This window comes from Streptomyces sp. NPDC033177, assembly GCF_055577715.1.
In genome coordinates, this window is the sequence record NZ_JBVIPS010000005.1 from 325996 (window position 1) to 383263 (window position 57268).

Below are 57268 nucleotides of genomic sequence, written 5' to 3' on the forward strand. Positions count from 1 at the left end.
CACCCCCCCCCCCCCCCCCCCCCCCCCCCCCCCCCCCCCCCCCCCCTCCCCCCCCCCACCCCCCCCCCCCCCCCCCCCCCCCCTCGCCCCCCCCCCCCCCCCCCCGCGCGCGTAGAGGGTCGGTCGGAACTGCGGGCTCAGGTCCACAGCACCGCGATGAAGATGTTTGCGACGGTCAGCAGGCCGACGGCGCCGAACATCCCCTTGTCCACCTTCTCGTCGTCCCGTTTCACGTAGACCAGCGCGAGGATCACGATCAGGACGGCCATCTTGATGCCGATCTTGACGTTGTTGACCGGGTTGTCGTCCGCCTGGTTGAGGCCCACCAGGATCACGCCCGTGACGAGCATCGTGAGCGCGCCGTGCAGCATCGCGGGGTTGAAGCGGGCCGTGCCCTGGCCCATCTGCTTCATCTGGGTGAGGAAGCCGCCCAGGAGGGAGGCGATGCCGATGATGTGCAGGCCGACGAAGATATGGGTGAGAACGTCCATGGTTCCGGAGCCTAGCCGGGGCCATAGCACCACTCCGTAGCCAGGTGGGCCCCGAGCGCAGCATCGGTCACGCGCGCCGCCGAAGGGTTCCGGTCGGGCGGATCGCGCAGTCACTTGAGGTCATCGAACGCCACACTTGCGCCAGTTGCGCACAATCCGTCACCGACCCGTGACGGTCAGGTTTAGCGTCCTTCGTCAGGTGACCGGCTCCCCACCGCCGCCCGGACCCGGGGCGGCAGTCGGCCACCACCGCCGAGAATCCGGCGGCGGTCCGCTCCCCCTGTGCGGGCCGTCGCCGGAACCTTAAGGAGCCCCCCTTCGTGGCAGCGCACCGCAAGCCGAAACAGCGCTCGCTCAGTGGCCATACGGCCCGTACCGCCGCCACCATCGCCCTCGCGGGAGCCGCCACGGCCACCGCCTTCGACGGCACGGGGCACGCGGATCCACGGCTCAGCCCGGCCGAGGTGAAGGCCAAGGTCGACGCGCTCTACCGCGAGGCCGAGATCGCCACCGAGAAGTACAACGGAGCCAAGGAGAAGGCCGAGCGCGCCGAGAAGTCCCTGGGCGAGCTGCGTGACGAGGCGGCCCGCAAGACGGAGAAGCTCAACTCGGCGCGCGAAGGGCTCGGTTCGATCGCCGCCGCGCAGTACCGCAGCGGAGGCATCGATCCCGCCGTCCAGCTCGCGCTCTCCTCCGACCCGGACCAGTACCTCGAGCGCGCCGCGATCGCCGACCGCGCGGACAGCCGCCAGGCGGCGGCCGTCACCGGCGTACAGAAGCAGCTCCGTGAGATCGATCAGCTGCGTACCGAGGCCGACGGCACCCTCGCACACCTCGAGTCCCGCCAGGCGGAGCTGAAGAAGCACAAGAAGACGGTCAACGGAAAGCTCGGCGCGGCCAAGCGGCTCCTGTCACAGCTCACCGGCGACCAGCGCGCGGAGGTCGCGGAGCTCGCGGGCGAGGACAGGGCATCCCGTGACACGGGCCGTGACGGCCTCCGGGGCGCCCCGGGCAAGGCACCCAACTCCCGTGCCTCGGCGGCCGTCTCGTACGCCTACAAGGCCCTCGGCAGCCCCTACGTGTGGGGGGCCACCGGACCCGACGCCTTCGACTGCTCGGGGCTCACGCAGGCCGCCTACCGGTCTGCAGGTGTCGCCCTGCCGCGCACGACGTACGCGCAGATCGCGGCGGGCGAGCGTGTCCCGCGCTCCCAACTCCAGCCGGGCGACCTGGTCTTCTTCTACCAGGGCATCAGCCATGTGGGCCTCTACGTGGGCAACGGCCAGATGATCCACGCCCCTAATCCGAGCGCGCCGGTCCGCCTCGCACCGATCAGCCAGATGCCGTTCGCGGGGGCGACGCGCGTGGCGTGAGGAAAGTGCGGGGCTCCAAGGGCGTGAGGGGCTTCAGTGCGTCCCGCGAGACCGTGCGGGCCCGCCGGTACCGTCAGGGCCATGACCCGCCGTACGTTGCCGCCCCCTCCGCCACCCGCCCATCTGCGCACCTGGCCGGACCGGAACGCGCTGCTGTACGACCGCGGCATGGCCCTGGAAGACCTGCGCCGCCGAAGCCTGAGCGTGCACCGCCTCCTGCTGCTCTGGCTGTTGGCACTCGGCTGCGTCATCGGCTGGGCGCTCCTTGCGGTGCCGCTCGAGATGATCGAGGACCACGATCCGATGGCCTTCGTGATGGGTCCTCTCTGCGCGGTCCTGGGCCTCGGGGCCATCGTCCCCTCGGTCGTGGGCGTCGTCATCGGCGTCCGCAAGGACCAAAAGCTCCGTGAACTCACCGACAGCTGGCTGGCGCTGGACAGCCACCCGGCGTCGGACTCCGCTCTGCGCTCCCCCGCCCTCAGCCTCTGCTGGCTCCTCTCGTCCCTCACGGTGTGCGCGCTCGGCCTGTGGGCGTCCTTCGCGGCCGCCGCCTACGCCGAGCCCGGCAGGGACTCGTACAGCGACGTCGTCCTCGGTATGGGAGCGGGCCTCATCATGTGGCTGACGGGCCTCATCGGCATCACCAAGGCGCTGGGCCACTACCGCTGGGCGATACGGCAGTTGGGCCCCGCCCCGGTGGCGAGCGGCACACGCCGCTGAGCCGGGGCCAGGCCGAAGACCGGGGCCGGGCCGTGGGTCAGACCAGCCGCCGCGCCGTCGCCCACCGCGTCAGCTCGTGACGGTTGGACAGCTGGAGCTTCCTCAGCACCGCCGACACATGAGACTCGACCGTCTTGACGGAGATGAACAGCTGCTTGGCGATCTCCTTGTACGCGTACCCCCGCGCGATGAGCCGCAGCACCTCCCGCTCGCGCTGCGTCAGACGGTCCAGGTCCTCGTCGACCGGGGGTGCGTCGGTCGACGCGAAGGCGTCGAGGACGAACCCGGCCAGGCGCGGCGAGAACACCGCGTCGCCGTCCTGCACCCGGAAGATGGAGTCCACCAGGTCGGTGCCGGTGATCGTCTTGGTGACATAGCCGCGGGCACCGCCGCGGATGACTCCGATGACGTCCTCAGCGGCGTCCGAGACGGAGAGCGCGAGGAACCGCACGGGACTCTCGGCGTCGGACATCAACGGCGCGCAGCGGCGCAGTACTTCGACGCCGCCGCCGCCCGGCAGGTGCACGTCCAGGAGCACGACCTCGGGCCGCGTCGTCGTGATCACCGTGACCGCCTGGTCGACGTCCGCGGCCTCTCCGACCACCTCGACCCCGGTGATCGCGGTCCTGCCGATCTCCGCCTGGACGCCCGTACGGAACATCCGGTGGTCGTCGACGAGGACGACGCGCGCCCGGCGGCCCTCCGGGGCACCGCCCGCGGCGGCGCCCGCCGCTTCGGCCGCGTCGGCCGTCGCCTCGGCGGGCTGTGCCGACTCGGCCGCACCCTCTGTTCCACCCCTGGGCTCCACGGGCTCGCTCGCGTCGCTCATGTCGTCGCCGTCCTCTCCATCTCCAGCTCGACTTCCGTGCCGCCCCCCGGCACCGCGCGCAGCCGCGCCGTGCCGCCGTTGCGCTGCATACGGCCGATGATCGATTCTCGTACGCCCATGCGGTCGTCCGGCACGGAATCCAGATCGAAGCCGGGGCCACGGTCCCGGACGGACACGAACACCGTCTCCCCCTCGACTTCGGCGAAGACCTGCACCGCACCGCCCTCGCCACCGTACTTGGCGGCGTTCACCATTGCTTCCCGCGCGGCCTGGGTCTGCGCCGTCAGGCGGTCGTCCAACGGGCAGTCGCCGACTATGACGACCTCGATGGGGACGCCGTGCTTGTCCTCCACCTCCGCGGCGTCGCGCCGGACCGCTTCGGCGAGGGTGTCGGGCTCGTCCGCCTCGTCCTTGCCCGTGCCCTCGGGTTTGTAGAGCCATTGACGCAGGTCGCGCTCCTGGGCGCGGGCCAGGCGGCGCACCTCCGAGGCGTTCTCGGCGTTGCGCTGGATCAGGGTCAGGGTGTGCAGGACCGAGTCGTGCACATGAGCGGCGACCTCCGCCCGCTCCTGGGCGCGGATACGCATCAGCCGCTCCTCGGAGAGGTCCTGCATCATGCGCACGAGATAGGGGCCGGCGAGCAACGCGACGCCGACCAGCACGGCGAGCGCCGCCTGCAGCACGGAGCTGAGGTGCGAGGTGGAACCCTGCAGCACGACGATGCCGGAGACACCGGCGCCGACCAGCAGCACTCCGGCCCCCGCGCGGGCGATGGTCAGGGTGCGCCTGCGGCGGCCGACGGCCATCCAGCGGGCCCGGCGGGCGTTGTCGGCCTGCCGCCAGACCAGGGCAACACCGGCGGCGACGAGCAGGGTCGGCCAGAGATAGGCCTTGGTCGAGTTGCCCAGGTCCACATTGCCGACGAAGACCATGGCGACGATGACCATCGCGAGCAGCGCGACGAGCTGGCCCTTGTCCGGCTTGCGGGCCACGAGTCTGCGGCGTCCGTCGGGCGACGTCTCGGCGGTGACGGCCGAGGGCGGGCGCATCGCGTCGACCCCGCCCACACCCAGCGGCACGAAGAACCAGAACGCCGCGTACAGCAGACCACCGAGCCCGTCCGCCGTGAACAGGCCGACGAAGATCAGCCGCACCCAGACGACGGGAAGACCGAGATGACCGGCGAGGCCGCGCGCGACACCGCCGAGCCAACGGCCGTCACCGCTGCGATAGAGCTTTCGCAGCGGCCGCTCGTCTTCGATGGATACTGCTGCGGCTTCCGGCATGTCTCCGATATTCACACGCGTACGCGGGCACGGGCATCAGGGTCGACCCCCGAGACGTCCCTGATCTCCGACCCGGAAGGCAGGGCGCGGAGGTCAGGGCAGGGCTGTGTCAGGGGTGATCTCAGGGTTCGGCCAGGGTTGTCCCGACTGCCGCGGCGGCCTCCGGCCCGTCACCATGGACACATGAAAGACGAGCAGCCCGCCGGGTCGGGCCCGCAGGCCGCACCGCACGATCCTCAGTTCGCCACGGCGCAGGAGCCGGGCGGGCCGATGGTCGTGATGGCCTTCCGCCGCGACCGTCGGCACAAAAGGCTGGGGGGCGTGTGCGCGGGGCTCGGTCAGCACTGCGACATGGATCCGGTGATCTTCCGGATCGGACTCGCGCTCCTCTCCCTCACCAGCGGGCTCGGCCTTGTCTTCTACGGCTTCGCGTGGCTGTTCGTCCCTTTCGCGGACGAGGAGGAGAACGAGGCGCGCAGGCTCCTTTCCGGCCGGGTGGACGGTCAGGCACTGACGGCCGTGCTCTTCGCGCTCGTCGGCTGCGGCGTCTTCCTCTCCCTGCTGAACAACGGCGGGGCGCTCACCTTCGCGGCCGTCCTCGCGCTGCTCCTCGCGGGCGCGGGGTACTGGTCGCAGCAGCGCGGCACGACCGATCCCGACCCGGTGGCGGCCCAGGCCGTGGCGGACGCGCCGCCCGAGGCGAAGGCGCCACCGGTGGCAGGAGCCCCCTCGTGGTGGCGGGACCCGATCATCAAGGACGGCACGCACGACGGGATCTCGGGCTATTTCTGGGGGCCCGAGGGGATGACCGTTCAGTACCAGCCCGACCCGCCGCACGGGCAGCCGCGGCCGCGCGCCCCCGAGGTTCCTCCCCGGCCCCCCAAGCCGCGAGGTCCACGCTGGATCGGCGGCCTCGTCTTCCTGGGCGCACTGCTGGCCGCAGGCCTCGGCACCGGCCTCACGTGGGAGGAGCAGTCGCTCGGCACCAGCCTGCAGACGGGCCTCGCCCTCGCACTCGGGGTGTTCGGCGTGGGCATCGCCCTCAGCGCCTTCCTCGGACGCACCGGCGTGGGCTCGATCATCCTCGCGTTGATCACGGCGGGACTGCTCGCCGGCTCGGCCGCACTGCCCAAGGACATCAGCACCACCTGGGCGGAGACCGAGTGGATACCGACCGCGGCCGGACAGGTCCAGCCGCAGTACGAGCTGGGGACGGGCGTCGGCACACTCGACATGACCCGGGCCGGTCCCGGCAAGGGACAGACCGTGAGCACCGGTGCCGAGGTGGGAGCGGGTCAGCTGAAGGTGATCGTGCCGAAGGACAGCACGGTGAAGCTGGACATCGAAGTGGGTGTCGGCGACATCCAGTTGCCGGACGACGGCAAGCAGGACGTGGACATCGCTCCGGGCAAGGAGAAGTCGGTGACGCTGGACCCGGTCGCGGGAAGCAAGGACGGCGGCACGCTCGAGCTGCACGTCGAAGTGGGCATCGGACAGGTGGAGGTGACCCGTGCTACGCCATGAGTTCCATCCCGGCAAGCTGGTCCTTGGCCTGTTCCTGCTGATAGCGGCCATCGCCTACGCGGGCGACGCGGGCGGCATATGGGACACGCCGTGGTTCCTGGCCTTCCCGCTCCTGCTGGCGGGTCTGCTCCTCGGAGGCGCGGCGGCAGCGGTGTCGTACGGCATACGCGGCCGGCCCACGGCCCGTACGGCGGACCGCCGGGCCGACGGCGCCTAGCCGTCCGGCGGGACACCTGGCCGTCCGGCGGCGGTCAGCCGAGTCCCGCGGCGTGCCTGCGCCGTTCCGCGATCATCGAGTCGACCGAGAAGACGGACGCCCCCGCGAGGATCAGCGGGAGCCAGGCCATCAGGTAGATCAGGTCGTTGCCGTAGTAGTAGGGCTCGGTGGACCAGCTCATGGTCAGCCAGAGGCTGAGCGAGATCAGCGCCCCGCCGAGCGCGGCGATCCGGGCGAACAGGCCGACGAGGGTGCCGATGCCGACGGCCAGTTCCCCGAGGGCGATGGCGTAGCCGAAGCCGACGGGGCTCTTGAGGGCGAGGTCGACGAGTTCGGGGATGGCGGAGATGTCACGGACGCTCTCCATCTGCTGGCCGATGGAGCCGTCACCGCCGGCCGACATGAAGACGCTGTCGGTGATCTTGTCCAGACCCGCGTAGATGAACGTGACGCCGAGGAAGATCCGGAGCGGCAACAGGGCGTATCGGGAGGCGCTCTCCCGCCAGCCGCTGCTTCTGACGTAGCTGGTGTGGCTGTCGGTGCGCATGCCGTGTGCCATCGCTCTCGCCGCCTCTCCCGTGACCCGCCTCGCCCATTGACCCGTCATCTGACGATACGTACGAAGAGGGGGCGCTGCTCAGTGGCTTGCACCGAATTCGCGACGCCCGGCCCGAAGCCGGGCGGTGGCGCTCAGTCCGTGACGTCGATCGTGCAGCGGTTCGTCTCCACACCCGCGGCCGTAATCACCTGGACGTCGACGCGCCCGGGCTCCACGTCGACCGGGACGGGGACGGTCAGGGAAGTGTCGGTCGGGTTGGTGAACCCGCCCGGCACGGGCACGAGCGGCACGTGGACGTGCACGGTCCCGATGCGAACGACCATCCGGGCGAGACGATCGGCGCTCTGCCCGCCCGGGGGCACGAAACCGGCGCCGCGGATCTCGATGTCGTCGCCCGTGCGGATCGGGGCGTCGAGATCACCCGCCTCCCGGGCGCGCACCACGGAGAGGATCACGGGCCGGCCGCCCTCGGCGTACTTGCCCGCGAGGTATGTCGCCGCCGACACCAGGACGAGGACCGCGAGACCCCACGGCAGATCAGGCAGCTGCTCGGGGCGGCGCGCGAGGCGTACGGCGGCGAAGATCATGGCGACGGCGCTGACCAGGACGTACTGCGCGTCGGCGAAGCTGCCGCGGCCCGCGTCGTCGGTGAGCAGGTCGGCGGCCCTAGGCCGGTCGGCGGGCACCTTCTGGAGCCGCTGGCCAAGGACGCGCAGACCGACCACGCGACGTACGAGCACGGCGACCCCGCAGACCACGGCGAGGACGGTCACGGCACCGGCGGCGCGGGCGAGGTCGAGCCCGGCGATCAGCTCGTCCCGCTCCCGGTGGCCCGACGCCCCGGCGAGTTCGCCGACGAGGACGAGCACGGCGAAGACGAGGAGGAGAAGCCAACAGGCGGCAACGGCACGGGAGGTGGAGAGGCGGTTGTCCTCACCGATCAGTGGGGCGAGGACGCCGCCGCGCGCTCGGTGCACATATCCGGCGGCGGTCAGCAGAGCGGCGACGACCGCGGCCGCGAGTACCCCGGCGGTCCGGGCCAGGGTCCACCCGGTGCCGATCGCGGTGAGCGCCTGGACCAGGAGCAGGACGCCCACGCCCACCCAGACCACGGCGGCCGTGCGGCGCCAGAGGTGGCCGAGCCAGGCCTGGCCCTCGGCCCTGCCGCGTTCGGCGACGGCGTGCGCGGACTGGGTCAGCTCGTCCGACACCCACTGCCGGGAAGCGCCCGCCGAGTGGGCGACCGCCGCGGGCAGCCCCTGTCCCGCCGCCAGTTCGTCGCGTTTGGCGAGGAACGCGGCCACGGCACGCCGATGCCCCTCACGCGAGCCGTGGGGGCAGTCGCCGCATGTGCAACCGCCCCCGTGTGCGCCGTCGCGCGCCTCCTGCACCGCCACCGCGTACGCCGCCTTCCCCACCCTGGTTCGAACACCGAAACGTGAACTTCCTTGCGATGAAAGGGGATTGTGCCGTACTAGGAGACGATCAGGTTCCTCGGGTCAGGTCAGCGAGGGTGATTCGGCCGTACGCGTGTTGACGCCGGGAGTTGTCGGCTCGGGAACAGGCTCAGGCCAGCAGATCCGGTTCGCTGCGGCTGATGTCCTGCCACAGCGACTGGTAGTTGATCCACGCCACGAGATCGCTGCCGAGCTGCTCGCGGGTCGCCACCGCCTGCTTGTGGCCGATCAGGATCGGGCGGCCCGCGGCCCGCGCGCTCAGCTGGACCTGGCAGGAGCGTTCCATCGTGAGGAACCACCAGGCGGCGGCGTCGACGGAGTCGCCGACGGTGAGCAGCCCGTGGTTGCGCAGGATGACGGCCTTGTGGCCGCCGAGCGCGGAGGCGATCCGCCGGCCCTCGTCCGAGTCCACGACGACGCCCGTGTAGCCGTCGTACAGCGCATGGCTCTCGTAGAAGGCGCAGGACTCCTGGGTGATCGGGTCGAGGAGTTCGCCGAGCGTGGACAGGGCCCGGCCGTGCAGCGAGTGGCAGTGCGCGACGGCGACGACGTCGGGCCGCGCCAGGTGCGCCTGCGCGTGCACGGTGAAGGCGGCCTGGTTGACGTGGTGGCGCCCCTCGACGACCTGCCCCTCCGCGTTGGCGAGGACCAGATCGCCCACGGTGATGTGCTTGAAGGGCATCCCGAAGGGGTTCACCCAGAAACAGTCCTCGTGCTCCGGATCCCGCGCCGTGATGTGCCCCGACACCCCGTCCTCGTATCCGAGCCGCCCGAAGATCCGCAGCGCTCCGGCGAGCCGTTCCTTGCGATGGCGCCGTTCGTCCGCCAACGAGTCGTGCACCGGCGGCATCGCGAACTGCAACCGCTCGACGGGTATCGGTGTGGGCGCCTGCATGTGTCCTCCATCCCTGGCTGTACGGAGCGGAAGTTACCGCCGGTCAGCGCAGGAAGACAGGGGTCCCCTGTGAAGAGAGTGCGCAACAGGAGCGCGAGGCCGGGCGGAAATCGGTGGGTCATGCCGGACAGAAGGTGTCGGGTATCGGCGGGACACTCGCCGTATGACGACGAACTGGGCAGCCTTCAGCGCAGCGGAACCCACCTTCGCGCGGACCGCCGAGGAGCGGTTCGGCCTGTTCACGCACCACGTACTCGCCACGCTCCGCAAGGACGGATCGCCGCGCACCACCGGGCTCGAAGTCCGATTCCTGCACGGCGAGTTGTGGCTCGGCATGATGCCGGACTCGATGAAAGCGCTCGACCTGCGCCGTGACCCGCGCTTCTCGGTCCAGGCGAACCCGGGACCGGGCACGGAGATGGCGGGCGGCGACATCCGGGTCTCCGGGCGGGCCGTCGAGGTGCGGGATCCCGAGGTCGTCGCGCGGTACGTGGGCGAGGTGGACCCGCCGGATCCGGCCGCGTTCCATCTCTTCCGTACGGAGCTCACGGAGGTGGTCCGGACGTACATCGAGGACGAGAAGTATCTGGCGGTGCAGCTGTGGAAGCCGGGCGGACCGGCGCGGACGACCAGGCGGACCTGACGTACGCGAACGGCGCCGCCCACCTCGGTGGACGGCGCCGTCTCAGCGCTGCGGGACGACTCCCGCGGGGAGGTCTACTCCCACTCGATGGTGCCCGGCGGCTTGCTCGTCACGTCGAGGACGACGCGGTTGACGTCGGCGACCTCGTTCGTGATGCGCGTCGAGATCTTCGCGAGGACGTCGTAGGGAAGACGCGACCAGTCGGCGGTCATGGCGTCCTCGGAGGAGACGGGCCGCAGCACGATCGGGTGGCCGTACGTCCGGCCGTCGCCCTGCACGCCCACGCTGCGCACGTCCGCGAGCAGCACCACGGGGCACTGCCAGATCTGCCGGTCGAGACCGGCCGCCGTCAGCTCCTCGCGGGCGATCGCGTCGGCCTCGCGGAGCAGGTCCAGGCGCTCCTTGGTGACGTCGCCGACGATGCGGATGCCGAGGCCGGGACCCGGGAAGGGCTGGCGCTGGACGATCTCGTCCGGCAGACCGAGCTCCTGCCCGACCATCCGCACCTCGTCCTTGAAGAGCTGGCGCAGCGGCTCGATCAGCTGGAACTCGAGGTCCTCGGGGAGGCCGCCCACGTTGTGGTGGGACTTGATGTTCGCGGTGCCGGTGCCGCCGCCGGACTCGACGACGTCGGGGTAGAGCGTGCCCTGGACCAGGAACTCGACGGGCTGGTCACCCGGCGCCTCGGCGACGATCTCCGCCTGGGCCTGCTCGAAGACGCGGATGAACTCGCGGCCGATGATCTTCCGCTTCTGCTCGGGGTCGGAGACCCCGGCCAGCGCGCTCAGGAAGCGCTCCTGCGCGTCGACGACCTTGAGCTGCACGCCCGTGGCCGCGACGAAGTCCTTCTCGACCTGCTCGGTCTCGCCCTTGCGCATCAGACCGTGGTCGACATACACGCAGGTCAGCTGCGAACCGATGGCCTTCTGTACGAGGGCGGCGGCCACGGCGGAGTCGACACCTCCGGAGAGGCCGCAGATCGCGCGCTTGTTGCCGACCTGCTCGCGGATCGCGGTGAGCTGCTCCTCGACGATGTTGCCGGTGGTCCAGTCGGGCTTCAGGCCCGCGCCCCGGTAGAGGAAGTGCTCCAGGACCTGCTGGCCGTGCGTGGAGTGCATCACCTCGGGGTGGTACTGCACGCCGTACAGCTTCTTCTCGTCGTTCTCGAAGGCCGCGACCGGCACGACGTCCGTGGACGCGGTGACGGTGAAGCCCTCGGGCGCCGCGCTGCACGCGTCGCCGTGCGACATCCACACGGGCTGCTCGGACGGGGTGCCCTCGAAGAGCGTCGAGCCCGGCTTGGAGACGGCCAGGGGCGTGCGGCCGTACTCCCGCGCGCCCGAGTTGTCGACGGTGCCGCCGAGGGTGATCGCCATCAGCTGGAAGCCGTAGCACATGCCGAAGACGGGGACTCCGGCCTCGAAGATCGCGCGGTCCAGGCGCGGCGCCTCGTCCGCGTACACCGACGAGGGACCGCCGGAGAGGATGATCCCGGCGGGGTTCTTGGCGAGCATCTCGGCGACCGGCATGGTGCTCGGCACGATCTCGCTGAACACCCGGGCCTCGCGGACGCGGCGGGCGATGAGCTGGGCGTACTGCGCGCCGAAGTCGACGACCAGAACGGTGTCGGGGGCGGCGGCAGCGGGGGACGCTGATGGCACGGCGGCGGCCTTCCGGCGTTGAGCGTGAGCTTGAGCGTGAGCTGGGGCTCGTGCGTGAGCAGGGGGTCTGTTTTGTCGATTCTACCGGGCTCGCGGACACCCCTTTCGTCGCATCCGACGGAGGCCGGTCCCCCACGCGAGGTGCCGGGCGAGGTTCCGGCCAGGGCGCCGGGGGTTCTGGGGAGGCGTCTCAGTATCCGAGCCGCGCCGGAGCCCGTGTTGACCGGGCACGCGCGCGTGGGGGCATACTGGGCCCGTGACCAAGCACCTCAGCTTCCTCTTTACCTATGGCAACCGGCCCGCCGGCTGCCATGGTCGAGCTGCTTGATCCACTGACAAGCGACTTCCCAGGCGCCCCGGGCCGACAAGGCCCGGGGCGTTCTGTCATTTCCGGACCTTGTCGCTCCGGGGCACTCCACCGAGATCCACATCCGATCAGGAGCCCCAGATGACCATCGCCACGACCGACAAGACCGGCGCCCGTACCCCCGAGGCCGCCGGCGTGATCGAGGGCGCACGCGACCGCATCGACGCACTCGACGACCGCATCATCGGTCTCGTACAGGAACGGATGGCCGTCTCGGCCGTCATCCAGGAGGCCCGGATCGGATCGGGTGGCCGTCGCGTGAACCTCTCGCGCGAGATGGAGGTGCTCGGCCACTACAGGGACGCGCTCGGCAAGCCCGGCACGTCGCTCGCGATGACGCTCCTCGAACTGTGCAGGGGCCGGGTCTGAGCGCCTCGCGACACAAGCCCGCGGCCCCCGGTGTCCCACCGGATCTGAGTTCGGGTCCGCTCTCACCCGTACGGCGCGTGACCAGGCCCGGAGGGATTTCGTTGGTCCCGATGTCCGTGCCAGCCAGGGGCGGGCACGGAAAAACCACGCGTGGCTCCGCTGGAGCGATGAGGCGCACACCTGGTGTGCGCCGTGGGACCTCGCTCCAGAGACGTGACCGGACGGCAGGGGACAGCAGCCCGGTCACCCAGGGAACGGTCGGCTTCGGGGACGCCCGAAGCCGACCGGCCTCCGTCCCGAAGTCCCCCCCGGCCGGGCGTCCCCACCGCCCCCCGGTCCCCAGGTCCCTCAGCTTTCAGGCTCCTACGTCCCCCGATGTAGACCAAGGTGTCCCTGTTCGTCCGGATCATGTCGAACCGGTTGCGCGCGTCACGGCGCATCCACCACGATGCGTAGCAAGATGGCCGCGCGCGCGGCACTGCACAATTTCATTGCCATTGGTCGAGACCACCTGTGCGCCCCCCGTGCGCCGGGCAGGCGCCGGGGTAGGCCACCGGCGCATCTCAGGCCCGCGGCGCACTCCCCCGGCGCCGCTCCGTGGCACCGACGCTGCCCTGACGTCGGTGCTGACGGCCAAGGGCCCCGCGGTTCCGTCCCGCGGGGCCCTTAGCTTTGCGGCCGCTCGACACGCTTCTGCCTCAGCTTCTGCCTCTACTTCTACTTCTACTTCTGCTTTGCCCCGGCCAGCTTCGTGAGCTGCGCCTCGACGATCGCGTCGTCCACCTTCGGGTCGCCCTCCTCCTCGGAACGGGCCGACCGCGGGTCGAAGATGTTCGAGGCGCGGAAGACGACCAGCGTCGAGCCGCTGCGTACGACCGAGACGCGATCCCTGTGCAGGAACTCACCGGTCCGGCTCGCGAGCTTGTACGAGACGGCCTCGTCGCCGTCGACCGGGCCGGGCTGCGGCCTGACACCGATGTACCGGCGGCCGCCGTCCCCGAACGTGGCGCACTTCTTCGCCTTCGTCGCCGCGCGCAGGGTGTCCATGGTCTTCTCGGCGTCGGCCTGGCCGTACGCGAGAAGCACGACCTCGGTCGTCGTGGTGTGCGCGACGTCGGTGCTGGTCAGCGTGCGGCTGACGTGCGCCTTCGACTTCGCCGCGGCGGCAGCCGTGGGCATCTCGGCGAGCGGGCGGCACTCGGCCGGGCTCACGCGTCCCGTCGACGGCCGAGCCTCGTCCCTGGCCTCTCCCGGACCGGGCTCGACCTTGTACTTCTTCACGTCACCCGAGGCCAGAGCCGCCTTCTCCAGCTGCACCGAGGCCGAGAGAGAGGGCGCGCCCTTGCGCCCGGACTTCCCGTCCTCGCCGACGCCGTCGCCATCGCCGCCACCACCGCCGCCGCTGCACGCCGCCGTCAGACCGAGCACCGCCACGGTCGAAACAGCCACCACGCCTCGCGACACAGCTGACTTCACGTTCCCGCTCCCCCACTCTCGTACGCACCGCGCGGAGTCACCCGCACCCCTCCTACGACGGAAGATCGTTACGAGCGGTTCCCCACCCCGGGTCCCCGGGCTACTGCCAGATCCAGAACCGGAACGGGCTCAGGAACACGATCGCCAGCGCCATGCAGCCCACCACGATCACCACGCTCCACACCCGGCGGCTGCGCTCCGAACGCCCGCCGCGCCGCGGCCCGGTCGGCGCGGCGCGCCACTCGTCCGGCCGCCACGCCCCGGCGGTGCCCTCCCCCCGCGCCGCCTTGCGCTTCCTGCGCCGGCGGCCGAGGGCACGGGATTCGGCCGCCTGTCGAAGCGCCGCCTCCTCGTCGAGGCGCCGCAGCCGTTCGGCCACCATGCGCGCCCGCGCGGACGGCTCCTTCGGCGCCGAGGTGCGGATGTCGCGCAGACTGTCGCGCTCGAACCGCTGCCACACGTCGTCCGGTATGTGGTCCGGTATTCGGTCCGGTCTCCCGTCCTGCTTCCCCACGCCGCCCCCTCCTGTTGCACCACCGTGGCTCACCGTCGAGCGGAGGAATGTCTACGGCACCCGGCAGTGGACGCACAAGCCATGTGATCCACGCCACATAAGAATTCTGTGAGTTCGAGGACAACCATTCACAGGCGACGCAGGTCATGCATGCGTAACAACGGCCACACCCGCGTCCCCACCGCGGAGGCCTCCACCTCCGTACCGCCCGCCCGGTGGTACGCCGGACTCACTGAGGTCTTCATGAAGCTTCGCCGTGTCATGGCCGCCGCGGCCGCGACCGCCGCAATAGCCCCGATCGCGCTGCTGTCGGCTCCCGCCGCCTTCGCGACCGAGGGCACCACCCCGGCCCCGAGCGCGACGGCCACCGAGTCGGCCACGCCTCCGGCCACGGGCACCCCGACGGAGCAGCCGTCCACGACGCCGCCGCCGAGCCCAACGACCACCGCGCCGACCACGCCGGCGCCGTCCGGGACTCCCACCGAGACGGGCAAGCCCTCGGAGACGGCCAAGCCGACCGGGAAGCCCACCGAGGAGCCGACCGAGGAGCCCACGGACTGCCCGGTCGACGAGGACGGCGAGGACGCCGACACGAAGCTGGAGATCGGGCTCTCGGGCCTGCCCGGCAAGATCGTCGCGGGCAGCGGCTGGCACCAGTTCAAGCTGACCGCCTCCAACCCGACCGACCAGGACCTCGGCATGGTCGAGTGGCTCGCCATGGTGGACAACTACACCGAGAGCGAGGACGAGAAGGACTGGCTCGCCAACTACGCGCAGATCCAGTACCTCAACCCCGACACCAAGGCCTGGGAGTCCATCGCGGACGAGGTCTCGGGCGGCTTCTACTTCGGCTCCACCCCGCTGGGCGCCAACGAGAAGGTCGACATCAAGCTGCGCCTCAACGTCAGCGCCAAGGCCCCGGCCGGCGACGGCTACGCGCTCGGCCTCGGCGGTTACCTGGACTCCGACGAGAACTGCGTGCGCAGCGCCTTCTCCCTCTACGAGTTCACGGTCCTGAAGGCCGGCAGCTCGAACGAGAACCCGGGCGAGGCCGACAAGAACGAGGACGGCAAGGCCCCCGCCGGCGGCAAGACGCCGGCCGGTGGCGCCAAGGAGATCCCGGTCACCGGCAACCTCGCCGAGACCGGCTCCAGCTCCATGCTGCCGACCATCGGCCTCGTCGGCGGTGTCGCCGTCATCGCCGGAGCGGGCGCGGTCTTCGTCGTCCGCCGCAAGAAGGCCGACGCCACCGCGTAAGCACCGGTATCGGCACGCCGCTCAGCGGCACTGAAGCACGCGAAAGGACCTGCGCTCGGAGGGGGGTGCAGGTCCTTTGGCGTATCCGGGGGCCACCGACCGTACGCGGCGGCTACTTCTTGGCCGGCACCGCGGGCATCCCCAGGAAGGGCAGCTTCAGGGCGCCGAACGCGTCCGCCGGCACCGCCGGGGACTTCGGCTCGACGGCGGCGAGACGCACGTACTCGGCGCCCTGCGCGGGACGCGTGTCCTCGGCGCCCTTGTTGGGCCAGAACGACATCGCGCGCTCGGCCTGCGCGGTGATCGTCAGGGACGGGTTCACGCCCAGGTTCGCGGAGACCGCGGCGCCGTCGACGACCGAGATGCCGGGGTGGCCGTAGAGGCGGTGGTAGGGGTCGATGACTCCGGAGTCGGCCGAGTCGCCGATCGGGCAGCCGCCCAGGAAGTGCGCGGTCAGCGGGGTGCCCATCAGCTCGCCGACGTTCGACCCCGCGAAGCCGTTGATCTCCTTGGCGAGCAGCGACGCGGCCTCGGTGGCCTCGGGGATCTGCGTCGGGTTGGGCGCGCCGTGGCCCTGCCGTGCGGTCAGCAGGCCCTTGCCGATGCCCTTCTCCTTGCGGTACGTGGTCAGGGAGTTGTCGAGCGTCTGCATGACCAGGCCGATGATCGTCCGCTCCGACCAGCGCCGGTTGGAGAGCGAGCGCACCATCAGCCAGGGGTGCTTGACGGCGTTGCCGACCCAGCCGGCCACGCGCGCCTTGCCGCCCTTGATGCTGTACGGCACCTGGAGAATCGTCATGCCGCCCATCGCGTTGGACTTCTTGCCGTAGCGGACCGGCTCGATGTGCGTGGTGGCGTTCGGGTGGATCGACGAGGTGATCGCGACGCCCTTGGTGAAGTCGACCTTCTCGGCGCCGTGTTGCTTGCGGTAGCGGCGGTCGGTGGTCTGCGAGCCGACCAGGGCCTCGGAGTTGGTGCGGGTGAGCGCGCCGAGCCTGCCCGAGATGCGCGGGAGCAGGCCGGTGTCCTTCATGCGGTGCAGGAGCGTCTGCGTGCCGTAGGTGCCCGCCGCGACGACGACCTGGCGCGCCGTGAACGTGCGACCCTTGCCCTTGCGCTTGGCGTCCGTGGGCAGGGTCGCCACGGCGAATCCGCCGCGCGAGTCCTCGGTGACGGTGACGACGGAGGTCATCGGGTGGATGACGGCTCCCGCCTTCTCCGCCAGGTAGAGGTAGTTCTCGTTGAGGGTGTTCTTCGCGCCGTGCCGACAGCCCGTCATGCACTCGCCGCACTCGCTGCACGCCTTGCGGGAAGGACCCGCGCCACCGAAGTACGGGTCGGGAACTTCCTCGCCGGGCCCGGCCGTTGAAGTACCTGAGGCGTCCTGCTCGTCGCCGAAGAAGACGCCGACCGGCGCCATGTGGAAGCTGTCGCCCACTCCCATGGCCTGGGCGGTCGCCTTCAGGTGGATGTCGGAGGGAGTCGTGGTCGGGTTGAGCCGCACCCCGAGCATGCGCTTGGCCTGCTCGTAGTAGGGGCCGAGCTCCTCCTGCCAGTCCGTGATGTCCTTCCACTGCGGGTCGTTGAAGAACGGCGCGGGGGGCACGTAGAGCGTGTTCGCGTAGTTCAGCGAACCTCCGCCGACGCCCGCCCCGGCCAGCACCATCACGTTGCCGAGCAGATGGATGCGCTGGATGCCGTACAGGCCGAGGGCCGGTGCCCAGAGGTAGTTCTTGAGGTCCCAGGAGTTCTTCGGCAGCGACTCCCGGGTGAAGCGGCGCCCCGCTTCGAGCACGCCCACGCGGTAGCCCTTCTCCGTCAGCCGCAGGGCGGAGACGGAGCCGCCGAAGCCGGACCCGACGACGAGGACGTCGTAGTCGTACGACGCTTCGCCGTCCGAGCCGCCCCCGCCGTACCCACCGGCCTCGCTGTCCGGCTGTTTCTGGACAGAGCTCTCCTGTGACATTGACTCTCCTCGTTGAGAACTAACGCACTAGCGAAGCCGCAGGGACTTCATGACCTTCAGGCTGAGGCTCATGAACGCCGCGTACTTCTCGTCGTCCATGCCGAAGGACGGGGCGAGCGGCATCAGCCGCTGGTGTGCGACGGTCTGTGCCTCGGTGTACTTCAGGATGCCCTCGGAGCCGTGGCGGCGGCCGAGGCCCGAGTCCTTCATGCCGCCCATCGGCGACTGCACACTGCCGTAGGCGGGCGCGAAGCCCTCGTTCACGTTGACCGTGCCGGTGCGCAAACGGGCGGCTATCTTGCGGCCACGGCTGCCGTCCTTCGTCCAGACCGAGGAATTCAGTCCGTACGACGTGGAGTTGGCGAGCTCGACCGCTTCGTTCTCGTCGGTGAAGCGGTAGATGGAGACGACCGGGCCGAAGGTCTCCTCGGCGCACACCGCCATCGGGGCCTCGACGCCGTCCAGGATCGTCGGCTCGAAGAAGTACGGGCCGATGTCGGGCCGGGGGACGCCGCCCGCGACCAGCGTGGCGCCCTTGGCGACCGCCTCGTCGACGTGCCGCTTGGTGGTCTCCAGCTGCCGCTCGCCGACCAGCGAGCCCATCTCCGCGCCGTACGCGAGGGAGCGGCCGAGCCGCATCGCCTTCGTCCGCGTGGCGAAGCGCTCCACGAACTCGTCGGCGATCGACTCGTGGACGTAGAGCCGCTCGATGGAGATGCACAGCTGGCCCGCCGAGGAGAAGCAGGCGCGCACGGCGCCCGCCGCGGCTTTGTCGATGTCGGCGTCATGGAGCACCAACATGGCGTTCTTGCCGCCCAGTTCGAGCGAGACGCCGACGAGCCGGCCGGCTGCGCCCTGGGCGACCTCGCGGCCGGTGCGCGTGGAGCCGGTGAAGGAGACGTAGTCGGCGTGCTTGACGATCTCGGGTCCGACCACGGGGCCCTCGCCGATGACGACCTGGAAGACCTCGGCGGGCAGACCGGCCTCGATGATGAGGTCGCGGGCCCACAGAGCGGTCAGGCAGGTCTCCGTGTCGGGCTTCATCACCAGGGCGTTGCCCGCGACGAGCGCGGGAAGGGCGTCGCCGATGGACAGCTCGAAGGGGTAGTTCCAGGGCGCGATCTGGCCGACCACACCGCGCGGCTGACGGTTCTCGGTGACCTTCGTGAGGGTCGGTACGACACCGGTGTGGCGCTTGGGGTTCAGATACGCGGGGGCCTTGCGGCCGTAGTGCCGGGCGGCGACGGCGACGGCCTGCAGCTCCTCGTGCGCGTGCAGCCGGGCCTTGCCGGTCTCCAGCTGGATGAGGTCGAGGACCTCGGCCTGGCGCTGCAGGACCAGGTCGTGGAAACGGAGCAGGACCGCGGCGCGCTGCCGGACCGGCGTGCGCTCCCAGGAGATCTGGGCGACCCGGGCGCGCTCGAAGGCGGTGGCCACGTCCTCGGGGGTGGACTCGGGCAGGTCGGCCAGCTTCTCGCCGGTGAACGGCGCGTGGTTGGCGGTCCGGCCCGATCCGATCACGTCGCGGGTGAGCTGCGCGATGAGCTCGGGAGTCACCACGTCGGCGGCGGTGCGCGCGCCTTCGGGGGCGGTGGCTGTCGGGTTCGTGCCGAGGGGCGCTGCGATGGCCTGCGAGTCCGTCATGGGGGTGAGCGTAGGCCCAGGTCAAGGTTTTGGGTACCCGTCGGTAATCAGCTTTCACCGGGCGGACACACGGTGCCAGCGTTCACTGGCGACAAAGGGCCTGATCAGCGGCTTAGTTGCAGTTGATCAAGAGGGGACGCGAATTTCACGCGTCCCCCCTCTCCGACCGCGGTGGGTCAGAGCTTGTCGATCTCCAGATTCGCGATGGCGGTCCTGGCCACCTCGCGGCCCCGCTCGGTGAAGTCACCCTTGCCGGGATAGTCGATCCACAGCCGGTACATGTTCCCGGACTCGGTCCGGTAGTAGAAGATCTTGGCCTCGTGCGGCTGCTCGGACTCCGAGTCGGTGTACTTGACCGTGTTCTCGGCCGCGTCGCGCTCCTTGTACTTGCTGTCCTTCGTCGTTCCGTCGGGGACGGGATCGCCGGCCATGCTGCTGAACTTGGACTCGCCGCTCGCCTTGAAGTCCTCCATGTCGGCGTACGCCTGGGAGGCGGCTGACCCGAGGATCTCCGTGGTGGTGTCCTTCTTCTCCGTGAGATCGAGCGTGATGAAGACGGCCCCGCTGGGATCGGTGTATCTGATCCAGGTCTTGTCCGAGTCGGCGTCGTCCGGCTTGCTCTCCACATAGTGCTGCGGCGCGGAGACGGTGGCGGCGACGGCCTTCGCCTCGTGGTCCTTCCAGCCCTCCGCCTCCGACCCCGCGAAGGGGTTCACGGCGATCAGGACGCCCGCCGCCACGGCCGCGACGACCACCCCCGCGATGACGGCCAGCACCTTGCGGCTGACGAAGACGCCCTTGCCGCCGCCTGCGTCACCGGTGACCGTGACGACCCGCGTGGGCGCGGGCTCCGGCGGCTTCGCCGCTTGCTCCAGCAGGGCGCGGACCTGCGCGGCGCGTGGCCGCTGGCCGGGGTCCTTGACCAGGAGGCCGTTGATCGCCTGGGCGAGCGGGCCCGAGGCCGAGGCGGGCGCCGCGGGCGTCGCGTTCAGGACGGACTGCAGCGTCGCCGGGGTGTTGTTGCGCCGGAACGGCGAGACGCCCTCCGTGGCGGCGTAGAGCACCACGCCGAGCGACCAGAGGTCGGAGGCCGGCCCCGGACGCTGGCCGAGGACCCGCTCCGGGGCGATGAACTCGGGCGAACCGACGAAGCCGCCGGTGTCCGTCAAGTTGGTCTCGCCCTCGATCTGGGCGATGCCGAAGTCGGTGAGGATGACGCGGTCGTGCTGCCCCAGCATCACGTTGTCCGGCTTGACGTCACGGTGCAGGATGCCCGCCTGGTGGGCCGCGTCCAGCGCGCCGAGCACCTCCAGGCCGATGCGGGCGGCGTCGCGGGCGCCCAGGGTGCCCTCCTGGAGCGCGGCGCCGAGCGAGCGGCCCTGCACCAGCTCCATGACGATCCACGGCTGGCCGTCCTCGACCGCCACGTCGTGGACGTTGACGACGGCCGGATGGTCGAGGCGGGCCGCGGCGCGCGCCTCGCGGCGCATCCGCTCGAAGACGTTGGCACGCTCGCGCTCGGGCAGATGGTCGGGGATGCGGGGTTCCTTGACGGCGACCTCGCGGTCCACCGTCTCGTCCTTCGCGCGCCAGACCGTGCCCATGCCGCCGTGGCCGAGCTTGGAAAGCAGGCGGTAGCGGCCCGCGATCAGCCGGCCCGCGCCCGGGTCCGGCTCGGACGGCTGGTTCGGCACCACCTGGGTGGGCTGGGCGTACGGCGACGGGGGCGGGGTCGGCGGGCCGGGCTGCTGCTGGGCGTACGGGTTGCCTTCGGAACCACCCGGACCACCCTGGCCGCCCTGACCGCTCGGGCCGCCCTGGCCGTAAGGACCGTCCTGTCCCCCTTGCCCGGGGGCAGCGGGCTGCGGTGGCTGCAGTCCGAAACTGGTTGGTTCGTACGGGCCGTAGGAGGCTCCCCCGTCATTACTCATGCCCCATGACTACCTTGCCGACGGCCCGGGGTTCCACCCGGGTCACTGACTTGTGACAGGGGTGATGCGCCGGGCGAAGCCTCAGCGGCGTACGAACGAGTCCACCGCCGTGTCGAAGTACCGCCGCCCCTCCTTGGCCTTGCCGACCGGCGCCGAGACCCACACGTCGTACATCCGTCCGCCCTCCTCCCAGCACAGGTCGAACGTGTGCCGGTCGCCCTCCGCCTGCGTGAAGCCGTCCCAGCTGAACTGCCAGAGAGCGGCGGGGCGTCCGTTGTGCGAGGTCTCGGTGACCTCCCCGTCCCGGTAACCGGGGTTGTTCTCCGGCCCCTTGGCGTCGGAGCGGCGCTGCACGGCGAGCGGGCCGCCCGGCTCCGGGGTCGACTCCTTGATGCCTATGCGGAAGGTGCCGCCCGACGATTTGTAGAAGGTGCGGGGCCCGTCCACCTCGCGTGTGAAACCGTCCGGCACGGCGAGCGTGAAGCCGCGGGGGTCCTTCGTCACGCGGTAGCCCTCGGGGGGCTCGGGCGTGGAGGGCTTGGGGGTGCGGGAGCCGCGCGTGACCGTCACCGTCGGGGTCGGCGAAGGTGTGGGGCTCACCGTCTTCGTCTGTGCGGACTGCGTGGGGGGTGCGGTGGGCGTACCGCCGCCGCCGTTGGCGTCCCGGCTCATCAGGAGTGCGGCGGATACGCCGGCCCCGGCCACCGCGGCCACGAGCGCGGCCGCTATGAGCATGGCTCTGCGTCTGCGACGGGAGGGGCCTGCCGGCTGCGCGGGCGGGCGTGTGGGCAGGTCACGGTAGGTGGGCGTGTAGCCGCCGGGCCCGGCGGCCGGCAGAGCGGACGGCTGGCCGCCGGCCCGGCCCGCGGGCGTCGACGGCATCCGCCCGGTCTCGACGTAAGTCCGCAGCAGCCGCTCCGCGTCCACGGTGCCGAGGCGCCGGTCCGGGTTGCGTTCGAGCAGGCCGAGGATGACGGGCAGCAGCGGTGCGGCGGCGGGCGGGGGTCTGATCTCGTCGAAGACGACGGCGTGCAGCACGCCGCTGATCGAATCGCGGCGGAAGGGCGACTCGCCGGTCAGCGCGGCGACGAGGAGCGCGCCGAGCGACCAGAGGTCGGACTCGGGCCCTGTCCGCTCGCCCGACATCCGCTCGGGCGCGGTGTATTCGGGGGAGCCCACGAACGACCCGATCTCCGTGAGCGTCGTCGCCCCGCTGACCTGCGCGATCCCGAAGTCGGTGAGGACGACGCGGCCGGTCGTCTCCTCCATGAGGACGTTCGCGGGCTTGATGTCGCGGTGCAGGACCCCGGCGGCGTGCGCGACACGCAGCGCGCCGAGGAGGGCGATGCCCATGCGGGCCACTTCCCGCGCGCCCATCGGGCCCGCCCGCGCGATCCGCCCGGCCAGCGAACCGCCCTCGATCAACTCCATGACGATGTACGGGTGGTCGCTCTGCACGACGACGTCGTGCACGACGATGATGTGCGGATGTCTGAGCTGCGCGGCCGCCCGCGCCTCGCGCAGGGTCCGCTCACGCTGCTGCGTCGCGTCGGATTCGGAGAGCGTGTCGTCGAGGGCGAGTTCCTTGACGGCCACCTGGCGACCGAGAAACTGATCCGTGGCCTGCCAGACCACGCCCATGCCACCCCTGCCGAGCCGCACGTCCAGGCGGTAACGGCCAGCTATGACCCGGGCGTTGTCCCCCACGCTCCCCATGCGGCCATCATGCCCCACTAGGGGTGTTCAGGACTGTCCGGTTACGGTCAGGGTTTGGCCCTTGGCCCACATGAAGCTGCGCGAAGGCCCAGACACAAGGGGTCGCTCGTCTCAAACTAAACCCCGTCCTGACGATGAGGCCGACTGGCTCCACATGGACACATCGACGCAAAGCTACCTCGCGACGGGGACGTGTTAATCCTACACAAGGCAGCTTCGCAACACGGTCTAGCCCTCGATCATATGCGCCATCACGCATGCGTCATAGGCGCGCGTTTTAGTAACTCCTATTGCCCGCAGCTGCTTATTGCAGGAAGTGGAATTTGATTCACCTGTATGACACGCCTTTTTGACCTTGGGGCCTACCGTGTAGTATTGCGCCAAGTATGTCTTACACAGATTCTCATCCGCCGAAGCAGGGGATGCCACCATAATTGGGAGAACCCCCGCAGCGACGACTACACCAGCCATGGTCAAAGCCCTCTTTGCATGCCGCAAGTTCACGCACTTCCTTATTTGCTCGAATGGCGCTATCAGCCCACGCAACGGCGCGTTGACCGAACACAAGAAGATCACGAGAGCGCTGCACGTACCACCCGGGAGCGCAAGTATGGCGTGAATCTTTCGACCTGAGCCGTCACTCTCGCCCAGATCTGACACTAAAACGCCCACACCGGTTCAAAAGCGGCACATGCTACTCAAGGGGCTCGACCGTTAAATGAAGCTGAACGAGTCGGCCCTTCACCACAAGACCCAATGACCACCAGAATCTGCCCCGTCTCCGGCGAGTTGATTGGGGCACCCACCGAGCCTCGGCCAGGCGAGGAGCACTCTCAGCAGATAATCCGCATTGGATCACAGCCGCGTACGGACTTAGGTCCGGCCAAGCCCGGCACCTTGGTGCGGCTGATCCGACGACGTAGCCAGACAGCCAGCGTGTACATCACCAGAGTTTCAGCTGTGCACTGGTGGCGACAAATCAGCGCACGGATCCGATATTCCGACTGATAACTCAGCAGTTCGTCCAGAAAGCCGGGAACGTAGTAGACCCTCGGGCACGGGTGAACGCACTGTCGATACTAGGAACTGGATAAATTTCGCGTTTACCGACTCAAGCGCGACGGTGTTAGCGGGCTATCTTGGCTTCACCTGCACACACAACATGACTCTAGCCGAATAGTACAAACCCCTGCGGGACAGCCTCCAGGTTCAAATTGCGCCTTCGTCGCGGACGTAGGTCAGAAAATGCCGCTTTTGCAGACTTTCGACCCTTTCTCATACCTGAACCTGTGCCCGCAACCCGACTCGGCGAATCCGAGCACTGCACCGCTGTTCCGCCACATTCGCCTCATGGGTACGCGCAGTCGCAGAGACCGGCCGAGTCGGGCTGGTGCGAAAGTACTCCACACCGGAGTACCGAGCCCGCTGCCGACCGTAATCTACGCGTTTGGCGAGCCCCCGGCGTGCGCCAACCTCAAGCTGGTGGCTGCCATCCTCGCAGGATTGCGTCGAACTGCTGCCTGGCCTTGGGCCAATCACCGGACGGTACCGACAGATACAGGGCGTACTCTGTGCCGTCGTGTGCCCGGTAGGTCTGCTCGATCACGTGGCGCGGGCCGGATGTCGTGTCCTTCTTGCCAGCCGTCCACGTGAACTCCCACAGCGAACCCGGGTTGTCCCGGAACGTGTTGGATTGCAGATAGACTCGCTGATATCTCGACAGCTTCGACGCGAGTCCCTTCTCTAGATCAAGTTGATGCTGATAGGAGTCCCGCCATTCCGACTTCGCGTCAATGGCAATACGCAGGAATCGCTGTCCACCATCCGGCGTGTAGTCGATCTGCGTCCCGTCCATCTGCCGCCGCCAGCCAGGCGGCAGCATTAGGGTAAATCCCTCGACGTCCTCGACCTTCACCCAATTCGCCGGAATGGCACCCGACTTAGGTGCGCCCTTTCCAGTCTCTCCGTCCCGTCCCCCGACGTTCTGCTCTCTAGAGGCGTCGCTGTGATCGGCGTAGTACATCACCCCGGCGGCACCACCACCACCGACGAACAACGCTGCGACGACCACGGCAAGCGACCGGGGCCACCGCCGCCGTACGGCGGGCGACGGCACGGGCGCCGACAGCACCACCGACGTGGCCGTCTCGCGGCGCGGCGCGGGTGTGGGCGCTGAAGCGTGGACCTGCGTCGGTACGTACGCCTGCGCCGCGCTCGGCTGTCGTCCCTCCGCCGCCTCGGAGAGCATCAACTCGGCGGCTTCCGCGTTCGGCCGGGTCTCCGGGTCCTTGCGCAGGAGCGCGCCGATGACCGAGGCGAGCGCGCCCGCGTACTCGGCGGGCGCGGGCTCCTCCGTGACCACGGCCTGCATGGTGCCCAGCGGGGACGTGCGCCGGAACGGGGAGTTCCCCTCGACCGCCGTGTAGAGGGTCGCGCCGAGCGCCCACAGGTCGGACGCGGGCCCGGGGTTGGCCCCGCTGACGCGCTCGGGCGCCAGGTAGTCGACGGAGCCGACGACCTCGCCGGTCCGCGTGATCGTCGTGTCCCCCTCGATCGCGGCGATCCCGAAGTCGGTGAGCAGGATGCGTCCGTCGTCCGCCAGGAGTACGTTGCCGGGCTTGACGTCGCGGTGCAGGACACCGGCGGCGTGCGCGGCGCGCAGGGCCTTCAGGGTCCACAGGCCGATGCGGGCGGCCTCGACGGGCTCGATGCGGCCCTGCTCCTTGACGGCGTCGGCGAGCGAACAGCCCTCGACCAGTTCCATGACGATCCAGGGCCGGTCGTCGTACTCAAGGACGTCATGGACGGTGACGACCGCGGGGTGGTTGATCCGGGCGGCGGCCCGCGCCTCCGCGTGCGTACGGGCGAAGAGGATCGCGCGGTCGGCCTCGGCCACGAACTGCGCGGCCGTCAGTTCCTTGACGGCGACGGTCCGGTGCAGCACCTCGTCCTGCGCGCGCCACACCCGTCCCATGCCACCGCGGCCGATGGACTCTCCGAGCCGGTAGCGGCCCGCGAGGAGCAGGCCCTGCATCTGATTCACGATCCCCCGCAATGGTTCTGACATGGCACAGAGTAGGGAGCGGTCGGCGTACGTGGAACCTCCGGGGGTGCCAGGAGACCTCACTGTGACGCGCGACGCACCGGCGACGGGCCGTTCGACACACCCGTAGAACGGTCAAATCCCGGACTCAAAGGGCCACATGATGACCTTCGGACGATCCGATGACGCCAAGGTGACGTCAAGGTGTGACTCAATCAGTGACTTGATAGGTCGACGAGGCCTGCTCGTAGAGCCGGTCCACTTCATCACGCTCGGACTCGGGCCCACGGATCTGCACGACGTGGTACTTCCCGCCGACGATCATCGCGAGATTGCGTACGAAGACTTCGCCGCCGCCCGGCCCCTGCCAGGTGAACTGCCCCTCCCCCATGACCCGCCCGCCCACGTCGATCCTGCGCATCCCGGAGGACTCCGCCCAGGTCGAGTCGCGGAACGGCTGCAGCTCGCGCTCGTGCTCGCGCTGGTACTTCAGGGGGTCGCTGCCGTACTCGTCCGTGCCGTCCCGTCCCGGCACGACGATCAGTTCGAAGTCGCCCTTCGTGTAGACGACCTGCCCCCGGCCGTTCTTGGGCTGCCGGTCCCAGCCGCTGGCGACGGCTATCCGGAAACCCTCGGCATCCTTGCGCAGCGTGAAGCCCTGCGGCACCTCGGGCCCGCTGGTCTGCGGCTTCTGCGAGCTGGGGCTCTTCTCCGGTTTCCCGCTCGGCTCATCGGACTTGCCCTCCTCGCTCGGCCGGGTGCCGGAACTGCTGCCGGGGTCGGGCGCCTGACTGGTGCCGGGGTCCCCGGCGGAGCCCGTGCGCTCGCTGCCCTCGTTCTCCTTCGACTTGGGCATGAAGACCATGGCGTACGCGATCGCCGCGGCGAGGCCGACCAGGATGAGCAGGAGCAAGAGGCGCCCCAGGGAACGCGGCCGCCCTGTTCCGTTCCGCTTCGGCCTGGGCGCCGGGGCCGTCCGCTCGGGCATGGGCGTGGCGGCTGCCCGCCTCGGCATGGGCGTGGCGGCTGTCGGCGGCCTGGCTTCACGGCCGCGCTTGTGTTTGTGCTTGCGGCGGCCGTTCTGCCGGGAGTCCGGGGTGGCGGCGGGCGCTGGGGCGCGCCGCTTCTTGCGGCGTACGAGATCACCGCGACGGCGTACGACAGGCAGCCGCCGGGCGTCGAACGGCGGCGAGGGCACGACGTTCGCACCGGCTTCCGGCTCGGGCGCCGAGCGCACCAGCGACCGCAGCCAGCCGCTCAGTTCCTCGATGTCGAGGCGCTCGGTGGGGTCTTGGCGCAGCAACGACTCGACGACGGGCCGCAGCGGACCGCACTCCTCGGCGAAGGCGGGCGGCTCGGCGCACACCAACTGGACCAGCTCGAAGGTGCTTTCCTCCGGGTAGGGCGCGTGGCCCTGCACGGCCCGGAACAACAGCGCGCCAAGCGCCCAGAGGTCGGTGGCGGGCCCGATGGGAGGGGCGAGCTGCCAGTTCTCGTGTACGGGGCCTGCCTGCTCGGGCGCCCAGCGCTCGGTCACGCCTCCGATCACCGTCATCCGCGCGTGCCGTGCCCGTTCCGCGGCGAGGGCGGTCGCGGGCCCACGCCGGGCCCCGCTCCGCTCGGCGACGAGGGCGTCCCAGTAACTGTGGCCGGAGGAGGCGGAGGTGGCGGGGGGTGTGGGGGCGGGGGATGCGGAGGTGGCGGGGGGTGTAGAGGCTTGGGCCGGGACGGCGTGGCCAGTGGTGGCCCCCATCCTGCCGCCCTGCCCGCCACGGCCAGGCCCGCCCTCGTCGGACCGCGCACGGCCCAGCTCCGGTGCCCCACCCCTGTTCGGCTCCTCGGGGGTGTGACCCCCGGGAGGGCCTCCAGCTGCAGGGCCTCCAGCACGCTCAACGCCGGTGCCCGCGGCGGGACTCGTGGCCCCCTGGCCTCCGCCCCTCGGCACCGCCCCGTGCCACGGCTTCGCCCCCGCGACGCCGTACGGGTCCAGGATGCGCCCGGCGGCCTCGGCCTCGGTCTCGCCGCTGCTGTGGCGTCGCTCGCCGCTGTCGTGGCGTCCCGCGCCGCTCCTCGGCCCCGGCAACTCCGAGCCCCGGCGCCCTTCGTCCTCGCTGACCCGCGCCGCGGCGCGCGCCCCGGCGCGATACGCAGCTATGGCGCTGTTCCGTGCCGGGCGCACGCCGCCTCCGGGCTCCGGGGAGGGTGCGGGAACGGGGGCCGCCTCGATCGCGGGCTGCCCTTGCGAGGGGCCGGAGTCATCGGCCGCGTACGCCTCGTACGCCCCATAGACCTCTTCGGCGCCATGACGCTCAACGGGCTCGGGCGTACCACCGGACCCACCACCGGTACGAGGCCCAGCACCGGCACCGGCACCCGCACTCGCCCCCGCACCCGCCGCGTCCCCGCCCTCGAACCCCGCGAGGAACTCCTCGGGCCGAGGGTCGTACCCGCACAGCGCCTCTTCCGCCGCGCCCGCCGCGAGGCCCGTGAGGACCACGCGGCCGTCGTCGCAGACCAGGACCGTGCGCGCGGTGATGTTCCGGTGGACCCAGCCGTGCGCGTGCAGTACCCGCAGCGCCGTCACCACGTCCGACGCGACCTCCGCCGCTCGGTACGGACTCAGCGGCCGGTCCGCGAGCAGCGCGGCCAGCGGCCTCGCCGCCACCAACTCACTGACTATCCACAGCGAACCGCCCTCGGCGAAGACGTCGAAGACCTGGTCGAGCCGGGGGTGGTCGGGGATCTGCGCGGCGGCCTGCGCCGCCTCTATCGCGCGGCGCACCGCCGGGTCCGACGGCCGGCGCGTCGTACGCGCCGACGGCCGCCGTACCGCCCCCGCGCTCACGAAGCCAGCCGGAAGCTCCCCTTCCGGGAGGTTGCGCTCGTCGAGCTCAAGTACTTCCGCGTCGACGACCTCGGGCAACGGGACCTGCCTGACCAGGACTTCCTGCCCGCTGTACGTGTCAAAGGCCCGCGTCTCGGCGAGTTCGTACTCGTCCGCGGGAGGCAAGGGGAGGCGATAGCGGTCGGCGAGTACCCGCCCCGCGTATTCGTCCACGACGCCTCCCCCGTCCGCCCGGTGGTCAATTCCGTTCGCCTTACGCCCTGTTGCGGCTGCGTACCGTCCGCAAGCACTCACGATACGTGCCGGAGGCAAACCACATTGAGGGGATGCGAGATCTCACCGGCGCCGTTCCGCGGAGTCCGGCTACTTCTTCGGCTCGAACGTCTTCGCGAAGGTCCGCCACGTGCCCTTGCGCTCCTCGCTGTCCCACTTGGCCGCCTTGGCCGTGTACATGATTCCGTAGCCCTGGTGGTCGTTGACGACGGTGCCCCGGTCTATCGAGCGGTACTTCGTGCCGCCGTCGACGTACGTGAACTCCCAGTCGGCCGTGTTCCAGCCGCGGTAGTCGGCCTTCTCTATCCGGATCCGCTTGTACTGCGACCGGACCATGTACGACTCCTGCTTCTTCCAGTCGGCCACGGGATCCGACTTGGGGGTCGGGGTCCAGCCGATCAGCAGCTTCTGCCCGTCCGGCCCGGTGAAGCGGGCGCCGGCGGCACTCGTGGACTGGTACTTCCAGCCCTTGGGCAGCCCCACCGAGAACCCCTGGGAGTGCTTGTACGTCGACTCGGCCGCGTCCCCCGGCTCCTTGCCGGAGTCGTCGCCGTCGTCGCTCCCGCCCGGGTCCTGGCTTTCGTCCTCACCAGGGCTCGCCTCGTCACCCGGATCCGTGTCGCCCTTGCCCTCGTCCTCGTCGGCGCCGTCGTCCTGCCCGGCGCCGTTGTCCTTCTCCTGCTCCTTCTCGCCACTGCCCGCGGTCGCGCCGCTGGACGCGGCCTTGTCACCGCCGTTCTTGCTGTCCCGCGCACCGCCATCGTCGCCGCCGCTCAGCGCGAACGCGAGCACGGTCCCGAGCACCGCGAGCGCGAGGGCCAGGGAGAAGATCACGAGGGTGCGCCGGGGGACCACGTCGGTGAGCGAGGCCTTGGGAGGCGTCGTACGCGGCGGCGTCGAAGCGGAAGAGGAAGCGGAAGAGGCGGGCGTGGTCGACGAAGGGGAGCGAGCGCCGGAGGTACCGGCGCCGGCAGCCCCGGAGACCGCCCCAGAAGCAGAGCCAGAGCGGGCACGAGAGCCAGTACCGGAACCCGAACCGGGACCAGAACCGGAATCAGCACCGGAATCAGCAGGCGAAGCCGAAGAAGTAGGCCCGGAAACAGGACCGGAAGCAGCCGCCCCGGCCCCCGCAGCCCCCGCCCCCCGCGTGGTAGCCGCAGCCGCGGCCTTCCGCACCGACCGGAGCGCACCCTTCAGCCGCTCGGCGGCCTCCTCACCCTTCCGGCCGGAGTCCCCAGAGGACCCCCCGGAACCGGCAGCGCCAGAGCCCCCGGAAGTCTCAGCCGTCCCCGCCGAACCAGAAGCCCCAGCAGCACCCACAGCCCCGGCACCGGCCGCACCCGCTCGACCAGAGCTTCCCTTGCCCTTGCCGAACCGCTTGGCCATCCCGGAAGTCGGCGGCACCGGAGGCAACGGCACGACCTTCGTCGCGTCGACCGGCTCCGGCTCTTCCTTGACCTCCGGCGCGTGAATCACGTCGAGCAGGAGCGCCCGCGCACCCGCGTCGTCGAGCCGCGCCTCGGGGTCCTTGGCGAGCAGGCCGTAGATGACCTTCTCCAACGGCCCGGCGTTCGTCGGCTGTTCGACGTCCTCGGTCATGACCGCGGTGAGGGTCGCGATCGCCGACCCCTTGTCGTACGGAGGCACGCCTTCCACGGCCGCGTACAGCAGACCGCCCAGCGACCACAGGTCGGCGGCCGGACCCGGCTTGTGCCCGCGCGCCCGCTCCGGCGAGATGTACGAGGGCGCGCCGACGAGCATGCCGGTGGACGTGATCGACGGGTCGCCCTCGACCTGCGCGATGCCGAAGTCCGTGAGAACGACCCGCCCGTCCTCGGCGATCAGCACGTTCGACGGCTTCACGTCACGGTGCAGGATGCCCTCGCGGTGCGCGGACCGCAGCACGTCGAGCACGGCGAGCCCGACCTCGGCCGCGCGCCTCGGCGTGAGCAGCCCGTCCTCGCGGATGGCCTCGGCGAGGGACTTGCCCTCGACCAGCTCCATCACGATCCACGGCCGGTCGTCCTCGTCCACGACGTCATACACGGTCACCGCACTGGTGTTGCGGATCCGCGCGATCGCCTTGGCCTCACGCAACGTACGCGTGATGAGCCGGCGCTTCTCGTCCTCGTCGATGCTCGACGGGAAACGCAGTTCCTTCACCGCGACCGTACGACCGAGTGTCTCGTCCTTGGCGCGCCAGACGGTTCCCATTCCGCCGCGGCCGAGCACTTCCCCCAGCCGGTAGCGCCCGGAGAGGAGACGTTCGCTCTTGTCCTGACGGGACTGACCCGTCTTCTCCGCGTCCGACATGCGTCCCCTCTGCTGCTACCGCTGCTACCCGCGCAACCCGCCCTGACAGAGCCTCCATTGTCCCTTACTCAGGGACTGGTCTACGCCCAGGGTCCGACGTCCCTCATGATGGGCTCCGCACAAGGAGGGACCGCCATGCCCAATACACGGACACTGCTGGCCATACCCCTTGCGGTGACCCTCATCGGCCTGGCTTCCGCCAGTGCGCCACCGGCCGCGAAACCGGCCACGGACGCCACTCTTCCGTTGCTCGTCACCCGAGGCAAGGCCCCCGCCGCGGCTCTGTTGGCCCGCGAAGCCCCATGGTCAACGACCGTGCCGGGAGAACCGGATCCCTCACCGGACCGGCAGGCGACCCAACGGCCCCTCTGGCACTTCGCCCACGTCAACCGGCCCACAGCCGACAATGGCCACGGCGACGCCACTCGCATCCGCCGCGCCGAACACTTCCGCGCGGGCAGCATCACCAAGACGTTCATCGCGACGGTCATCCTTCAACTCGCCGCCGAGCACCGTCTGTCCTTGTCCGACCCCGTGAAACGTCATCTGCCCGGTCTCGTCCGCGGCAATGATCTCGACGGGCGCGCACCCACTCTGCGCGCCCTGCTCACCCACACCAGCGGCCTCGCTGACTACACCACCGGCCCCAGAGGCCTCGTCCCCCTCACTCCGACGCAAGCGGTCCGCACCGCCCTCGCCCTCCCCGCGACCACTCCCGGCCGCTGGTCGTACTCCAACACCAACTACGTCGTACTCGGCATGGTGATCAAGCAGGTCACCGGCCGTTCGTACGCCGCGGAGACCGCACGCCGGATCATCACCCCCCTTCGCCTGTCCGGCACTTCTTTCCCCGGCACCCGCACCACGCTCCCGTCGCCGCACGGCCGCGCGTACACGAGCGGAGGCCGGGACGTCACCGCCCTCAACCCTGGCGTCGCGGGCGCCGCGGGAGAACTGATCTCCACGCTCGCCGACCTGGACCGCTTCTACGCCGCCCTGCTCACCGGCCGGCTGCTCCCCCTGCCCCAGCTCCGCCAGATGCTCAACACCCGTGCCGCACAGGGCCACTACGGCATGGGCCTCTTCCCGCAGAAGCTTCCCTGCGGCACCACGGTCTGGGGCCACAACGGCCGCATCAGCGGCAGCTATGTACGCACCGCCGCCACCCGCGACGGCGCCCGCGTCCTCACCTTCCGGGTCAACACGGACCGACTGGCTGACCCGGCTCTCGAACGGACACTCCTGACGGCCCAGTTCTGCCCGCGCTAGAGCGTCGCGACGGCTGCCCCTAGAGCGGCACGATGTCCGGTGCTCCCAGCCTCGCCGCGTCCGCCGTCAGGTCGTCCGGCTGCCGCTGCGACTCCCGCTCCGCCTCCACCCGCTTCTCGTAGTGCTGGACCTCTCTCTCCACCTGGTCCTTGTCCCAGCCGAGGACCGGCGCCATCAGCTCCGCGCACGCCCGCGCGCTGCGCGTGCCCCGGTCGAACGTCTCGATCGAGATGCGCGTGCGCCGGGTCAGCACGTCATCCAGGTGCCGTGCGCCCTCGTGCGACGCGGCGTAGACGATCTCGGCGCGCAGATAGTCGTCCGCTGCGGGCAGTGGCTCGCCCAGGGTGGGGTCGGCCGTGACGAGGGCGAGGACCTCCTCGGCCAGCGAGCCGTACCGGTTCAACAGATGCTCCACCCGGACCACATGAAGCCCGGTGCGGGCCGCGATTCTGGCGCGCGCGTTCCACAGCGCCTTGTACCCCTCGGCGCCGACCAGCGGAATGTCCTCGGTGACGCAGTCGGCGACCCGCTGGTCGAGGCCGTGCACCGCCTCGTCCACGGCGTCCTTCGCCATGACGCGGTACGTCGTGTACTTGCCGCCCGCGATGACCACGAGGCCCGGCGCCGGATGCGCCACCGTGTGTTCACGCGAGAGCTTGCTCGTGGCGTCCGACTCACCGGCGAGCAGCGGCCGGAGCCCTGCGTACACCCCTTGGACGTCGTCGCGTGAAAGGGGCACCCCGAGCACCGAGTTCACGTGCTCGAGGAGATAGTCGATGTCGGCGCTGGACGCCGCGGGATGCGCCTTGTCCAGATCCCAGTCGGTGTCGGTCGTCCCCACGATCCAGTGCCGTCCCCACGGGATGACGAAGAGGACGCTCTTCTCCGTCCGCAGGATCAGCCCGGTCGTCGAGTTGATCCGATCCTTGGGTACGACCAGATGGATGCCCTTGGACGCCCGGACGTGGAACTGTCCCCGCTCCCCGACCATCGCCTGTGTGTCGTCCGTCCACACCCCGGTGGCGTTGACCACCTGCTTGGCCCGGACCTCGTACTCCCCGCCGCCCTCGACGTCCTGGACCTTCGCCCCGACGACGCGCTCACCCTCGCGCAGGAAGCCCGTGACCCGCGCGCGGTTGGCGACCTTGGCGCCGTACGCCGCGGCCGTGCGCACGAGCGTCGCCACATAGCGCGCGTCGTCCATCTGCGCGTCGTAGTACTGCATGGCCCCCGTCAGTGCGTCCTTCTTCAGGCACGGGGCGACGCGCAGGGCGTGACGCCGGGTCAGGTGGCGGTGCATGGGCAGGCCTCGGCCGTGTCCCCGGGACATCGACATGGCGTCGTACAACGCGACGCCCGATCCGGCGTAGATCCGCTCCCAGCCCTTGTGCTGCAAGGGGTACAGGAACGGCACCGGCTTCACGAGGTGGGGGGCGATCCGCTCGAGGAGCAGGCCGCGCTCCTTCAGCGCCTCACGCACCAGTGCGAAGTCGAGCATCTCCAGATAGCGCAGGCCGCCGTGGATCAGCTTGCTCGACCGGCTCGACGTGCCCGAGGCCCAGTCCCGCGCCTCGACGAGGCCGGTGGACAAGCCGCGGGTCACGGCGTCGAGTGCGGTGCCCGCACCGACCACTCCCGCACCCACGACCAGGACATCCAGCTCCCGCTCGGCCATTTCCGCAAGTGACTCGGCACGCTCCGCCGGTCCCAGGGTCGCTGTCCTCACCGCTGCCTCCCGTGTGCTGTCGGGTGTGGTCGCGCTCACATCATGCCCAGATTCTGGCCGGGTCCGCTGAGTTCGGCCGCCGCCTGTGGACAACGTGCGGCCAACTCGCGGTCAACACTCCGACGCCCGGCGCACCGCAATGCCGCATAACGGTCATATTTACTCCTAGTCTGACATTGCGCTGGTCCACTTTGTCCACAGGGCTTGCGCGCTCGTCCCGCTCCGGCTATTGGGAGGACGGCCCACCGCCATGCCCGCAGATCTCGCCGTCATCGGTCTCGGCCACCTCGGCCTGCCCCTCGCCCAGGCCGCCGTCTCCGGCGGCATCGCCACCATCGGCTACGACCCCGCCCGCGCCGTCGACCTGGCGAGCGGCCGCCTGCCCTGCGACGGCGCCGAGGGAACCCTCACGGCCGCCGATGTCCGCCGGATGCTCTCGGGGGGCTTCAGGCCCACCACCGATCCGGTCCAGCTCGGCCGGGTGCGCACCGCGGTCATCTGCGCTCCCACCCCTCCGGCGGCCGACCGCAGCCTCGACCTGAGCCAGGTGGCCGAAGCCGCCCGCGCCCTGGCCGCGCGGCTGCGCCCGCACACCACGGTGATCCTTGAGTCACCCGCTTACCCCGGAACCACGGAGGAATTCCTGCGCCCCATCCTCGAAGAGGGGTCAGGCCTGCGCGCCGGGCGCGACTTCCACCTCGCGCACTCCCCCGGCCGCCTCGACCCGGGCAACCGCACCCACGGCTACGTCGGCACCCCCAAGGTCATCGGCGGCCTCACCCCGGCCTGCACCGAGTCGGCCGCCGCCTTCTACGGCCGCCTCACGGACAAGGTCGTCCGCGCGCGTGGCCCACGCGAGGCCGAGACCGTGCACCTCCTGGAGACCAACTACCGGCACGTGAACATGGCCCTGGTCAACGAGATGGCCGTGCTCTGCCACGACCTGAGCATCGACCTGTGGGACGTCATCCGCTGTGCCGAGACCAAGCCCTTCGGCTTCCAGGCCTTCCGGCCGGGACCCGGCGTCGGCGGCCACGGCGTCCCCCTGGACATCCCCGGCCCCGGCCGCGGCGCACGCCCCCTGCGCATGGTCGAGCTGGCCCAGCAGGTCAACGACCGCATGCCCCGCTACGTGATCCAGCGCTCGGCGACCCTGCTCAACGAACACGGCAAGTCGGCCCGCGGCGCCCGCGTCCTGCTCCTCGGCGTCACCTACAAGCCCGACCTCGCCGACCAGCAGGGCTCCCCCGCCCAGGAGGTCGCCACCCGCCTGATGGAGATGGGCGCCGCCGTCAGCTACCACGACCCCTACGTGCCCAGCTGGAGCGTGCTCGGCCACCCCGTCCCCCGCGCGGACTCCCTCTACGAGGCGGCGGCCGACGCCGACCTCACGATCCTGCTCCAGCACCACCGCACGTACGACCTGCAAGGTCTCGCGGTAAAGGCCCAGCTGCTCCTCGACACCCGCGGCGCCACCCCGGCGGGCGCGGCGCACCGCCTCTGAGAGCGAACAGGACACACAAGAAGCGACAGGACACACAAGAAGGGCCCCGGTACGCATACCGGGGCCCTCCGTAGAGCCGAACTGAGCTGAACCGTCAGCGGCTGTGCTGCGAGTCCGCGACCGTCACCTCGACGCGCTGGAACTCCTTGAGCTCGCTGTAGCCCGTCGTCGCCATCGCCCGGCGCAGCGCCCCGAAGAAGTTCATCGAGCCGTCCGGGATGTGCGAGGGACCGCTGAGGATCTCCTCCGTCGTACCGACCACACCGAGGTCGACGCGCTTGCCGCGCGGCACGTCCTCGTGGACGGCCTCCATGCCCCAGTGGTGGCCCTTGCCCGGCGCGTCCGTCGCGCGCGCCAGCGGGGAGCCGATCATCACCGAGTCGGCGCCGCAGGCGATCGCCTTGGGCAGGTCGCCGGACCAGCCGACGCCACCGTCCGCGATGACGTGGACGTACCGGCCGCCGGACTCGTCCATGTAGTCACGACGGGCCGCCGCGACATCCGCGACGGCGGTGGCCATCGGCACCTGGATGCCCAGGACGTTGCGCGTGGTGTGCGCGGCGCCGCCGCCGAAGCCGACGAGGACACCGGCCGCGCCGGTACGCATCAGGTGCAGTGCGGCGGTGTACGTGGCGCAGCCGCCGACGATCACCGGCACGTCGAGCTCGTAGATGAACTGCTTCAGGTTCAGCGGCTCGGCGGCACCGGAGACGTGCTCGGCCGAGACGGTGGTCCCGCGGATGACGAAGATGTCGACACCGGCGTCCACGACCGCCTTGGAGAACTCGGCGGTGCGCTGCGGGGAGAGCGCGGCGGCGGTGACCACGCCCGAGTCGCGCACCTCCTTGATGCGCTGCCCGATCAGGTCGGCCTGGATCGGCGCGGAGTAGATCTCCTGGAGGCGGCGGGTGGCGTTGTCGGTGTCCAGCTCCGCGATCTCGTCGAGCAGCGGCTGCGGGTCCTCGTACCGCGTCCACAGCCCCTCGAGGTTCAGGACGCCGAGGCCGCCCAGCTCGCCGATGCGGATCGCGGTCTGCGGGGAGACGACCGAGTCCATCGGCGCCGCCAGGAAGGGCAGCTCGAAGCGGTAGGCGTCGATCTGCCAGGCGATCGAGACCTCCTTCGGGTCGCGGGTACGACGGCTCGGCACGACGGCGATGTCGTCGAAGGCGTACGCCCGGCGGCCGCGCTTGCCGCGCCCGATCTCGATCTCAGTCACGTGGGTGGCCCTTCAGCTTTCTTCGGTACTTCGCACTTCTTCGGCACTTCGGCACTCGGTCTGCCGCTCCAGTATCCCCGACGCGCGCAAAGGGGGCGGCCCCGGGAATCGGGACCGCCCCCACGCGCGCGTGCGCGGCGAAAACGGGTCAGCGAACGGGTCAGCGCTTGTTCGCGTAGTTCGGCGCCTCGACCGTCATCTGGATGTCGTGCGGGTGGCTCTCCTTGAGACCTGCCGACGTGATGCGCACGAAGCGGCCCTTGGTCTCCATCTCGTCGATGGACGCGGCGCCCACATAGCCCATCGTCTGGCGAAGGCCGCCGACGAGCTGGTGCAGCACGTTGGCCAGCGGGCCGCGGTACGGCACCTGACCCTCGATGCCCTCGGGAACGAGCTTGTCGTCCGAGGCCACCTCAGCCTGGAAGTAGCGGTCCTTGGAGTACGAGCGGCCCTGCCCACGGGACTGCATCGCCCCGAGGGAACCCATGCCGCGGTACGACTTGAACTGCTTGCCGTTGATGAACATGAGCTCGCCGGGAGACTCCTCACAGCCGGCGAGCAGGCTGCCCAGCATCACCGTGTCGGCTCCGGCGGCGAGCGCCTTGCCGATGTCACCGGAGTACTGCAGACCGCCGTCGCCGATGACCGGGACGCCGGCCGCGCGGGCGGCGAGCGCCGCCTCGTAGATCGCGGTGACCTGCGGGACGCCGATACCGGCGACCACACGCGTGGTGCAGATGGAGCCGGGGCCCACACCGACCTTGACACCGTCGACACCGGCGTCGACCAAGGCCTGGGCGCCGTCACGCGTCGCGACGTTGCCGCCGATGACGTCGATGCCGACGCTGGACTTGATCTTCGCCATCCAGCTCAGCGCGTTGCTGTTGTGCCCGTGCGAGGTGTCGACGATGAGGAAGTCCACACCCGCCCCGGCCAGCGCCTGTGCCCGCTCCAGCGCCTCGGGGCTGGCTCCGACCGCGGCACCCACGAGCAGGCGGCCCTCGGCGTCCTTGGCCGCGTTCGGGTACTGCTCGGCCTTCTTGAAGTCCTTGACGGTGATGAGGCCCTTGAGTACCCCGGCCCCGTCGACCAGCGGAAGCTTTTCGATCTTGTGGCGGCGCAGCAGCTCCATGGCGTCCACGCCGTTGATGCCGACCTGGCCCGTGACCAGCGGCATCGGCGTCATGACCTCGCGCACCTGACGGCTGCGGTCGTTCTCGAAGGCCATGTCGCGGTTGGTGACGATACCGAGCAGCTTGCCCGCCGGATCGGTCACCGGGACACCGCTGATGCGGAACTTCGCACACAGCGCGTCCGCCTCGGCCAGCGTCGCGTCCGGGTGCACCGTGATCGGGTCGGTGACCATGCCGGACTCGGAACGCTTCACGAGGTCGACCTGGTTGACCTGGTCCGCGATGGACAGGTTGCGGTGCAGCACGCCCACGCCGCCCTGCCGCGCCATGGCAATGGCCATGCGGGCCTCGGTGACCTTGTCCATGGCCGCCGAGAGCAGCGGGATGTTCACACGCACATTGCGGGAGATGCGGGACGAGGTGTCGACCGCGTTCGGCAGCACTTCCGACGCGCCGGGCAGCAGCAGCACGTCGTCGTAGGTCAGCCCGAGCGTCGCGAACTTCTCGGGCACTCCGTCGACGTTTGCAGTCATGACACCTTCCCCAAATGGCCTTGATCGGTGCGGATGTCCATGCTAACGGGAACGGAGGGTGTCTCATTCCACGATCAAGATCATCGATCAGGTTCGTACGTTCATACGTCATGAACGGACACCGAAGGCGCTCGCCGAGCGACCGCTGATCCTTACTGCTCGGCCAGGGCCCGCAACCGGCTCAACGCGCGATGCTGCGCGACCCGCACAGCCCCCGGCGACATGCCGAGCATCTGCCCGGTCTCCTCGGCCGTGAGTCCGACCGCGATCCTCAGGAGCAGCAGCTCGCGCTGGTTCTCCGGGAGGTTCGCCATGAGCTTCTTGGCCCACGCGGCATCGCTGCTGAGCAGCGCGCGCTCCTCGGGGCCGAGAGAGTCGTCGGGCCGCTCGGGCATCTCGTCCGACGGCACCGCGGTGGACCCGGGATGGCGCATCGCGGCGCGCTGCAGGTCGGCGACCTTGTGCGCGGCGATGGCGAAGACGAAGGCCTCGAAGGGGCGCCCCGTGTCCTTGTACCGGGGCAGCGCGAGGAGGACCGCGACGCACACTTCCTGCGCAAGGTCCTCCACGAAGTGCCGCGCGTCGCCGGGCAGTCGGGAGAGTCTGGTGCGGCAGTACCGCAGCGCCAGGGGGTGTACATGAGCCAGCAGATCGTGCGTCGCCTGCTCGTCACCCTCGACCGCGCGAAGGACGAGGGCACCGATCACCGTCGTCTTGTCATCGCGCATCGGTCCATGGTGCCTTGGCGCCGATTGATCCGTGGCACCACGTCCGTAGTTGTGCACCGAAGCGTTATGAGCAGGTGCGCCGGAACTCATCTCGTGCGCCCTCCCCTCCCGCTCGACCGACCTGTCCCCGAGGAACTCCACACCTCAAGGATGCGGCATCGGCGGCGAAGCAACGGCAACCGCTCCCGCGAGGGGGAGCGACGGGCGTCCGTCACCCCGCCCACCACACGGCGGGCGGGGATCGCCGTGCCCGCACGGCGGCACACCTATCGGACCAGGCCCCAGCGGAAACCGAGCGCCACGGCGTGCGCGCGGTCCGAGGCGCCGAGCTTCTTGAACAACCGCCTGGCGTGGGTCTTGACCGTGTCCTCGGAGAGAAAAAGCTCACGTCCGATCTCGGCGTTGGACCGGCCGTGACTCATGCCCTCGAGCACCTGGATCTCACGCGCGGTGAGGGTGGGCGCGGCACCCATCTCGGCCGAACGCAGTCTGCGCGGAGCCAGCCGCCACGTCGGGTCGGCGAGCGCCTGGGTGACGGTCGCGCGCAGCTCGGCGCGCGAGGCGTCCTTGTGGAGATAGCCGCGGGCACCGGCGGCGACCGCGAGCGCGACGCCGTCCAGGTCCTCGGCCACGGTGAGCATGATGATGCGCGCACCGGGGTCGGCGGACAGCAGCCGCCGGACCGTCTCCACGCCGCCCAGACCGGGCATGCGTACGTCCATCAGAATCAGGTCCGAGCGGTCGGCGCCCCAGCGGCGGAGGACTTCCTCGCCGTTGGCCGCCGTCGTCACACGCTCGACGCCGGGCACGGTCGCCACCGCGCGGCGGAGCGCCTCTCGGGCAAGCGGGGAGTCGTCGCAGACGAGGACGGATGTCATGACTGTCCTCCGCGGCTCTCACAGCTGCTGCGCGTCACCTTGAGCCTCCAGGCTGGTACATATTCGTCACCTGTGCGGTTGACGCTCTCGGACATCTGCCCGAGCGCTTGTTCTTTCAACCGCCTCGCACTCTCAACGACGGTCACCCGAAAGAGTTACGGGGCGGTCAGCCACGTTCGGCACTCTACGTGAGGGCGCGGACACAGAGCAGAGAGCGCAAGAGACCCTCAACCTTTCATCACAACCAATGCCCCATTTAGCCCTCTTCCTTCCCTTTTGCTGGTGTCTGTGGCTAGATTTTCCAATGAGTCATATTTTCATCTCCTTAGACAGTAGATGTACGGTCGTGGGCACCGTATCCGCGCAGAACGGCTACCAGGAGACAAGCAATGGCAGATTTCTCCCGCCTTCCCGGACCGAACGCTGATCTCTGGGACTGGCAGCTCCTCGCGGCCTGCCGCGGGGTCGACAGCTCGCTCTTCTTCCACCCCGAGGGCGAGCGGGGCGCGGCACGCAGCGCGCGTGAGAACTCCGCCAAGGAGGTCTGCATGAGGTGCCCGGTACGAGCGGAGTGCGCCGCTCACGCCCTCGCGGTACGGGAGCCGTACGGCGTGTGGGGCGGGCTCACCGAGGACGAGCGCGAAGAGCTCATGGGCCGCGCGCGCAACCGCCTGGTCACTACATCCGCACCCGCCGCGTCGGCCTCACACGGCGGCATGATCACGCACACCTGAAGCTATTTGAAGGAACGTTTCTCCGGGAAACGCTCAGCGTTCCGCGGCGCGCGCGAGGTGGTCCAGTGTGGCCGCCACCGCGGGCACCTGCGCCAGATCCGGCAGGGTGAGCGCGACGATCTCGCGCTGGACGGCAGGCTCCACCGTCACTGTGCGTGCACCTTTGGGGCGAACGGACTCGATGGCCAGTTCGGGCAGCACCGCGACCCCGAGGCCCGCGCCGACCAGACCGATCACCGCCGGATAGTCGTCGGTCGCGAAATCGATCCGGGGCACGAAACCCGCCCCCTCGCAGACCTCGACCAGCTGCCTGCGGCAGCGCGGACAGCCCGCGATCCACGGCTCGTCGGCCAGTTCCCCGATGGCGACCGACTCGGCCTTGGCGAGCCGGTGCCCCTCGGGCACGAGGCCGACGAGCCGGTCGGCGAGCAGGGGGCGTACGACCAGGTCGTCCCACTCCTCGGCGGCGGACGCGCCCTCGTAGCGGAAGGCGAGCGCCACGTCGCAGTCGCCCTCGCGCAGCATCTCGACCGAGCGCGGCGGTTCGGCCTCCACCAGCGAGACCCGCGTACCGGGGTGAGCCGCGCGCAGGGCGGCAAGGGCGCTCGGCACCAGTGTCGAGCTGCCGCTGGGGAAGGAGACGAGGCGGACGCGGCCCGCCCGCAGGCCCGCGATCGCGGCGACCTCCTCCTCGGCTGCCGTCAGGCCCGCCAGGATCCCGGTGGCATGCCGGACCAGGGCCTCGCCCGCCTGGGTCAGGCGCATCTCCCGCCCGGTGCGGATCAGGAGGGTCGTGCCCGCGGAGGCTTCGAGTGCCTTCATCTGCTGGCTCACGGCGGGCTGGGTGCAGCCGAGCTCGCGCGCGGCGGCGGAGAAGGAGCCGCTGGCGGCGACCGCACGCAGGACACGGAGATGGCGGGCCTCGATCATGGATCAAGCATAAGCGACGCTTGGATCAGACGCCCAATAATGCGTCGACGCTTTGAGTGTGTTCGCCTAGCCTGCCGCCATGAAGCTTCTTTCCGTGAATCTGGGCCGGTTCAAAGCCGTGGACTACACCGACGCCCCCTCCGGCGGCACCGGCATCGACAAGCAGCCCGCCGAAGGGGCCGTACGGGTGACGGCGCCCGGCCCCAAAGGCGTCGGCGGGAGCGGCCTCGCCGGGGACGAGGTCTGCGACACGCGGCACCACGGCGGCGACCACCAGGCGGTGTACGCCTACGCGCGCGAGGACCTCGACGCGTGGGAACGGCTGCTCGGCCGCCCGCTGCCCCATGGCTGCTTCGGCGAGAACCTCACGACGTCCGGCCTCGACGTGAGCGGCGCGAAGATCGGCGAGCGCTGGCGCGTCGGGCCCGAGTTGCTCCTGGAGGTGACGTCGGGCCGTATCCCCTGCCAGACGTTCCAGGGACATCTCGGCGAGACGAAGTGGGTCAAGCGCTTCACGCAGCGGGGGCTTCCCGGCGCCTATCTGCGGGTGATCCAGCCGGGTGAGATCCGCGCCGGGGACACGGTAGAGATCGCGCACCGCCCGGAGCACGATGTCACCGTCGCCCTCCAGTTCAGGGCGGTGATGACGGAGAAGCACCTGCTGCCGAGCCTGCTCGCCGCCGGTGAGGCGCTGCATCCCGAGTTGATCGAGACGGCTCGTAAGTATGCGGACCAGTACGGTTCACGGACGCCGTGACCGGAGGCCTTTGGATCTCACTAGCCTTGGGCCATGACTACGGCTCTGATTACGGGATCGACCGCCGGTATCGGCGCAGCCTTCGCCCGGCGGCTCGCCGGTGACGGCCACAACCTGGTCCTGGTGGCGCGGAACACCGAGCGGCTGCGGGAACAGGCGACCGAACTGCACGACCGGCACGGCATCGAGGCGGAGGTGCTCACCGCGGACCTCGCGACCGACGACGGGATCGCCGCCGTCGAGAAGCGCCTCGCGGACCGCAGGAACGCGGTCGACCTCCTGGTGAACAACGCCGGGTTCGGCAACAAGGGCCAGTACCTGGAAGTGCCGATGGAGGACGAGCTGACGATGCTCAAGGTGCACTGCGAGGCGGTGCTCCGGCTGACGTCGGCGGCGACGGAGTCGATGCGGGAGCGGGGCCGCGGCGGCGTCGTCAACGTCGCCTCGGTGGCGGCGTTCGTGCCGCGCGGGACGTACGGCGCGTCGAAGGCGTGGGTCGTGCAGTTCACCCAGGGCGCGGCGAAGGACCTGGCCGGTTCCGGGGTGCGGCTGATGGCCCTGTGCCCCGGCTTCGTACGGACCGAGTTCCACGAGCGCGCGGGGATGGGGACGTCGAACATCCCCAAGTGGATGTGGCTCGACGCGGACAAGCTGGTCGCGGCCGGGCTCTCCGACTTGGCGCGGGGCAAGACCCTGTCCATCCCGGACCCCCGCTACAAGGCGCTGATGGGCGTGGTGAAGGTGACGCCGAGGGCGCTGCTGGGCGGAGTGACGTCGAGGACGGGCAGGAAGTACGGCCCGCAGTAGAGGCTCTGCGACGAGCGCCCCGTAAGGGGCGCGGGGAACTGCGCGACAGGCCACGACGGGATCGCACCCAAGAAAGCACGGAGGCCCGGCACCCCGAAGTGGGGTGCCGGGCCTCCGTTTCAGCTACGCGGCAGCGTCAGGCGAGGTCAGTGCGAGTGACCGTGGCCGTGGCCCGCGGCGTCGCCCTCTTCCTCGGCCGGCTTCTCGACGACCAGGGTCTCGGTCGTGAGCAGCAGCGACGCGATGGACGCGGCGTTCTCCAGCGCGGAGCGCGTCACCTTGACCGGGTCGATGACGCCGGCCTTGACCAGGTCACCGTACTCACCGGTCGCGGCGTTGAAGCCGAAGCCCTTGTCGAGCTCGGCGACCTTCGAGGTGATGACGTAGCCCTCGAGGCCGGCGTTCTCGGCGATCCAGCGCAGCGGCTCGACGGCGGCGCGGCGGACGACGGCGACACCGGTGGCCTCGTCGCCGGTCTTGTCGAGGTTGCCCTCGAGGACCTTGACGGCGTGCACCAGAGCGGAGCCACCACCGGAGACGATGCCCTCCTCGACCGCGGCGCGGGTCGCGGAGATGGCGTCCTCCAGACGGTGCTTCTTCTCCTTGAGCTCCACCTCGGTGGCGGCGCCGACCTTGATGACGCACACGCCGCCGGCCAGCTTCGCGAGGCGCTCCTGGAGCTTCTCGCGGTCCCAGTCCGAGTCCGTGGACTCGATCTCGGCCTTGATCTGGTTGACGCGGCCCGCGACCTCGGAGGCGTCGCCGCCGCCGTCGACCACGGTGGTGTCGTCCTTGGTGATGGTCACGCGGCGGGCGGTGCCCAGCACGTCGAGACCGACCTGGTCGAGCTTGAGGCCGACCTCTTCGGCGATGACGGTGCCGCCGGTGAGGGTGGCGAGGTCACCGAGCATGGCCTTGCGGCGGTCGCCGAAGCCGGGGGCCTTCACCGCGACGGCGTTGAAGGTGCCGCGGATCTTGTTCACGACCAGGGTCGAAAGGGCCTCGCCCTCGACGTCCTCGGCGATGATCAGGAGCGGCTTCGAGGCGTTGGTCTGGATGACCTTCTCGAGCAGCGGCAGCAGGTCCTGGATGGACGAGATCTTGCCCTGGTGGATCAGGATGTACGGGTCGTCGAGGACGGCCTCCATACGCTCCTGGTCGGACACCATGTACGGGGACAGGTAGCCCTTGTCGAAGGCCATGCCCTCGGTGAAGTCCAGCTCGAGACCGAAGGTGTTGGACTCCTCGACGGTGATGACACCGTCCTTGCCGACCTTGTCCATCGCCTCGGCGATGAGCTCGCCGACCTGCGGGTCCTGGGCGGACAGACCGGCGACGGCCGCGATGTCGGCCTTGTCGTCGATCGGGCGCGCGGTGGCGAGGAGCTCCGCGGAGACGGCCGCGACGGCGGCGTCGATGCCCTTCTTCAGGGCGGCCGGGGAGGCGCCGGCGGCTACGTTGCGCAGGCCTTCCTTGACCAGGGCCTGGGCGAGCACGGTCGCGGTGGTGGTGCCGTCACCCGCGATGTCGTTGGTCTTGGTCGCCACCTCCTTGACGAGCTGCGCGCCGAGGTTCTCGTACGGGTCCTCGACCTCGACCTCACGGGCGATGGTGACGCCGTCGTTGGTGATGGTGGGAGCACCGAACTTCTTGTCGATGACGACGTTGCGGCCGCGGGGGCCGATCGTCACCTTGACCGTGTCGGCAAGCTTGTTGACGCCGCGCTCGAGGGCGCGACGGGCGTCCTCGTCGAACTTCAGGATCTTCGCCATGGGAGCGGTTCAGCCCTCTCGAAAAATCGGGTTCAAACGAACTGCGCCCCTCGCCGCCCGGCAATCAGCAGCGGGGTGACCAGGGGCGCAACTCAAAAGCAAAACTGGTGAAGCAGGTGAAGCAAGTGAATTACTTCTCGACGATCGCGAGCACGTCGCGAGCCGAGAGGACGAGGTACTCGTCGCCGTTGTACTTCACCTCGGTGCCGCCGTACTTGCTGTACAGCACGACATCGCCGACCTTCACGTCGAGCGGCAGGCGCTCGCCGTTCTCGAAGCGGCCCGGGCCCACGGCGAGGACAGCACCCTCCTGGGGCTTCTCCTTCGCGGTGTCCGGAATGACCAGGCCAGAGGCCGTGGTCTGCTCGGCGTCGAGCGGCTGGACCACAATGCGGTCCTCGAGCGGCTTGATGGCAACCTTGGAGCTGGCGGTCGTCACGATCCGGTCTCCCCCTTCGGAGATCTACGGGGTTAACAGTCTGGGGTGGCGACCAGGTGGATCCGTCGTCGCGGGTGCCGGACCTGCCCGTCGCTGGTTGGCACTCTCCAGTGGTGAGTGCCAAGGCCGAGACTAGGACGACGATTAGCACTCGGTCAAGCGGACTGCTAATTCACTGACGCGGGTCTTATCCCGACGGGGACGCCGAAGGGCCCCCGCGCCCCTCGGGGCAACGTTCCTTCACGTCGGGCGGTTCCGTCTCCGCGGCCGTGTGCCGCCCGGCTTTCGGCGCTCCCGCGGGTGGGGCGCAGCTGGGCGACGCCCCCGGTTTCCGCGGCGGGACCTTCTCCGCCGCCTTGCGGCCGAGGCGCTCGATCGGGTCCACCGACTGCGCGCACCCGGCGAGCAGCGCGGGCGCGAGCACGCCTGCCGCGACGGCCGCGGCGAGGCAGTGGCGCGCCCGCGCCCGCCCGGTCACAGGTAGTCCTCCAGCCTGGCCACCGCGTACCCCTTGTCGGTGACCGTCTTCATGACCTTGCGGACCATGTCGGGCATGCTGCCCTTCCAGTCCTCGCGCCCCCTGAAGTGCGTGAGGATGATGTCGCCGGGGTGCAGGTCCCGGTCCCACTCGCGCCACTCCATGTGGTCGGCGAAGGCCTCGGACGCCCACAGCGGCACGGCCTTGATCCCGCAGGACTTGGCGGCCCGCAGCGTGTCCGCGTTGTAGTTGCCGTACGGCGGGCGGAAGAGTTCGGGCCGCTTGCCGTAGCGCTTCTGGATGACGTTCTGCATGCCGCAGATCTCGCGGCGCTGGCCCGCGTACGAGAGACCCGGCATGTAGCGGTGGTTGAGGGTGTGGTTGTTCAGGACGACACCGCGCGACTGCATCTTCTTGAAGTAGCCGTAGTCCTCCTTGACCAGGTAGTCGCTGAGGAATGCGGTGTACGGGATCTGGAGTTCGCTCATCATCTTGAGCAGCTCCGGGTCCTTCTCGGCGCCGTCGTCGATGGTCAGGAAGACGATCTTCTTCTTGGTCGGGATCGTCGTGAAGACCGGCGGCAGACTCTCCTGCCCCTTGACCTCGAACCCCTTGCGGGTGGTGATCCGCGGCTTATTGTCCGGGGCATGCGGTGCGGCCAGCGGGGTCTTCGCCAGGCCCCAGCGCTTCGCGGCTGCGGCGCGGGCGACCTGGGTGACGCGGAGTTTGTGGGCGTAGGAGTCGAGGGCGCGGGCGGGCGGCGCGTCCAGGCGCTGCTGACCGGGGGCGGGGTTCGCGCCGCCGTCGGCGCCCGAGGCGCAGCCGGAGGCGATCGCGGCGACGACGAGCACGGCCACCCCGGCACGCACTTGTCCCCTGACCCGACGCCGCGCCGGGCCCCGCCCCCGGCTCTGCCATTTTTGGCTGAATTCGTCGTTTTGTCGTACTAGTTGCATGGCGCCGGATCTTTGCAGCTCACAGGCCCGGTGCCGGGCCGACACCGCCACCGGGCGCGCACCATCCACCGACTGGCCCACAATGGGCCGGGTGAACGACCTCGACCGTGATCCGACTGCCCCGACCGCCCTGACCTCCTTCTCCCCGCTGCTCACCCCCGAAGGACGGTCGCTGCTCGATCTCGACGAGGTGCGGGAGGCCGATCCGGCCCGGGAGCTGGCCGTCGCGACGCGCCTGCGCCGCGAGCACCCGGCGGAGCTGGTCACGGCGGTGCTCGCGCAGGCGCGGCTGCGGCGCCGTGCGGTGGCGAAGTTCGGCGCCGAGGACGCGGGGCGGATGTTCTTCACGCCGAACGGCGTCGAGCAGGCGACCCGGACGAGCGTGGCCGTGCACCGCGCCGAGAGCTTCAGGGCGCTCGGCGTACGGAGTGTGGCCGACCTCTGCTGCGGCATCGGCGGCGACGCCATCGCCCTCGCGCGCGCCGGGATCGCCGTCCTCGCCGTCGACCGTGACCCGCTGACCTGCGCGGTGGCGCGCGCGAACGCGGAGGCCCTTGGCCTCGCCGACCTCATCGAGGTGCGCGAGGCCGATGTCACCGAGGTCGACACGTCCGCGTACGACGCGGTCTTCGTGGACCCGGCGCGGCGCGGCGGGCGAGGCCGGATCTTCGACCCCGAGGCATACTCCCCGCCGCTCTCCTGGGCGATCGAGGCCGCCCGCAAGGCCCCGCACGCGGCACTGAAGATCGCGCCCGGCGTTCCGCACGAGGCGGTGCCCGCCGACGCCGCGGCGGAGTGGATCTCGGACGGCGGAGACGTGAAGGAGGCCGTGCTGTGGTTCGGCACGGACGCCCCTTCCTCGCACCGGGCGACCCTGCTGCCCTCGGGCGCCTCCCTGTGGTCCTCGCTCGACGCGATGCTGCCGGATCCGGGGGTACGGCCGGTGGGGCGTTATCTGTACGAGCCGGACGGCGCCGTCATCCGTGCGCATCTGGTCGCGGAGGTGGCCGCGCGGGTGGAGGGCGGTCTGATCGACGAGACCATCGCGTACGTCACCTCCGACGCGCCGCACGCGACGCCGTACGCGGTGGCGTACGAGATCACCGACCAACTCCCCTTCGGGGTCAAGAAGTTGAAGACGGTGCTGCGGGAGCGGGAGGTCGGGATCCTGACGGTGAAGAAGCGGGGCTCGGCAGTGGAGCCGGAGGAACTGCGACGCAAGGTGAAGCCGCAGGGCAAGAACTCCGCGACGGTGTTCCTGACGCGGGTGGCGGGGGCGCCGACGATGCTGATCGGGCGGCCGGTGACGGAAGCCTGAGACGGGAGTCTCCGCCCCCGTTGATCACCGGCTCCGCCGAGTTCGTCCTCAAACGCCGGACGGGCTGATTCGTCCGGGCTTCTCGCCCAGAGTCTGCGACGAATCTTCTTGGCCGTACGGCTGCGCAGGTTGTGGCCGTAGGGGAGCGCGATGCAGCACCGCCGTGGCGACGGCCACCCCGGTGACGCCCGACGCCACCGCCCACTCAGCTGGGAGCGGTCATCGACGGGCTTCTGGTGCAGGCCCGGCGCCCTGAACCACCCGCGACGGCAGGGCGCGTCAGCCGAGCCCCGCCGACTCGAACCGCCACCTGTGCACCGCCCGCGTCACCAACTCCGGTGCGGGCTCCGGGAGTTCGGGGAGGTCGGCGTCGTACGCGGCGTTCCACCAGGTCAGCACGAGGACCCGGTCCTGCGGGGCGCGGAAGCTCTCCCGGCGGACCGGCTCGCCGTCCAGGACCTGGGCCCGCGCCCACGCGAGCAGTTCCTCGCCCCGCCCGTCGGCGGCGCGGGCCTCCCACATCAGCGCGACGGTCACGAGTACAAGTTCTCCTTGCTGACCTCGTGCACGTGATCGTGGCCGTGGTCGTGCGTGTGGCCCGGCACGTGCGGCTCCGTCACCGGCAGCGAGGAGTCCGCCGAGAGGTCCCAGTCGGAGGCCGAGCGGTTCCGTGCCACCATCTCCGCGCCCAGCGCGGCCACCATCGCGCCGTTGTCCGTGCACAGCTTCGGCCGCGGCACCCGCAGCCGGATCCCGGCCGCCTCGCAGCGCTCCTGCGCCAGGGCGCGCAGCCGCGTGTTGGCGGCCACGCCACCGCCGATCATCAGGTGGTCCACGCCCTCGTCCTTGCAGGCCCGCACGGCCTTGCGGGTCAGCACGTCGACGACCGCCTCCTGGAAGGACGCCGACACATCGCGAACGGGCACGTCCTCGCCCGCCGCCCGCTTGGCCTCGATCCAGCGCGCGACGGACGTCTTCAGACCGGAGAAGGAGAAGTCGTACGGGGCGTCGCGCGGCCCGGTGAGACCGCGCGGGAACGCGATCGCATTGGGGTCGCCCTCCTTCGCGTACCGGTCGATGACGGGACCGCCGGGGAAGCCCAGGTTCAGCACCCGCGCGATCTTGTCGAAGGCCTCACCCGCCGCGTCGTCGATGGTCGCGCCCAGCGGCCGCACGTCCGAGGTGATGTCGGTGGAGAGCAGCAGCGAGGAGTGGCCGCCGGAGACGAGCAGCGCCATCGTCGGCTCGGGCAGGGCGCCGTGCTCCAGCTGGTCCACGCAGATGTGCGAGGCCAGGTGGTTCACGCCGTAGAGCGGCTTGCCGAGCGCGTACGCGTACGCCTTGGCCGCCGATACGCCCACGAGCAGCGCGCCCGCGAGGCCGGGCCCGGCGGTCACCGCGATGCCGTCCAGGTCCTTGGCCGTGACGCCCGCTTCCTTCAGGGCGCGCTCGATGGTCGGCACCACCGCCTCCAGGTGCGCGCGCGAGGCGACCTCGGGCACGACGCCGCCGAACCGGGCGTGCTCGTCGACGCTGGAGGCGATGGCGTCGGCGAGCAGGGTGGTGCCGCGGACGATGCCGACGCCGGTCTCGTCACAGGAGGTCTCGATGCCGAGAACGAGAGGTTGGTCGCGCGAGTCAGCCATGGGTGTCGGATCCTTGTACGGAAGTTGATGGATCGGTCAGGCGCATGACGAGGGCGTCCACATTGCCCGGCTGGTAGTAGCCGCGCCTGAAGCCGATGGGCTCGAAACCGAAGCGCTCGTACAGCTTCTGCGCCCGGGTGTTGTCGACCCGCACCTCGAGCATGACCTCGGCACACTCGAAGGCGGTCGCCGCGTTCAGCAGGTCGGTAAGGAGCCGGGAGCCGAGCCCCGTGCCCCAGTGGCTCGGGGCCACCGCGATGGTCTGTACGTCGGCCTGGTCACCGCCGGACGCGAGCCCCGCGTAACCGACGAGACGCTCGTCGTCCATGGCCACCACATAGCGGCGGGTGGCCAGCGGACCGCGCGCGTGGGAGAGCTCGGACCAGAACATGCCGCGCGACCACGCGTCGTCCGGGAAGAGTTCCTTCTCCAGGACGAAGACGGGCTCGATGTCCCACCAGCGCATCTCGCGCAGGACGACTGTCGTCACGGACGTCACTTGGGGGTGACCACCTTGTAGTTCTTGGGGACCTGGGCGTCGGGGCGCCGCAGGTACAGCGGCCGGGGCGCGGCCAGTTCCTCGCCCGCGGCCAGCCTTTCTGCCGCCAGCGCGGCCAGCGAGGCCGCCGAGACGTGCTCGGGGGCGCGGGCGTCCGGGAAGGTCTCGGGGTAGAGGACCGCGCCGGCGCCGACCGCGGGCAGGCCCGCGACCTCGTCGGCGATGTCGGCGGGGCGGTCCACGGCGGCCTCGGTGAGGCGGGTGCGCGGGTCCGCGTACCGCGCCCAGTAGACCTCCTTGCGGCGCGCGTCGGTGGCGACGACGAAGGGGCCGCCCTCGATGCCGGACTCGTACGCAAGGCCGTCGAGCGTGCACACCCCGTGCACCGGCACGCCGAGCGCGAGGCCGAAGGTGTCGGCGGTCATCAGGCCGACACGCAGACCGGTGTACGGGCCGGGGCCCACGCCGACGACGATGCCGGTCACGGCGTCGAGCCTGCGGCCCGCCTCGGCGAGCACCCGGTCGACGGCGGGGAGCAGCAGCTCGCCGTGTCGGCGGGCGTCCACCTGACTGGAGGCTGCGACGACGGACGAGCCGTCGTGCAGCGCGACGGTGACGGCGGGGGTGGCGGTATCCAGAGCGAGCAAGAGCACGCGAATAGCCTACGGCTCCGACGCCCGGAGCACGGCCGCCCGAGGATGCCGCACACCTGCTGCTAACGTCACCCCATAGCCGTACGGAGTACGAAGAGGGTGGCGCAGGTGTCCAGGAGCAGCTCGGGATTCGTGGCCGGGCTCACCGCCGCTGCGCTCGCCGCGGTCGGCTTCCTCGCTTTCCAGGCCTCGGCCAACGTGCCGGACACCCTGGGCAAGAAACCGGACGCCTCCCCCTCCGCGTCGACCACCCGCTCCCCCAAGGAGAAGGCAGACCCGACGACGGTCCCCGCGCAGTCCGGTGCGGGCGAGCGGGTCGTCTACTCGGTGGGCGAGGACCGCGTGTGGCTGGTCGGCGGCTCCGGCAAGGCGCAGCGCACCTTCAAGGTCACCCCGAGCACGGTGGACCCGGTCCCCGGCACGTACGCCGTCACCTCGCGCTCGGGCACCGTCACCGGAACGGACGGCGTGGCGATCGAGCACGTCGTGCGCTTCGCGACCGTGGACGGGATCGCGATCGGCTTCAGCGCGGCGGTGGACGGCTCGACGCCGAAGCCGGACCTGTCGAAGAAGACCGGCGGCATCCGCGAGTCGCGCAAGGACGGCAACGCGATGTGGGAGTTCGCGACGATCAGCAAGAAGGTCGTCGTCGTTCCGTAGCCGCTTCGCCCCTGGGTGCCGGATCGCGTGGCGGTGTGGACACCTCGCTCGCGGCCGCGCAGGACGCCAGCAGATCGCGCATCGAAATCCCCGACGGCCCCGACAGCCCGTGCGGCCGGGGCTTGGCGTCATGTTCTGAAGCCGACATGGATGCCTCCTGGGCTCCGGGGGCAGACGTGGTTAGGTAGACCTAACCCGTACTGGTATCCATGTGACCACGCGCGACGCGCGCCGCGCAACATCTTCCCGACGCCTTGTCGGAATGTTGGGCGAAAAGACGAGGATCAGGCCGAAAGCAGCGTGAGGTCGGCTTCGGCCCAGCGCGGTCCGACGCCGGTCAGCGTCACTTCTCGCACCTCGTCCGTCGTGTCGCCGACGGTCCGGTCGATGACGACACGCAGCCGGTCGTCGGAGAGCTCCTCGACCTTGCCGTCGCCCCACTCCACGACGATCACCGATTCGGGCAGCGAGACGTCGAGGTCGAGGTCCTCCATCTCGTCGAGGCCGCCGCCCAGGCGGTACGCGTCCACGTGCACCAGGGGCGGCCCTTCGGAGAGGGACGGGTGGACGCGGGCGATGACGAAGGTCGGTGACGTGACGGCGCCGCGCACGCCGAGGCCCTCGCCGAGGCCGCGGGTCAGGGTCGTCTTGCCGGCGCCGAGCTCGCCGGTGAGCATCACGAGGTCACCGGGGCGCAGCAGCTTGGCCAGGCGGCGACCCAGGTCGCCCATCTGCTCGGGGGAGGTGACGGTGATGCCGAGGGAGTTCACGGGGGCCGGATCGTTCACGGGGGCCGGGTTGTGCGGTGCTTCCATGCCCACCCACGTTAGCCGCTGGACGTCCGTGCATCGGCCGAAGCCGGCGTCGCCCCCGCACGCGCGAGAAGGTCCGCCAGGCGGTCCGTGACGACCTCGGGGTGCTCCAGCATGGCCAGGTGCCCGGCGTCCGGGACGAGCACCAGTTCGGCGTCCGGGAGCAGACCGGCGATGGCCTCGCTGTGCTCGCTCGGCGTCACCAGGTCCTTGTCCCCCGCCAGGACGAGCACCGGAAGCTGGGCGAAGTGCTTGAGCGCCTCCGCCTTGTCGTGCTCGGCGAACGCCGGATAGAACTCCGCGACCACGTCGATCGGCGTCGACTCGATCATCCGCTCGGCGAACCGCGAGATCGCCGGGTCCACTTCCCTCGACGAGAACGAATAGCGCTTGATGACTCCGGCGAAGAGGTCCGCGGTGGCCCGCCGCCCCTTCTCCACCAGCTCGGCCTGCGACCCGAGGGCCTTCAGGACCCCCGGAAGCACACGCCGCACGGCGTTCATCCCGGCGACCGGGAGGCCGAAGTTGACCTGGCCGAGCCGCCCGGACGACGTACCGACGAGGGCGACGCCGACGACGCGCTCGCGGATCAGTTCCGGGTAGTGATCGGCGAGGGCCATCGTCGTCATGCCCCCCATGGAGTGCCCGACGAGGACCAGCGGCCCCTCGGGCGCCGCCGCGTCGATGACGGTCTTCAGGTCCCGCCCCAACTGGTCGATGGAGACCGGCGTCCCGTCCGTCTGCGCCACGCCGCGCCCCGAACGGCCGTGGCTGCGCTGGTCCCAGTACACGCAGCGCACGACGCCCCGCAGGGCAGCCCGCTGGAAGTGCCAGGAGTCCTGGTTCAGGCAGTAGCCGTGGCTGAAGACGACGGTGACGGGAGCGGGCACCTTGCGCCCGAAGAGCCTGCGGCGGCGCGGCACCTGATCGCCGTCCGCCTCCACCTCGTCGACCTCGTACGAGAGTTCCGTGCCGTCGTCCGCGTACGCCGTGCCCGGCAGGCCGCGCAGCGAGCCGTACGGACCGGACGCGTCGAGTGCGAGCCGCGCCTTCTTGCGCATGCCGCGGCCGACGGTCAGCCGCTCGATGGCCACACCGGCCGCCGCGCCCGCGGCGACGACACCTATCGCGGCACCGGCGAAGCCGGCCCTGCGCCAGTTCCCGGCCGCCGCGGCGACTTCCGTCACCACGTCCGCGGCCGCCCCCGTGCTGGTCTCGCTCACGTACCGCTCCTCCTCACTCTTCGGGTCGCTCGTTCACATGGACGCGCGGGACACGCGATCCGATGCGGGTGACGATCTCGTACGCGATGGTGCCCGCCGCCTGCGCCCAGTCCTCGGCGGTCGGCTCACCCCGGTCGCCGGGACCGAACAGGACCACTTCGGAGCCCACCGCCGGCTCGTCACCGCCGAGGTCGACCACGAACTGGTCCATCGCCACCCGCCCGGCGACGGTCCGCAGCTTGCCGCCGACGAGCACGGGTCCGGTGCCGGACGCGTGGCGCGGAACCCCGTCCCCGTACCCGACGGGGACGAGTCCAAGGGTCGTCTCACCGGGTGTGACGTAGTGATGCCCGTAACTCACGCCGTGACCCCCCGGGGCGTGCTTCACCAGGGCGAGCGAGGCGCTGAGCCGCATGACAGGGCGCAGCCCGAACTCCTCCGATGTGCCGACCTCGGGGCTGGGCGAGATCCCGTACATCGCGATCCCGGGCCGTACGAGGTCGAAGTGGGTCTCCGGAAGGGTGAGCGTGCCGGGCGAGTTGGCGATGTGCCGCACCTCGGGCCGGATGCCCCGCTCCTCGGCGGCCGCGACCATCTCGCGGAACAGGGTGAGTTGGGCCGCGATGGACGGGTGCCCCGGCTCGTCGGCGCACGCGAAGTGCGACCAGAGTCCGGTGACCCGCACCAGGCCCTCGGCCTCGGCCTGCAGCGCCTGCGAGACGAGTTCGGGCCAGTCGGCGGGCATACAGCCGCCCCGCCCGAGGCCGGTGTCGGCCTTCAGCTGGATACGCGCCGTACGCCCCACGGTCCGTGCGGCGGCGGAGACTTCGCGCAGCGCCCAGAGGCCGCTCACCGACATGTCGAGGTCGGCCTCGATGCCCTCGGCCCAGGGCCCGCCCGGCGTCCACAGCCAGCACATCAGGCGCCCCTCGATCCCGGCGGCCCGCAGCGCGAGGGCCTCCTCGGGGGTCGCGGTGCCCACCCAGGTGGCTCCGGCCTCGACGGCCGCGCGGGCGCAGGGCACCATCCCGTGGCCGTACGCGTCCGCCTTCACGACGGCCATGAAGGCGGCTCCTGGTGCGTGCGCGCGCAAAGTCCGCACGTTGGCCCGGAGGGCGGCCAGGTCGATCTCGGCGCGGGCACGCAAAGGTGCGGTCTCAGTCATAACGCCGACCAGTGTCTCAGAGCGGCGCCTGGCCCCTGGCCTGTGCCCGCTCCCCGCATCCGCCCCTGACCGAACAAGCTTTCCCGCCCACCCACCCGATTGCCCCGCAGCGATCAGCCGCAGTCGGCAGCGCGCGCGAGGGGACGTGCCGGTATGTCTGCCCGGAGCACGGTTTCCGGCGCTCCGGTGCCGAAGCAGCCCCGCGGCCACCGGACGATAGCGAGGACGGACATACCGGAACGGCCCCGCACCCACACACGGAGCGGCCCCGAGGCACCGCACGCCGCCCCGCAGACGGCAACGCACGGCCCCAGCCCCGCAGGGAACCCGCGCCGCCCAGCCGGACGCTAGTCCCCCCGTACATCCCGCCAAGCCGCAGGAATCGACTCCGCCACGTCATGCGCCCCCACCGGCGCCCCATCCGCCGCATGCCGCCCGGCAAGGCCATGCAAGTACGCGCCCACCGCCCCCGCGTCCCCCGCACCAAGACCCGCCGCCAGCAACGCCCCCGCGAGCCCCGAAAGGACGTCCCCGCTGCCCGCGGTGGCCAGCCACGGCGTCCCCGTGGGGTTGACCCGTACCGGAGCCCCGCCCTCCGGCCCCGCGACCAGCGTCGTGGACCCCTTGAGCAGCACCGTCGCCCCGTACCGCCCCGCGAGCTCCCGCGCCGCGGCGAGGCGCCCGCGCTCCACCTCCTCGCGCGCGACCCCCAGCAGCGCGGCCGCCTCCCCCGCGTGCGGTGTCAGCAAGGTGGGCGCCTGGCGCCCCCGCACGGCCGCCGCGTCGGCGAGGCGCAGCCCGTCCGCGTCGATCAGCACCGGCACATCGGCGGCCACCACGTCCGCGAGCCGCTCGGCGTCGTCCCCCAGCCCCGGCCCGACCACCCACGCCTGCACGCGCCCGGCCTTGGACGGCGGACCGGCGGAGACGAGGGTCTCCGGGAACCGCGCGATGACGGCGTCCGCCGCGTGCCCCACGTACCGCACGGCCCCCGCGCCACCCCGCAGCGCACCCGCGACCGCGAGCACTGCGGCCCCGGGGTACCGGGCGGACCCTGCGACGATCCCCACGACGCCCCGCCGGTACTTGTCGCTCTCCCCGGTCGGCATCGGCAGCAGCGAGGCGACATCGACGTACTGCAGAGCTTCGACCTCGCCTCCGCCCAGCTCAGGAAGGCTCAGCTCGAGCCCGATGTCGACAAGGCGCACCACACCCGCGTACTCCCGCCCGGGATCGATGAGGAGCCCCGGCTTGTACGCCCCGAAGGTGACCGTCACGTCGGCCCGCACCGCGTCGCCGACGACCACCCCGCTGTCCGCGTCGACTCCGCTCGGCAGGTCGACGGCGACCACGGGGATACCCAAATCCCGTACGGCACCCACCAGTTCCGCGGCCGGCTCCCGCAGCCCGCCCTTTCCGCCGATCCCCACGATCCCGTCGACCACGAGATCAGCCGCGCGAAGGACTCCGTCCACGCCCTCGTCCGCGGCGACCCGTCCCCCGGCCGCACGGAAGGCGGCGAGCCCGCCCGCGTGCACCCGTTCGGGCGAGAGCAGCACCGCCGACACCCCGGCCCCACGCCGGGCGAGCCGGGCCCCGGCGTACAGCGCGTCGCCGCCGTTGTCCCCGCTCCCCACGAGCAGCACGACCCGGGAGCCGTACACCTTGCCGAGCACCTCGGCACAGACCACCGCGAGCCCGGCCGCCGCCCTCTGCATCAGGGCACCTTCCGGCACCCTCGCCATCAGCTCCCGCTCAGCAGCCCTGACCGTCTCCACCGGATACGCGATACGCATACCCCGAGTGTCACCCGGCGCCCACCCCTCAGCAATCAGCCCTCGGCGATCACCACCGCGGAGGCCACCCCCGCGTCATGGCTGAGCGAGACATGCCAGGACCGCACCCCAAGCTCGGCGGCCCGCGCGGCCACCGTCCCCTTGACCCGAAGCCGCGGCTGCCCGCTCCCCTCGACATACACCTCCGCGTCCGTCCAGCGCAGCCCCGCGGGCGCGCCGAGCGCCTTGGCCAGCGCTTCCTTCGCCGCGAACCGGGCCGCAAGC

48 protein-coding genes and 1 pseudogene (1 of these 49 cut by a window edge) are annotated in these 57268 nt (G+C 70.7%); 14 read left to right on the forward strand and 35 right to left on the reverse strand.

The genetic code is table 11. The annotated features are described in order from the left end of the window. Window positions 1-137 precede the first annotated feature (137 nt). Window positions 138-491, reverse strand: a complete 354-nt coding sequence (locus ACZ5U5_RS19520; protein WP_469023126.1) for a hypothetical protein — start codon at window positions 489-491, stop codon at window positions 138-140. 320 nt (window positions 492-811) lie between these two features. Here ACZ5U5_RS19520 and ACZ5U5_RS19525 point away from each other — a divergent pair, with 320 nt between their 5' ends. Beyond that, entirely contained in the window at window positions 812-1864 is a 1053-nt protein-coding gene (locus ACZ5U5_RS19525) for a C40 family peptidase (RefSeq protein ID WP_469023129.1), read from the forward strand. Between the two features lie 81 nt (window positions 1865-1945). Continuing rightward, window positions 1946-2584, forward strand: coding sequence for a hypothetical protein (locus ACZ5U5_RS19530; RefSeq protein ID WP_469023131.1), 639 nt, complete (start codon window positions 1946-1948; stop codon window positions 2582-2584). Between the two features lie 37 nt (window positions 2585-2621). Here the strand turns inward: ACZ5U5_RS19530 and ACZ5U5_RS19535 are convergent, their stop codons facing one another. Together ACZ5U5_RS19535 and ACZ5U5_RS19540 are read right to left on the reverse strand one after the other, a co-directional pair. Further along, the gene (locus ACZ5U5_RS19535) at window positions 2622-3413 is read right to left on the reverse strand and encodes a LuxR C-terminal-related transcriptional regulator (RefSeq protein ID WP_469023134.1); all 792 of its coding nucleotides are present in this window, start codon (window positions 3411-3413) and stop codon (window positions 2622-2624) included. Next, a complete protein-coding gene (locus tag ACZ5U5_RS19540; RefSeq protein ID WP_469023136.1) occupies window positions 3410-4699 on the reverse strand; it encodes a PspC domain-containing protein in 1290 nt (429 codons plus the stop codon). The genes ACZ5U5_RS19535 and ACZ5U5_RS19540 overlap by 4 nt, the downstream gene beginning before the upstream one ends. A 183-nt stretch (window positions 4700-4882) precedes the next feature. Between ACZ5U5_RS19540 and ACZ5U5_RS19545 the strand changes: the two genes are divergently transcribed. Together ACZ5U5_RS19545 and ACZ5U5_RS19550 are read left to right on the forward strand one after the other, a co-directional pair. Continuing rightward, window positions 4883-6223: a PspC domain-containing protein gene (locus tag ACZ5U5_RS19545; protein ID WP_469023138.1), complete on the forward strand. Its 1341-nt coding sequence runs from the start codon at window positions 4883-4885 to the stop codon at window positions 6221-6223. Then, window positions 6210-6440 (forward strand): hypothetical protein, encoded by a 231-nt coding sequence (locus ACZ5U5_RS19550; protein WP_469023141.1) that lies wholly within the window; start codon window positions 6210-6212, stop codon window positions 6438-6440. Before ACZ5U5_RS19545 ends, ACZ5U5_RS19550 begins: the two co-directional genes overlap by 14 nt. A gap of 34 nt (window positions 6441-6474) precedes the next feature. On the opposite strand, the gene ACZ5U5_RS19555 is transcribed toward ACZ5U5_RS19550, so the two are convergent. The 3 genes from ACZ5U5_RS19555 to ACZ5U5_RS19565 all read right to left on the reverse strand — a co-directional run bounded on the left by ACZ5U5_RS19555 (window position 6475) and on the right by ACZ5U5_RS19565 (window position 9351). Then, on the reverse strand, window positions 6475-6999 hold the full coding sequence (locus tag ACZ5U5_RS19555) for a DoxX family protein (protein WP_469023143.1): 525 nt from the start codon (window positions 6997-6999) through the stop codon (window positions 6475-6477). A gap of 131 nt (window positions 7000-7130) precedes the next feature. After that, window positions 7131-8396, reverse strand: coding sequence for a hypothetical protein (locus ACZ5U5_RS19560; RefSeq protein WP_469023146.1), 1266 nt, complete (start codon window positions 8394-8396; stop codon window positions 7131-7133). Window positions 8397-8565: 169 nt separating this feature from the next. After that, on the reverse strand, window positions 8566-9351 hold the full coding sequence (locus ACZ5U5_RS19565) for a class II aldolase/adducin family protein (RefSeq protein ID WP_469023149.1): 786 nt from the start codon (window positions 9349-9351) through the stop codon (window positions 8566-8568). A 163-nt stretch (window positions 9352-9514) separates the two neighbouring features. Between ACZ5U5_RS19565 and ACZ5U5_RS19570 the strand changes: the two genes are divergently transcribed. Beyond that, window positions 9515-9994 carry a pyridoxamine 5'-phosphate oxidase family protein gene (locus tag ACZ5U5_RS19570; protein WP_469023152.1) on the forward strand — a complete coding sequence of 160 codons (480 nt, stop codon included), beginning with the start codon at window positions 9515-9517 and terminating at the stop codon, window positions 9992-9994. 74 nt (window positions 9995-10068) lie between these two features. Here ACZ5U5_RS19570 and guaA read toward each other — a convergent pair whose 3' ends face one another. Next, window positions 10069-11655, reverse strand: a complete 1587-nt coding sequence (gene guaA, locus ACZ5U5_RS19575; RefSeq protein ID WP_469023154.1) for a glutamine-hydrolyzing GMP synthase — start codon at window positions 11653-11655, stop codon at window positions 10069-10071. A gap of 397 nt (window positions 11656-12052) precedes the next feature. Here guaA and ACZ5U5_RS19580 point away from each other — a divergent pair, with 397 nt between their 5' ends. Next, the gene (locus tag ACZ5U5_RS19580) at window positions 12053-12391 is read left to right on the forward strand and encodes a chorismate mutase (RefSeq protein WP_469023157.1); all 339 of its coding nucleotides are present in this window, start codon (window positions 12053-12055) and stop codon (window positions 12389-12391) included. Between the two features lie 723 nt (window positions 12392-13114). Here the strand turns inward: ACZ5U5_RS19580 and ACZ5U5_RS19585 are convergent. Both ACZ5U5_RS19585 and ACZ5U5_RS19590 read right to left on the reverse strand, forming a co-directional pair. Continuing rightward, window positions 13115-13867, reverse strand: a complete 753-nt coding sequence (locus ACZ5U5_RS19585; RefSeq protein WP_469023159.1) for a hypothetical protein — start codon at window positions 13865-13867, stop codon at window positions 13115-13117. A gap of 100 nt (window positions 13868-13967) precedes the next feature. Beyond that, on the reverse strand, window positions 13968-14381 hold the full coding sequence (locus ACZ5U5_RS19590; protein WP_469023162.1) for a hypothetical protein: 414 nt from the start codon (window positions 14379-14381) through the stop codon (window positions 13968-13970). A 150-nt stretch (window positions 14382-14531) separates the two neighbouring features. Between ACZ5U5_RS19590 and ACZ5U5_RS19595 the strand changes: the two genes are divergently transcribed. Further along, window positions 14532-15638, forward strand: a complete 1107-nt coding sequence (locus tag ACZ5U5_RS19595; protein WP_469023165.1) for an LAETG motif-containing sortase-dependent surface protein — start codon at window positions 14532-14534, stop codon at window positions 15636-15638. 112 nt (window positions 15639-15750) lie between these two features. Here the strand turns inward: ACZ5U5_RS19595 and ACZ5U5_RS19600 are convergent, their stop codons facing one another. The 7 genes from ACZ5U5_RS19600 to ACZ5U5_RS19630 all read right to left on the reverse strand — a co-directional run bounded on the left by ACZ5U5_RS19600 (window position 15751) and on the right by ACZ5U5_RS19630 (window position 31369). Continuing rightward, window positions 15751-17604, reverse strand: a complete 1854-nt coding sequence (locus tag ACZ5U5_RS19600) for a GMC oxidoreductase (RefSeq protein WP_469023168.1) — start codon at window positions 17602-17604, stop codon at window positions 15751-15753. A gap of 27 nt (window positions 17605-17631) precedes the next feature. Next, entirely contained in the window at window positions 17632-19248 is a 1617-nt protein-coding gene (locus ACZ5U5_RS19605) for a succinic semialdehyde dehydrogenase (protein WP_469023170.1), read from the reverse strand. A gap of 176 nt (window positions 19249-19424) precedes the next feature. Further along, the gene (locus ACZ5U5_RS19610) at window positions 19425-21179 is read right to left on the reverse strand and encodes a serine/threonine-protein kinase (protein WP_469023172.1); all 1755 of its coding nucleotides are present in this window, start codon (window positions 21177-21179) and stop codon (window positions 19425-19427) included. Between the two features lie 81 nt (window positions 21180-21260). Continuing rightward, window positions 21261-22895: a serine/threonine-protein kinase gene (locus tag ACZ5U5_RS19615; RefSeq protein WP_469023174.1), complete on the reverse strand. Its 1635-nt coding sequence runs from the start codon at window positions 22893-22895 to the stop codon at window positions 21261-21263. A 1474-nt stretch (window positions 22896-24369) separates the two neighbouring features. Then, entirely contained in the window at window positions 24370-25929 is a 1560-nt protein-coding gene (locus ACZ5U5_RS19620; RefSeq protein ID WP_469023755.1) for a serine/threonine-protein kinase, read from the reverse strand. Between the two features lie 220 nt (window positions 25930-26149). After that, window positions 26150-28996 (reverse strand): protein kinase, encoded by a 2847-nt coding sequence (locus ACZ5U5_RS19625; protein WP_469023177.1) that lies wholly within the window; start codon window positions 28994-28996, stop codon window positions 26150-26152. A gap of 150 nt (window positions 28997-29146) precedes the next feature. Next, window positions 29147-31369: a serine/threonine-protein kinase gene (locus tag ACZ5U5_RS19630; protein WP_469023179.1), complete on the reverse strand. Its 2223-nt coding sequence runs from the start codon at window positions 31367-31369 to the stop codon at window positions 29147-29149. Window positions 31370-31504: 135 nt separating this feature from the next. Between ACZ5U5_RS19630 and ACZ5U5_RS19635 the strand changes: the two genes are divergently transcribed. Then, window positions 31505-32638: a serine hydrolase domain-containing protein gene (locus tag ACZ5U5_RS19635; RefSeq protein WP_469023182.1), complete on the forward strand. Its 1134-nt coding sequence runs from the start codon at window positions 31505-31507 to the stop codon at window positions 32636-32638. Window positions 32639-32657: 19 nt separating this feature from the next. On the opposite strand, the gene ACZ5U5_RS19640 is transcribed toward ACZ5U5_RS19635, so the two are convergent. After that, on the reverse strand, window positions 32658-34364 hold the full coding sequence (locus ACZ5U5_RS19640; protein WP_469023184.1) for a glycerol-3-phosphate dehydrogenase/oxidase: 1707 nt from the start codon (window positions 34362-34364) through the stop codon (window positions 32658-32660). A gap of 250 nt (window positions 34365-34614) precedes the next feature. Between ACZ5U5_RS19640 and ACZ5U5_RS19645 the strand changes: the two genes are divergently transcribed. Further along, window positions 34615-35868: a nucleotide sugar dehydrogenase gene (locus tag ACZ5U5_RS19645; RefSeq protein ID WP_469023187.1), complete on the forward strand. Its 1254-nt coding sequence runs from the start codon at window positions 34615-34617 to the stop codon at window positions 35866-35868. Window positions 35869-35962: 94 nt separating this feature from the next. Here ACZ5U5_RS19645 and ACZ5U5_RS19650 read toward each other — a convergent pair whose 3' ends face one another. From ACZ5U5_RS19650 to ACZ5U5_RS19665, 4 genes are all read right to left on the reverse strand, one after another. Beyond that, on the reverse strand, window positions 35963-37087 hold the full coding sequence (locus tag ACZ5U5_RS19650) for a GuaB3 family IMP dehydrogenase-related protein (protein WP_409059206.1): 1125 nt from the start codon (window positions 37085-37087) through the stop codon (window positions 35963-35965). A gap of 160 nt (window positions 37088-37247) precedes the next feature. Beyond that, window positions 37248-38753 (reverse strand): IMP dehydrogenase, encoded by a 1506-nt coding sequence (guaB, locus tag ACZ5U5_RS19655; RefSeq protein WP_469023190.1) that lies wholly within the window; start codon window positions 38751-38753, stop codon window positions 37248-37250. A 152-nt stretch (window positions 38754-38905) separates the two neighbouring features. Next, window positions 38906-39481: a sigma-70 family RNA polymerase sigma factor gene (locus ACZ5U5_RS19660; protein ID WP_363208749.1), complete on the reverse strand. Its 576-nt coding sequence runs from the start codon at window positions 39479-39481 to the stop codon at window positions 38906-38908. A gap of 266 nt (window positions 39482-39747) precedes the next feature. Then, entirely contained in the window at window positions 39748-40359 is a 612-nt protein-coding gene (locus tag ACZ5U5_RS19665; RefSeq protein WP_003948568.1) for a response regulator transcription factor, read from the reverse strand. Window positions 40360-40748: 389 nt separating this feature from the next. On the opposite strand from ACZ5U5_RS19665, the gene ACZ5U5_RS19670 reads away from it, so the two are divergent. Next, window positions 40749-41093 (forward strand): WhiB family transcriptional regulator, encoded by a 345-nt coding sequence (locus ACZ5U5_RS19670; RefSeq protein WP_469023192.1) that lies wholly within the window; start codon window positions 40749-40751, stop codon window positions 41091-41093. A gap of 33 nt (window positions 41094-41126) precedes the next feature. Here ACZ5U5_RS19670 and ACZ5U5_RS19675 read toward each other — a convergent pair whose 3' ends face one another. Beyond that, window positions 41127-42023, reverse strand: coding sequence for a LysR family transcriptional regulator (locus ACZ5U5_RS19675; protein ID WP_469023195.1), 897 nt, complete (start codon window positions 42021-42023; stop codon window positions 41127-41129). Between the two features lie 79 nt (window positions 42024-42102). On the opposite strand from ACZ5U5_RS19675, the gene ACZ5U5_RS19680 reads away from it, so the two are divergent. Next, window positions 42103-42780, forward strand: a complete 678-nt coding sequence (locus ACZ5U5_RS19680; RefSeq protein ID WP_469023197.1) for an MOSC domain-containing protein — start codon at window positions 42103-42105, stop codon at window positions 42778-42780. A gap of 33 nt (window positions 42781-42813) precedes the next feature. Further along, window positions 42814-43587, forward strand: coding sequence for an SDR family NAD(P)-dependent oxidoreductase (locus ACZ5U5_RS19685; RefSeq protein ID WP_469023200.1), 774 nt, complete (start codon window positions 42814-42816; stop codon window positions 43585-43587). 146 nt (window positions 43588-43733) lie between these two features. Here ACZ5U5_RS19685 and groL read toward each other — a convergent pair whose 3' ends face one another. From groL to ACZ5U5_RS19705, 4 genes are all read right to left on the reverse strand, one after another. Next, window positions 43734-45359, reverse strand: a complete 1626-nt coding sequence (gene groL, locus ACZ5U5_RS19690) for a chaperonin GroEL (RefSeq protein WP_469023203.1) — start codon at window positions 45357-45359, stop codon at window positions 43734-43736. 130 nt (window positions 45360-45489) lie between these two features. Beyond that, window positions 45490-45798 (reverse strand): co-chaperone GroES, encoded by a 309-nt coding sequence (groES, locus tag ACZ5U5_RS19695; protein ID WP_006347174.1) that lies wholly within the window; start codon window positions 45796-45798, stop codon window positions 45490-45492. 187 nt (window positions 45799-45985) lie between these two features. Beyond that, the gene (locus tag ACZ5U5_RS19700; protein ID WP_469023206.1) at window positions 45986-46276 is read right to left on the reverse strand and encodes a hypothetical protein; all 291 of its coding nucleotides are present in this window, start codon (window positions 46274-46276) and stop codon (window positions 45986-45988) included. Further along, window positions 46273-47232: a polysaccharide deacetylase family protein gene (locus ACZ5U5_RS19705; RefSeq protein ID WP_469023208.1), complete on the reverse strand. Its 960-nt coding sequence runs from the start codon at window positions 47230-47232 to the stop codon at window positions 46273-46275. Before ACZ5U5_RS19705 ends, ACZ5U5_RS19700 begins: the two co-directional genes overlap by 4 nt. Window positions 47233-47314: 82 nt before the next feature. Here ACZ5U5_RS19705 and ACZ5U5_RS19710 point away from each other — a divergent pair, with 82 nt between their 5' ends. Continuing rightward, window positions 47315-48550, forward strand: coding sequence for a class I SAM-dependent methyltransferase (locus tag ACZ5U5_RS19710; protein ID WP_469023758.1), 1236 nt, complete (start codon window positions 47315-47317; stop codon window positions 48548-48550). A gap of 279 nt (window positions 48551-48829) precedes the next feature. Here ACZ5U5_RS19710 and ACZ5U5_RS19715 read toward each other — a convergent pair whose 3' ends face one another. The 4 genes from ACZ5U5_RS19715 to tsaB are packed head-to-tail and all read right to left on the reverse strand — an operon-like array spanning window position 48830 to window position 51348. Next, window positions 48830-49087 (reverse strand): hypothetical protein, encoded by a 258-nt coding sequence (locus ACZ5U5_RS19715; RefSeq protein ID WP_469023210.1) that lies wholly within the window; start codon window positions 49085-49087, stop codon window positions 48830-48832. Beyond that, on the reverse strand, window positions 49084-50196 hold the full coding sequence (gene tsaD, locus ACZ5U5_RS19720) for a tRNA (adenosine(37)-N6)-threonylcarbamoyltransferase complex transferase subunit TsaD (RefSeq protein WP_469023213.1): 1113 nt from the start codon (window positions 50194-50196) through the stop codon (window positions 49084-49086). The genes ACZ5U5_RS19715 and tsaD overlap by 4 nt, the downstream gene beginning before the upstream one ends. Continuing rightward, entirely contained in the window at window positions 50189-50662 is a 474-nt protein-coding gene (rimI, locus tag ACZ5U5_RS19725; RefSeq protein ID WP_469023761.1) for a ribosomal protein S18-alanine N-acetyltransferase, read from the reverse strand. Before rimI ends, tsaD begins: the two co-directional genes overlap by 8 nt. Before the next feature lie 29 nt (window positions 50663-50691). Further along, window positions 50692-51348: a tRNA (adenosine(37)-N6)-threonylcarbamoyltransferase complex dimerization subunit type 1 TsaB gene (gene tsaB, locus ACZ5U5_RS19730; protein ID WP_469023216.1), complete on the reverse strand. Its 657-nt coding sequence runs from the start codon at window positions 51346-51348 to the stop codon at window positions 50692-50694. 108 nt (window positions 51349-51456) lie between these two features. On the opposite strand from tsaB, the gene ACZ5U5_RS19735 reads away from it, so the two are divergent. Continuing rightward, entirely contained in the window at window positions 51457-52008 is a 552-nt protein-coding gene (locus tag ACZ5U5_RS19735) for a hypothetical protein (RefSeq protein WP_469023219.1), read from the forward strand. A gap of 284 nt (window positions 52009-52292) precedes the next feature. Here the strand turns inward: ACZ5U5_RS19735 and tsaE are convergent, their stop codons facing one another. From tsaE to ACZ5U5_RS19760, 5 genes and pseudogenes are all read right to left on the reverse strand, one after another. Beyond that, complete coding sequence (gene tsaE, locus ACZ5U5_RS19740; RefSeq protein WP_469023221.1) at window positions 52293-52823, reverse strand: tRNA (adenosine(37)-N6)-threonylcarbamoyltransferase complex ATPase subunit type 1 TsaE; 531 nt, start codon at window positions 52821-52823, stop codon at window positions 52293-52295. 35 nt (window positions 52824-52858) lie between these two features. Further along, window positions 52859-54043: pseudogene (locus ACZ5U5_RS19745) on the reverse strand (alpha/beta fold hydrolase); the annotation flags it as partial. A 13-nt stretch (window positions 54044-54056) separates the two neighbouring features. Then, complete coding sequence (alr, locus tag ACZ5U5_RS19750) at window positions 54057-55208, reverse strand: alanine racemase (RefSeq protein ID WP_469023224.1); 1152 nt, start codon at window positions 55206-55208, stop codon at window positions 54057-54059. A 347-nt stretch (window positions 55209-55555) separates the two neighbouring features. Beyond that, window positions 55556-57004 carry an NAD(P)H-hydrate dehydratase gene (locus tag ACZ5U5_RS19755; RefSeq protein ID WP_469023226.1) on the reverse strand — a complete coding sequence of 483 codons (1449 nt, stop codon included), beginning with the start codon at window positions 57002-57004 and terminating at the stop codon, window positions 55556-55558. Window positions 57005-57039: 35 nt separating this feature from the next. Further along, window positions 57040-57268, reverse strand: partial view of a holo-ACP synthase gene (locus ACZ5U5_RS19760; protein WP_365823521.1) — the 3' portion only. 140 nt of this gene lie beyond the right edge of the window; only the last 229 of its 369 coding nucleotides appear in the window; its start codon lies beyond the right edge, outside the window; it ends in the stop codon at window positions 57040-57042.

Bases quoted from the DNA above. Each gene is read 5' to 3' on its own strand.
- ACZ5U5_RS19520 (WP_469023126.1), bottom strand. From the start codon at position 491: ATGGACGTTCTCACCCATATCTTCGTCGGCCTGCACATCATCGGCATC.
- ACZ5U5_RS19530 (WP_469023131.1), top strand. From the start codon at position 1,946: ATGACCCGCCGTACGTTGCCGCCCCCTCCGCCACCCGCCCATCTGCGC.
- ACZ5U5_RS19535 (WP_469023134.1), bottom strand. From the start codon at position 3,413: ATGAGCGACGCGAGCGAGCCCGTGGAGCCCAGGGGTGGAACAGAGGGT.
- ACZ5U5_RS19540 (WP_469023136.1), bottom strand. From the start codon at position 4,699: ATGCCGGAAGCCGCAGCAGTATCCATCGAAGACGAGCGGCCGCTGCGA.
- ACZ5U5_RS19545 (WP_469023138.1), top strand. From the start codon at position 4,883: ATGAAAGACGAGCAGCCCGCCGGGTCGGGCCCGCAGGCCGCACCGCAC.
- ACZ5U5_RS19555 (WP_469023143.1), bottom strand. From the start codon at position 6,999: ATGGCACACGGCATGCGCACCGACAGCCACACCAGCTACGTCAGAAGC.
- ACZ5U5_RS19565 (WP_469023149.1), bottom strand. From the start codon at position 9,351: ATGCAGGCGCCCACACCGATACCCGTCGAGCGGTTGCAGTTCGCGATG.
- ACZ5U5_RS19570 (WP_469023152.1), top strand. From the start codon at position 9,515: ATGACGACGAACTGGGCAGCCTTCAGCGCAGCGGAACCCACCTTCGCG.
- ACZ5U5_RS19595 (WP_469023165.1), top strand. From the start codon at position 14,532: ATGCGTAACAACGGCCACACCCGCGTCCCCACCGCGGAGGCCTCCACC.
- ACZ5U5_RS19600 (WP_469023168.1), bottom strand. From the start codon at position 17,604: ATGTCACAGGAGAGCTCTGTCCAGAAACAGCCGGACAGCGAGGCCGGT.
- ACZ5U5_RS19605 (WP_469023170.1), bottom strand. From the start codon at position 19,248: ATGACGGACTCGCAGGCCATCGCAGCGCCCCTCGGCACGAACCCGACA.
- ACZ5U5_RS19610 (WP_469023172.1), bottom strand. From the start codon at position 21,179: ATGAGTAATGACGGGGGAGCCTCCTACGGCCCGTACGAACCAACCAGT.
- ACZ5U5_RS19615 (WP_469023174.1), bottom strand. From the start codon at position 22,895: ATGGGGAGCGTGGGGGACAACGCCCGGGTCATAGCTGGCCGTTACCGC.
- ACZ5U5_RS19620 (WP_469023755.1), bottom strand. From the start codon at position 25,929: ATGCAGGGCCTGCTCCTCGCGGGCCGCTACCGGCTCGGAGAGTCCATC.
- ACZ5U5_RS19630 (WP_469023179.1), bottom strand. From the start codon at position 31,369: ATGTCGGACGCGGAGAAGACGGGTCAGTCCCGTCAGGACAAGAGCGAA.
- ACZ5U5_RS19635 (WP_469023182.1), top strand. From the start codon at position 31,505: ATGCCCAATACACGGACACTGCTGGCCATACCCCTTGCGGTGACCCTC.
- ACZ5U5_RS19645 (WP_469023187.1), top strand. From the start codon at position 34,615: ATGCCCGCAGATCTCGCCGTCATCGGTCTCGGCCACCTCGGCCTGCCC.
- guaB (WP_469023190.1), bottom strand. From the start codon at position 38,753: ATGACTGCAAACGTCGACGGAGTGCCCGAGAAGTTCGCGACGCTCGGG.
- ACZ5U5_RS19660 (WP_363208749.1), bottom strand. From the start codon at position 39,481: ATGCGCGATGACAAGACGACGGTGATCGGTGCCCTCGTCCTTCGCGCG.
- ACZ5U5_RS19665 (WP_003948568.1), bottom strand. From the start codon at position 40,359: ATGACATCCGTCCTCGTCTGCGACGACTCCCCGCTTGCCCGAGAGGCG.
- ACZ5U5_RS19670 (WP_469023192.1), top strand. From the start codon at position 40,749: ATGGCAGATTTCTCCCGCCTTCCCGGACCGAACGCTGATCTCTGGGAC.
- ACZ5U5_RS19675 (WP_469023195.1), bottom strand. From the start codon at position 42,023: ATGATCGAGGCCCGCCATCTCCGTGTCCTGCGTGCGGTCGCCGCCAGC.
- ACZ5U5_RS19680 (WP_469023197.1), top strand. From the start codon at position 42,103: ATGAAGCTTCTTTCCGTGAATCTGGGCCGGTTCAAAGCCGTGGACTAC.
- ACZ5U5_RS19685 (WP_469023200.1), top strand. From the start codon at position 42,814: ATGACTACGGCTCTGATTACGGGATCGACCGCCGGTATCGGCGCAGCC.
- groL (WP_469023203.1), bottom strand. From the start codon at position 45,359: ATGGCGAAGATCCTGAAGTTCGACGAGGACGCCCGTCGCGCCCTCGAG.
- ACZ5U5_RS19705 (WP_469023208.1), bottom strand. From the start codon at position 47,232: ATGCAACTAGTACGACAAAACGACGAATTCAGCCAAAAATGGCAGAGC.
- ACZ5U5_RS19710 (WP_469023758.1), top strand. From the start codon at position 47,315: ATGGGCCGGGTGAACGACCTCGACCGTGATCCGACTGCCCCGACCGCC.
- tsaD (WP_469023213.1), bottom strand. From the start codon at position 50,196: ATGGCTGACTCGCGCGACCAACCTCTCGTTCTCGGCATCGAGACCTCC.
- rimI (WP_469023761.1), bottom strand. From the start codon at position 50,662: ATGCGCTGGTGGGACATCGAGCCCGTCTTCGTCCTGGAGAAGGAACTC.
- tsaE (WP_469023221.1), bottom strand. From the start codon at position 52,823: ATGGAAGCACCGCACAACCCGGCCCCCGTGAACGATCCGGCCCCCGTG.
- alr (WP_469023224.1), bottom strand. From the start codon at position 55,208: ATGACTGAGACCGCACCTTTGCGTGCCCGCGCCGAGATCGACCTGGCC.
- ACZ5U5_RS19755 (WP_469023226.1), bottom strand. From the start codon at position 57,004: ATGCGTATCGCGTATCCGGTGGAGACGGTCAGGGCTGCTGAGCGGGAG.